General features: G+C 36.6%; 45 protein-coding genes, 1 tRNA gene, 4 pseudogenes and 1 CRISPR repeat array (1 of these 51 running past the window's edge). Of the genes and pseudogenes, 23 read left to right on the top strand and 27 right to left on the bottom strand.

The genetic code is table 11. The annotated features are described in order from the left end of the window. Window positions 1-278, bottom strand: partial view of an FxsA family protein gene (locus tag HX129_RS06990; RefSeq protein WP_130073654.1) — the 5' end (the start) only. Its footprint begins 283 nt before the window's first position; 278 of the gene's 561 nt are visible here — the first part of the coding sequence; its start codon is at window positions 276-278; its stop codon lies off the left edge, out of view. Between the two features lie 838 nt (window positions 279-1,116). Between HX129_RS06990 and ruvC the strand changes: the two genes are divergently transcribed. After that, complete coding sequence (gene ruvC / locus HX129_RS06985) at window positions 1,117-1,662, top strand: crossover junction endodeoxyribonuclease RuvC (protein WP_130073655.1); 546 nt, start codon at window positions 1,117-1,119, stop codon at window positions 1,660-1,662. Between the two features lie 42 nt (window positions 1,663-1,704). Here ruvC and HX129_RS06980 read toward each other — a convergent pair whose 3' ends face one another. Next, window positions 1,705-2,037: a hypothetical protein gene (locus HX129_RS06980; protein WP_286434786.1), complete on the bottom strand. Its 333-nt coding sequence runs from the start codon at window positions 2,035-2,037 to the stop codon at window positions 1,705-1,707. 78 nt (window positions 2,038-2,115) lie between these two features. Beyond that, window positions 2,116-3,603, bottom strand: a complete 1,488-nt coding sequence (locus tag HX129_RS06975; protein ID WP_286434787.1) for an NAD(P)H-hydrate dehydratase — start codon at window positions 3,601-3,603, stop codon at window positions 2,116-2,118. Between the two features lie 20 nt (window positions 3,604-3,623). Between HX129_RS06975 and queG the strand changes: the two genes are divergently transcribed. Next, window positions 3,624-4,718: a tRNA epoxyqueuosine(34) reductase QueG gene (gene queG, locus HX129_RS06970; RefSeq protein WP_286434788.1), complete on the top strand. Its 1,095-nt coding sequence runs from the start codon at window positions 3,624-3,626 to the stop codon at window positions 4,716-4,718. 314 nt (window positions 4,719-5,032) lie between these two features. Then, window positions 5,033-6,025: a biotin synthase BioB gene (gene bioB / locus HX129_RS06965; RefSeq protein ID WP_174492760.1), complete on the top strand. Its 993-nt coding sequence runs from the start codon at window positions 5,033-5,035 to the stop codon at window positions 6,023-6,025. 85 nt (window positions 6,026-6,110) lie between these two features. On the opposite strand, the gene HX129_RS06960 is transcribed toward bioB, so the two are convergent. Next, window positions 6,111-6,323: a hypothetical protein gene (locus tag HX129_RS06960; protein WP_130073660.1), complete on the bottom strand. Its 213-nt coding sequence runs from the start codon at window positions 6,321-6,323 to the stop codon at window positions 6,111-6,113. Window positions 6,324-6,991: 668 nt separating this feature from the next. Between HX129_RS06960 and HX129_RS06955 the strand changes: the two genes are divergently transcribed. From HX129_RS06955 to putP, 3 genes are all read left to right on the top strand, one after another. After that, entirely contained in the window at window positions 6,992-8,620 is a 1,629-nt protein-coding gene (locus tag HX129_RS06955; protein WP_130073661.1) for a long-chain-fatty-acid--CoA ligase, read from the top strand. 172 nt (window positions 8,621-8,792) lie between these two features. Next, window positions 8,793-9,410, top strand: a complete 618-nt coding sequence (locus HX129_RS06950) for a riboflavin synthase subunit alpha (RefSeq protein ID WP_286434789.1) — start codon at window positions 8,793-8,795, stop codon at window positions 9,408-9,410. A gap of 300 nt (window positions 9,411-9,710) precedes the next feature. Further along, window positions 9,711-11,222, top strand: a complete 1,512-nt coding sequence (putP, locus tag HX129_RS06945; protein WP_286436090.1) for a sodium/proline symporter PutP — start codon at window positions 9,711-9,713, stop codon at window positions 11,220-11,222. A 73-nt stretch (window positions 11,223-11,295) separates the two neighbouring features. On the opposite strand, the gene HX129_RS06940 is transcribed toward putP, so the two are convergent. Next, complete coding sequence (locus HX129_RS06940) at window positions 11,296-11,793, bottom strand: Lrp/AsnC ligand binding domain-containing protein (RefSeq protein ID WP_130073664.1); 498 nt, start codon at window positions 11,791-11,793, stop codon at window positions 11,296-11,298. A gap of 117 nt (window positions 11,794-11,910) precedes the next feature. On the opposite strand from HX129_RS06940, the gene putA reads away from it, so the two are divergent. Further along, window positions 11,911-15,660 carry a trifunctional transcriptional regulator/proline dehydrogenase/L-glutamate gamma-semialdehyde dehydrogenase gene (gene putA / locus HX129_RS06935; RefSeq protein WP_286434790.1) on the top strand — a complete coding sequence of 1,250 codons (3,750 nt, stop codon included), beginning with the start codon at window positions 11,911-11,913 and terminating at the stop codon, window positions 15,658-15,660. A gap of 175 nt (window positions 15,661-15,835) precedes the next feature. Here putA and HX129_RS06930 read toward each other — a convergent pair whose 3' ends face one another. Further along, the gene (locus tag HX129_RS06930; RefSeq protein ID WP_286434791.1) at window positions 15,836-16,180 is read right to left on the bottom strand and encodes an SMR family transporter; all 345 of its coding nucleotides are present in this window, start codon (window positions 16,178-16,180) and stop codon (window positions 15,836-15,838) included. Window positions 16,181-16,446: 266 nt separating this feature from the next. Then, the gene (locus HX129_RS06925) at window positions 16,447-16,656 is read right to left on the bottom strand and encodes a hypothetical protein (protein WP_130073666.1); all 210 of its coding nucleotides are present in this window, start codon (window positions 16,654-16,656) and stop codon (window positions 16,447-16,449) included. A gap of 334 nt (window positions 16,657-16,990) precedes the next feature. Here HX129_RS06925 and HX129_RS06920 point away from each other — a divergent pair, with 334 nt between their 5' ends. Next, entirely contained in the window at window positions 16,991-17,275 is a 285-nt protein-coding gene (locus HX129_RS06920) for a hypothetical protein (RefSeq protein ID WP_286434792.1), read from the top strand. Between the two features lie 28 nt (window positions 17,276-17,303). On the opposite strand, the gene HX129_RS06915 is transcribed toward HX129_RS06920, so the two are convergent. From HX129_RS06915 to pepN, 8 genes are all read right to left on the bottom strand, one after another. Further along, entirely contained in the window at window positions 17,304-17,735 is a 432-nt protein-coding gene (locus HX129_RS06915) for a hypothetical protein (protein ID WP_286434793.1), read from the bottom strand. A 145-nt stretch (window positions 17,736-17,880) separates the two neighbouring features. After that, a CRISPR array of direct repeats spans window positions 17,881-20,071; the repeat unit is 28 nt; unit sequence TTTCTAAGCTGCCTACATGGCAGTGAAC. 131 nt (window positions 20,072-20,202) lie between these two features. Beyond that, on the bottom strand, window positions 20,203-20,817 hold the full coding sequence (gene cas6f, locus HX129_RS06910; protein ID WP_286434794.1) for a type I-F CRISPR-associated endoribonuclease Cas6/Csy4: 615 nt from the start codon (window positions 20,815-20,817) through the stop codon (window positions 20,203-20,205). Between the two features lies 1 nt (window position 20,818). Further along, the gene (csy3, locus tag HX129_RS06905) at window positions 20,819-21,835 is read right to left on the bottom strand and encodes a type I-F CRISPR-associated protein Csy3 (RefSeq protein WP_174492765.1); all 1,017 of its coding nucleotides are present in this window, start codon (window positions 21,833-21,835) and stop codon (window positions 20,819-20,821) included. 24 nt (window positions 21,836-21,859) lie between these two features. Beyond that, window positions 21,860-22,750 carry a type I-F CRISPR-associated protein Csy2 gene (csy2, locus tag HX129_RS06900; protein ID WP_286434795.1) on the bottom strand — a complete coding sequence of 297 codons (891 nt, stop codon included), beginning with the start codon at window positions 22,748-22,750 and terminating at the stop codon, window positions 21,860-21,862. Beyond that, window positions 22,750-24,000 carry a type I-F CRISPR-associated protein Csy1 gene (gene csy1, locus HX129_RS06895; RefSeq protein WP_286434796.1) on the bottom strand — a complete coding sequence of 417 codons (1,251 nt, stop codon included), beginning with the start codon at window positions 23,998-24,000 and terminating at the stop codon, window positions 22,750-22,752. The genes csy2 and csy1 overlap by 1 nt, the downstream gene beginning before the upstream one ends. Window positions 24,001-24,009: 9 nt before the next feature. Next, a complete protein-coding gene (gene cas3f / locus HX129_RS06890) occupies window positions 24,010-27,381 on the bottom strand; it encodes a type I-F CRISPR-associated helicase Cas3f (RefSeq protein ID WP_286434797.1) in 3,372 nt (1,123 codons plus the stop codon). Window positions 27,382-27,708: 327 nt separating this feature from the next. Further along, entirely contained in the window at window positions 27,709-28,653 is a 945-nt protein-coding gene (gene cas1f / locus HX129_RS06885) for a type I-F CRISPR-associated endonuclease Cas1f (protein WP_286434798.1), read from the bottom strand. A gap of 346 nt (window positions 28,654-28,999) precedes the next feature. After that, a complete protein-coding gene (gene pepN / locus HX129_RS06880) occupies window positions 29,000-31,609 on the bottom strand; it encodes an aminopeptidase N (protein ID WP_286434799.1) in 2,610 nt (869 codons plus the stop codon). Window positions 31,610-31,801: 192 nt separating this feature from the next. Here pepN and HX129_RS06875 point away from each other — a divergent pair, with 192 nt between their 5' ends. Next, on the top strand, window positions 31,802-32,023 hold the full coding sequence (locus HX129_RS06875) for a hypothetical protein (protein ID WP_286434800.1): 222 nt from the start codon (window positions 31,802-31,804) through the stop codon (window positions 32,021-32,023). Window positions 32,024-32,497: 474 nt separating this feature from the next. Here the strand turns inward: HX129_RS06875 and HX129_RS06870 are convergent, their stop codons facing one another. The 4 genes from HX129_RS06870 to HX129_RS06855 form a co-directional block, all read right to left on the bottom strand. Continuing rightward, complete coding sequence (locus HX129_RS06870) at window positions 32,498-33,247, bottom strand: YebC/PmpR family DNA-binding transcriptional regulator (RefSeq protein WP_130073677.1); 750 nt, start codon at window positions 33,245-33,247, stop codon at window positions 32,498-32,500. 110 nt (window positions 33,248-33,357) lie between these two features. After that, the gene (locus HX129_RS06865) at window positions 33,358-33,918 is read right to left on the bottom strand and encodes a 1-acyl-sn-glycerol-3-phosphate acyltransferase (RefSeq protein WP_286434801.1); all 561 of its coding nucleotides are present in this window, start codon (window positions 33,916-33,918) and stop codon (window positions 33,358-33,360) included. A gap of 771 nt (window positions 33,919-34,689) precedes the next feature. Further along, entirely contained in the window at window positions 34,690-36,768 is a 2,079-nt protein-coding gene (locus tag HX129_RS06860; RefSeq protein ID WP_286434802.1) for a catalase, read from the bottom strand. Window positions 36,769-36,833: 65 nt separating this feature from the next. Beyond that, on the bottom strand, window positions 36,834-37,373 hold the full coding sequence (locus tag HX129_RS06855; protein ID WP_286434803.1) for a hypothetical protein: 540 nt from the start codon (window positions 37,371-37,373) through the stop codon (window positions 36,834-36,836). Window positions 37,374-37,785: 412 nt separating this feature from the next. On the opposite strand from HX129_RS06855, the pseudogene HX129_RS06850 reads away from it, so the two are divergent. From HX129_RS06850 to HX129_RS06815, 8 genes and pseudogenes are all read left to right on the top strand, one after another. Continuing rightward, a pseudogene (locus HX129_RS06850) lies at window positions 37,786-38,751 on the top strand (IS5 family transposase). Window positions 38,752-39,060: 309 nt separating this feature from the next. Then, a tRNA-Ile gene (locus HX129_RS06845) sits at window positions 39,061-39,137 on the top strand. 190 nt (window positions 39,138-39,327) lie between these two features. Further along, entirely contained in the window at window positions 39,328-39,813 is a 486-nt protein-coding gene (locus tag HX129_RS06840) for an Arm DNA-binding domain-containing protein (protein ID WP_286434804.1), read from the top strand. Next, window positions 39,795-40,316, top strand: a complete 522-nt coding sequence (locus HX129_RS06835) for a tyrosine-type recombinase/integrase (RefSeq protein WP_130073681.1) — start codon at window positions 39,795-39,797, stop codon at window positions 40,314-40,316. The genes HX129_RS06840 and HX129_RS06835 overlap by 19 nt, the downstream gene beginning before the upstream one ends. A 169-nt stretch (window positions 40,317-40,485) precedes the next feature. After that, on the top strand, window positions 40,486-41,895 hold the full coding sequence (antA, locus tag HX129_RS06830) for an anthranilate 1,2-dioxygenase large subunit (protein ID WP_130073682.1): 1,410 nt from the start codon (window positions 40,486-40,488) through the stop codon (window positions 41,893-41,895). 2 nt (window positions 41,896-41,897) lie between these two features. Beyond that, window positions 41,898-42,389 (top strand): anthranilate 1,2-dioxygenase small subunit, encoded by a 492-nt coding sequence (antB, locus tag HX129_RS06825; protein ID WP_130073683.1) that lies wholly within the window; start codon window positions 41,898-41,900, stop codon window positions 42,387-42,389. Between the two features lie 10 nt (window positions 42,390-42,399). Further along, entirely contained in the window at window positions 42,400-43,431 is a 1,032-nt protein-coding gene (gene antC, locus HX129_RS06820; protein WP_286434805.1) for an anthranilate 1,2-dioxygenase electron transfer component AntC, read from the top strand. A 392-nt stretch (window positions 43,432-43,823) separates the two neighbouring features. After that, entirely contained in the window at window positions 43,824-45,170 is a 1,347-nt protein-coding gene (locus HX129_RS06815) for an MFS transporter (RefSeq protein ID WP_130073685.1), read from the top strand. A 68-nt stretch (window positions 45,171-45,238) separates the two neighbouring features. Here the strand turns inward: HX129_RS06815 and HX129_RS06810 are convergent, their stop codons facing one another. The 3 genes from HX129_RS06810 to HX129_RS06800 form a co-directional block, all read right to left on the bottom strand. Next, a complete protein-coding gene (locus HX129_RS06810; RefSeq protein WP_130073686.1) occupies window positions 45,239-46,222 on the bottom strand; it encodes an AraC family transcriptional regulator in 984 nt (327 codons plus the stop codon). 271 nt (window positions 46,223-46,493) lie between these two features. Then, window positions 46,494-46,694 carry a type 2 periplasmic-binding domain-containing protein gene (locus HX129_RS06805; RefSeq protein ID WP_174492780.1) on the bottom strand — a complete coding sequence of 67 codons (201 nt, stop codon included), beginning with the start codon at window positions 46,692-46,694 and terminating at the stop codon, window positions 46,494-46,496. A 92-nt stretch (window positions 46,695-46,786) separates the two neighbouring features. Further along, on the bottom strand, window positions 46,787-46,957 hold the full coding sequence (locus tag HX129_RS06800; protein WP_286434806.1) for a type 2 periplasmic-binding domain-containing protein: 171 nt from the start codon (window positions 46,955-46,957) through the stop codon (window positions 46,787-46,789). A 6-nt stretch (window positions 46,958-46,963) separates the two neighbouring features. Between HX129_RS06800 and HX129_RS06795 the strand changes: the two are divergent. Continuing rightward, window positions 46,964-47,686, top strand: a pseudogene (locus HX129_RS06795) (polyphosphate kinase 1); the annotation flags it as partial. Between the two features lie 33 nt (window positions 47,687-47,719). On the opposite strand, the pseudogene mobR reads toward HX129_RS06795, so the two are convergent. Continuing rightward, a pseudogene (gene mobR / locus HX129_RS06790) lies at window positions 47,720-49,390 on the bottom strand (phenol degradation transcriptional regulator MobR). A gap of 143 nt (window positions 49,391-49,533) precedes the next feature. Here mobR and HX129_RS06785 point away from each other — a divergent pair. From HX129_RS06785 to HX129_RS06770, 4 genes are all read left to right on the top strand, one after another. Next, the gene (locus tag HX129_RS06785; RefSeq protein WP_107008810.1) at window positions 49,534-49,953 is read left to right on the top strand and encodes a hypothetical protein; all 420 of its coding nucleotides are present in this window, start codon (window positions 49,534-49,536) and stop codon (window positions 49,951-49,953) included. Window positions 49,954-50,019: 66 nt separating this feature from the next. Further along, window positions 50,020-50,484 carry a MarR family winged helix-turn-helix transcriptional regulator gene (locus HX129_RS06780; RefSeq protein ID WP_286434807.1) on the top strand — a complete coding sequence of 155 codons (465 nt, stop codon included), beginning with the start codon at window positions 50,020-50,022 and terminating at the stop codon, window positions 50,482-50,484. Between the two features lie 277 nt (window positions 50,485-50,761). Beyond that, complete coding sequence (locus HX129_RS06775; protein ID WP_286434808.1) at window positions 50,762-51,835, top strand: nitrilase-related carbon-nitrogen hydrolase; 1,074 nt, start codon at window positions 50,762-50,764, stop codon at window positions 51,833-51,835. 229 nt (window positions 51,836-52,064) lie between these two features. Next, the gene (locus HX129_RS06770; RefSeq protein ID WP_174492785.1) at window positions 52,065-53,087 is read left to right on the top strand and encodes an AraC family transcriptional regulator; all 1,023 of its coding nucleotides are present in this window, start codon (window positions 52,065-52,067) and stop codon (window positions 53,085-53,087) included. Window positions 53,088-53,166: 79 nt separating this feature from the next. Here HX129_RS06770 and HX129_RS06765 read toward each other — a convergent pair whose 3' ends face one another. The 4 genes from HX129_RS06765 to HX129_RS06750 form a co-directional block, all read right to left on the bottom strand. Next, window positions 53,167-53,694 carry a flavin reductase family protein gene (locus tag HX129_RS06765; protein WP_107008814.1) on the bottom strand — a complete coding sequence of 176 codons (528 nt, stop codon included), beginning with the start codon at window positions 53,692-53,694 and terminating at the stop codon, window positions 53,167-53,169. 11 nt (window positions 53,695-53,705) lie between these two features. Beyond that, window positions 53,706-54,944, bottom strand: a complete 1,239-nt coding sequence (locus tag HX129_RS06760; RefSeq protein WP_286434809.1) for a styrene monooxygenase/indole monooxygenase family protein — start codon at window positions 54,942-54,944, stop codon at window positions 53,706-53,708. An 89-nt stretch (window positions 54,945-55,033) separates the two neighbouring features. Continuing rightward, a complete protein-coding gene (locus HX129_RS06755; RefSeq protein WP_286434810.1) occupies window positions 55,034-55,819 on the bottom strand; it encodes an SDR family oxidoreductase in 786 nt (261 codons plus the stop codon). 12 nt (window positions 55,820-55,831) lie between these two features. Beyond that, on the bottom strand, window positions 55,832-57,082 hold the full coding sequence (locus HX129_RS06750; RefSeq protein ID WP_286434811.1) for a dienelactone hydrolase family protein: 1,251 nt from the start codon (window positions 57,080-57,082) through the stop codon (window positions 55,832-55,834). Between the two features lie 274 nt (window positions 57,083-57,356). Here HX129_RS06750 and HX129_RS06745 point away from each other — a divergent pair. Further along, window positions 57,357-57,596: pseudogene (locus HX129_RS06745) on the top strand (transposase-like zinc-binding domain-containing protein); the annotation flags it as partial. Window positions 57,597-57,671: the final 75 nt, after the last annotated feature.

Below are 57,671 nucleotides of genomic sequence, written 5' to 3'. Positions count from 1 at the left end.
ATATCTGTGATTAATCCCGGAATAATCAACAAAATACCTGCTAAAATTTTAGGTAAATTATTGGTCAACTGTGGGTCAGCACTCATTTGCCCCATTTGCATTTGTTGCATCTGTGGCATAAGTCCTGTTGCGTTGGCACGTACCAGATTTAAACCAATAAAAAAGGCAGCAATAAACCAGAAGAATACATACCACATGCTTCCAACGAGATCGCCTACGCCAATCCACACAAAAATTTCTAAGACTAAACCAACCAATACAACCAGAGCTAATTTCATGAAAATTAATCTATTCTCGACAAAATGAAAAAATGCATAAATTTTTATACATATATTGATTGTATATGGGCGTTTTCAATTTTTTAAAGTCTTAAAGACTAAAATTGACAAAAAATTAAAATTTAAACCTAATTTAATTTTAAAAGTAGGTTCTAATAAATTTTAATTTGAGGATCACTCAACATTTTCACACTACTTCAGACTGTTTAGCCACCATTTAAAATGATAAAACCTGCATCTAATGCAGGTTTTATATGAAGTCACATGCTTATAATTAAGGATTTAAATAAAAATATCCAACAATCGCACTTAATGCACAGATTGAAAGAAATAAATATGTATTAACCGTATTAAAGCTTGCTAAAAATTTAACGATGTTCATAAACAACAATAGTAAATAAAAAATAGATTTGTATAAATTATACAATAGCAAATTAAAATTTACAGCTTAAGCTTAATTTAAGCTTAAAAAATCAATCCTACTTTATTTAAACAAACATTCAATAAAAATTAAAAAACAAAAATAAAATCAATTATATAGATTAAAAATAAGCAGTAAGATAAAGCTAAAACAATAAATAGCATATATTCTCATTCTCTTTTGTTACATTTATTTACATTTATGTTTGTGTTTTGTTTATTTTATATTCTTGAGTATTTTAGTTGTATTTAACAAATATTTTATTTAACTTATGCAATAGATTTAATAAAATTATGCTGAGTAAAAAAATATCAATTTCAATCTATTTTAAACATTCAATTAAATATGAAACTTATACAGAAATTATTTATAAAAAATCATATAATTAGAATTGTTTAAGCATTTTTAAGTAGGCACATGTCTCTCATTATTGGAATTGATCCTGGCTCACGATTAACGGGTTATGGCATTATTGAAAAAGATGGTCAAAAATTAAAGTTTATTGATGCTGGTACAATTCGGACAGAAACTCCTGACATGCCTGAGCGCTTAAAACGCATTTTTGCAGGGATTGACCGAATTGTAAAATTCCATGGTCCAACTGAAGCAGCCGTAGAACAAGTCTTTATGGCACAAAATCCTGATTCTGCTTTAAAGCTTGGACAAGCAAGAGGTGCTGCCATCGCGGCATTGGTCAATTTAGATCTGCAAGTTGCTGAATATACAGCGCGTCAAATTAAACAGTCTGTTGTCGGCTATGGCGCAGCAGACAAAGAACAAGTACAAATGATGGTCATGAAATTACTCAATTTATCGATCCACCCACAAGCTGATGCTGCTGATGCACTCGCGGCTGCGATTTGTCATGCACATGCATCCGGCAGTATGAGTAAATTGGCGGTACTGAATGCTTTAGGTGGTATGGCACGAGGACGCAGTCGTTATAGTGGGAGAAGACGTTAGCTTTTCATAAAAATCCGATGCAGTTGTGTAGATAAGTATAAATTAAACATATCCCGCTGTATCTTTACGGATTTCTCGTATTGACGGTGATTTTTTATATGTTGCAATCAACATTTTCCCCACTGTTCTTAAGTTTTTATCTTGGTTAATATCTATACGAATCAAGACCAATTCATCATCAATACGAGACCCTGCAATTTCTCGGCAAATCACGATATTTTCATTGCGTTCTATCACTTTATATTGTGGAAACTCATGTTGGATTTTCTCTCTCAAACTCAGCTTTTTTGTCGATTTAGATGCATCTATTTGTGTGTAAATCACCAATAAAACACATGCTGCAAATACAATCCCAACAATTAAATATTTTTCCATTTACCTAAAACCCATTGATTTATATATTAAAAAATAATTTATCGAATCATCTTAAATATTTCATTATGATGATTTACTTCATTTTTCGCTAGGTGATTGACGACAATCATTCACTACATAATACACAGCATCAGGCATGTGATGAGCTTGTACACCTCTTTGCCCTTTTCCCGCTAAATAATCACCCGCAAGTGCATGCAAAGTGACAATCTGATGCAAATGAATATTTTCATTAAACTGTGCTTTTAAACTTGCAATCATTCCTGCAAGCACATCCCCCATCCCACCTGTGCCCATTCCTGCATTACCCGCAGTACAAATCCACAATTGATCATCTAAAATCAAACTTCCCGCACCTTTTAGTACCCATTGCCCTGCATATTTTTCTTGCAGTCTCTCAATTGCCGCAACTCGATCTGCTTCAATCTGATTTACACTACAATTTAACAATTTTGCAGCTTCACCAGGATGTGGTGTTAAGTAAGTATGTGCATTTAACTTGATCGGATCTTCCGCCAAAAACCATAAAGCATCAGCATCTAAAACAATCTGTAAATGTGATGCTTGATGAATTTTAGGAAACCATTTTAAAAATTGTTGTTTTGCCCAATCATCTCTCCCTAAACCCATACCCAAACTTACAGCATCCACATGTTCAATAAGTCTGTCCATTTCAGTATCTGTTAATGCATTGATATCACGGAGCATAATATTGGGTGAGCGTGCCAAGATTGCTGTATGGTGCTTGGCATCACAGACAATCGTCACCTTGCCTGCCCCTGCACGAAATGCTGACTCGGCAGCCATCATTACAGCCCCACCCATTTCGGCATGTCCACCCACCACCAACACATGCCCATAACTGCCTTTATGACCAAAAGCTTGACGTTGTGGTAACACAATATGCGTAGAAGAGAGTTGGGCAATGTTCTTTAATTGATCATCTGTTGGTATCGCAGAAATTAACTCTACTTTTCCAGAGAATTCTTTGCCTTGCCCCGTAAATAACCCAACTTTAAAACCTAACACACTATAAGTAAAATCGGCTTTAACCGCAGTTGGCAAAGGTTGACCTGTATTTGCATTTAAACCACTGGGCACATCAATCGCAATTTTTAAGCCTGATTGCGCATTAAAATTTTGAATGATTTCTTGCCATGTAACATCCAAATCACGATTTAAACCGATACCAAAAAGTGCATCAATATGACAATCAAAGGTATTTTCAATATTAAAATGTGCTTGAATATTTACATCATGTGTTTGAGCTAGATGAAATGCTTTTGCTAAATCTGCGGCTTGCCCACGTCCTGCCGCAAAAACGGTGACCCGATACCCCAAGTCCTGTAAATATTTTGCCAAACAATAACCATCGCCTGCGTTATTGCCTGAACCACACCAAATTGCAATACGTTGAATGGTATTTTGAGAAGTAAAAACAACCTCTAAACGCTGTGCAATCGACCATGCGACTTGTTGCATCAGCCCAAAAGAACTATTTTGTTGTTTAAACCAACGTGCTTCCCATGCTTGAATCTCATGGCTATGATAAACTTGTGAATGCATTATCTTCTCTATGTTTTTCTATGTCGGCTTCTTCATCTTCAACACACAGCGCCCTACAACAGATTGATCCTGAGCAACTCAAAAGTTGGATCAAGGAGCAAGCCTTGCAACTTGGCTTTGCTGATTGTGTCATTGCCAAACCAGATGCTCAAGCAGAATTAGTACGTTTTAAGGAATATTTAAAACGTGGTTATCATGGTGATATGAAGTTTTTAGAAGAAAATTTAGAAAAACGTGCTGACCCGACTTTATTAGTGCCAAACACCAAAAGCATTATTTGTGTGCGGATGAACTATTTAGTAGAAACACCCAAGCCGCGCTATGTGCCCGACGAACCCAATTCAGCAATCATTGCGCGTTATGCTCGTGGACGAGATTATCATAAGGTCATGCGTGGGCGTCTCAAAACTTTAGCCAATAAAATTAAAGAAAAAGTTGGCGATTTTGAATCTCGCCCTTTTGCAGATTCCGCACCTGTATTTGAAAAATCTTTGGCTGAAAATGCAGGTATGGGATGGACAGGTAAACACACTCTACTCATTCATAAAAAATCAGGTTCATTTTTTGTTCTCGGTGAGTTATTTACTTCCCTAGAACTACCTTTTGATCAGCCAACAACAAAGCACTGTGGCTCATGTACAGCGTGTATTGATATTTGTCCCACTCAGGCGATTGTTGAACCCTATATGTTAGATGCGCGCAAATGTATTGCTTATTTAACGATTGAATATAAAGGTATTATTCCAGAGGAATTAAGACGTGGTATTGGTAATCGTGTGTTTGGTTGTGATGATTGTCAGCTCATTTGCCCTTGGAATAGTTTTGCCAAGAAAACCCCTATTGAAGATTTTTATCCAAGACATGGTTTAGACAATGCTTCACTTTTAGATCTCTGGCACTGGGATGAAGCGACTTTCTTAAACTGCACGGAAGGCAGCCCCATTCGCCGTACAGGTTACCAAAGCTTTATGCGAAATATTGCAATTGGTTTAGGAAATGCACCCTTTTCAACTAAAATTTTACGGGCTTTGCAACATCATCGCTCACATCATGATGAGATTGTGCAAGTCCATATTGACTGGGCAATTGCAGAGCAGCAGCGTAAATCAAAATAATTTTTAATTTTTTTGCGCCAAATTACTCATTTTTTACAACTTCAATAGCAAAGCACGTTCTCTGCAAAATCAGGGTTATTTTCATTTTTTAAAAGCGAATACTCTGAAGTTTACCTAAATACAAAAATATTTTATGTCACGATCTGACAAGAAAAACCGCAAAGTTTGTAAGTAAATCACTATTTTTATTTTTAATTTATATGCTAATCTTAAGTCAAGATACCAATAACCATTTGGATGTTTTTGCCCATTGGCTTTGGCATGTTTTGTGTATGATACATCGAGATAGTAATATTTTATCAGGGATTTGACTTATGCCTTTAGTACGAAATGATTGGACACGTGAAGAAATCCAAACCTTATATGAACAACCATTTTTAGATTTAGTGTTTAAAGCACAGCAGATTCATCGCAATCATTTTGAAGCGAATACTATCCAAGTCAGCACTCTACTTTCAATTAAAACAGGAAAATGTCCTGAAGACTGTAAATATTGCTCGCAATCAGCGCATTATGATTCAAAACTAGAAGCTGAAAAGCGCATTGCTGTCGACAAAGTGATCAGTGAAGCTAAAGAAGCATTAGCATCGGGTTCATCTCGTTTTTGTATGGGGGCTGCTTGGCGTAATCCACATGAGCGTGATATGCCTTATGTTCTTGAAATGGTACGTGAAGTCAAAGCACTTGGACTAGAAACGTGTATGACTTTGGGAATGTTAAATCAGTCTCAAGCAGAACGTTTGCATGAAGCTGGGTTAGATTATTACAACCATAACCTTGATACATCACGTGAATACTATTCTCATATCATCACCACGCGTACTTTCGATGATCGTTTAAATACTTTAGATCATGTACGTAATGCAGGTATGAAAGTGTGTAGCGGTGGAATTGTTGGTTTAGGTGAAAATCGTAATGACCGTATTGGTTTATTGCAAGAACTTGCAACCTTACCCACTCATCCTGAATCTGTCCCAATCAATATGCTGGTTCCGATTGATGGTACGCCTTTAGCAGAAGTTGAAAAACTCGATGTCACGGAATGGATTCGCACCATTGCGGTTGCACGTATCATCATGCCACATAGCTATATTCGCCTTTCAGCAGGACGCGAAGCATTGAGTGATTCTGATCAAGCGTTGGCATTTATGGCAGGTGCAAACTCATTGTTTAGTGGTGAAAAGTTACTGACTACACCCAATGCAGGTGAAGGCAAGGACAAACAATTATTCAATAAGTTAGGATTAATTGCGGAAAAAGCTAAACCAACAGCTGCCGAACTTTCGGTTGACGCGATGGCCGTTTAAATCAGATAATCTGTCTAAAAGCGATCTTTACAAGATCGCTTTTTAATTTTTTTTAAGCGATGATTTAAGTTTATAGTTCAAAATTTTACAGCGAAGTGATCAAAAGCCCATATTTTGCATTTAAAAACATGCCTTCACGTAAAATATCCGTGCCATTGGCATGATGTACGCTCAATACTTTGGTAAATGCATCATATTCAAAGGAATCAAAACACCCTTGATGATGGCAAAGCCACGTCAAAGTATCTACAAGATTTTGATCAATAATATAAGTTTCAGCAGTAAAATCTTTCAACATACCCATAAAATTCAAATGATGAGAAGCTTTTATTTTAACTGAAATATAATTTGAAAGAGACGAAGGCTTACTTTATTTTTTCTTATTTTGAAGCGCATTTAATATCATCATACTATGCATTTAAAATACATTTAAAGGACTTCATTTTAAAGCAATAATACGATGATATCCCGAGTAAATTTTGGATATAAAATCAGTGACAAACCCCACATTTACGACATTCTTTCTTCACCGTGGCAGTGGCATCAATTTCATATTCAAATTGGTGTAAACACAAAATTTTCTTTAAAGTTTCTAGCATTCATCATCTCCTATGTTGATTGACCTTATTCATGTTTTATCCTAAAACATTTATTTTTGAATAAGGCTGTCTCATAGTTTTAACATATCTGTGTACCAATTCAAGTTATTTTTCCATAGATTTACGCAAAATTTTCGTCTAAATTGCAATGCTATTTTCAAATCATGATAATTTAATAAATATTTGTTTTTCAACATCAATTTATTTTTTCCTCGTTACAAAATTTTGTGAATATTTTGATTGCATTCAGTTTTTTTTTAGTTAGGATAAAAATATGTTTTTTCTATTTGATAATTTTTTAAATAGAACGGATTAAATAAGCACAAATGAAATAGATCAATCACAACAAAATTAAAAGGATGATTGTATGCAAGGAAATATGATGTTTCAGCCGCTTTTGATTAGTAATTTAATCGAACATGCTGCTCGTTATCATGGCGATACCGCAATTATTTCTAAAAATACCGATGGCACTATAACCACAACAGACTGGACACATGTTGCTGAGAATTCAAAACGTTTTGCCAATGCCTTAACCAGTTTAGGTGCCAAACATGCCGATCGTATTGCCACCATCGCATGGAACAATCACCGTCATTTAGAATCTTGGTATGCAATTTCAGGCAGTGGTATGGTTTGTCATACGATTAACCCTCGTTTATTTCCAGAACAATTGATTTTTATTATTAATGACGCACAAGACAAAGTCGTACTCTTTGATAAAACATTCCTCCCATTAATCAATGCCGTAAAAGCACATACTCCAAGTGTGGAACATTTTATTTGTTTAAGTGCTTTTGACCAAGATGTCGCAACGGTACTCCCTGATGTGAAGTTTTATGATGCACTGATCGCAGAACATTCAGCAGAGTTTGAATGGCCTATGTTTGATGAAAATACCGCGAGTTCACTCTGCTACACCTCAGGAACAACAGGAAATCCGAAAGGTGCTTTATATAGTCATCGTTCCACAATTTTGCATACTTATGCCATTTGTTTACCTGACTCATTAAATCTTTCTGCCAATAATGTCATGTTGCCTGTCGTCCCAATGTTCCATGTAAATGCTTGGGGTACACCTTATGCTGCAGCAATGGTCGGTTGTACTTTTGTATTGCCAGGTCCTGGGTTAGATGGTGCCAGTTTAGTCCAAATGATTGATGACTATAATGTGACCGTTGCACTTGGCGTGCCGACAATTTGGCAAGGCTTATTGGCAGCAGCCAAACAAAGTGGCAGTAAACTTGCGAGTTTAAAACACAATGTTGTCGGTGGTTCCGCTTGTCCACCTGCGATGATGAAAGCATTCCGTGACTTATATGACTGTGAAACCATTCATGCTTGGGGAATGACTGAAATGAGTCCATTGGGTACAAGTAATCAACTCAAAGCCAAACATAAAAAATTGTCTGCTGAAGATCAACTCACTGTTCGCCTTTCGCAAGGTCGCCCACCTTTTGGTGTCGACTTACGCATTACGGATGAAGAAAAAGGAACACAAGAAGTTGCGCGTGATGGTCACACTACAGGTAACCTACAAGTTAAAGGGCATTGGATTATCGAATCGTATTATGGTAAATCTGAAAATGCGTTAACTGCTGATGGCTGGTTTGATACAGGTGACATTGCATCGATCAATGAAGATGGTTATCTACTTCTAAGTGATCGTGCCAAAGATTTAATTAAATCAGGCGGTGAATGGATTTCTTCTGTTGAACTAGAAAATATAGCCATGAGCCATCCTGAAATTGCGATGGCTGCCGTCATCGCCGCGACACATCCAAAATGGGATGAACGTCCTGTAGTGATTGCGATCAAACAGCAAGGCACTAACGTCACTGAAGATGATCTCTTAAATTATTATGCAGATAAAATTGCAAAATGGCAGATTCCAGACAAAGTAGTCTTTGTAGATGCTATTCCTTTAACAGGTACAGGTAAAATGTTGAAAAAAGACCTTCGTGAAAAATATGGTTCTGTATTACTCGAAAGTTAATTCATCGTCTAGTGTTCTTTGCAACATAAAACTGAAATCATGATAGAGCTGAAAATTCCTCCCTTACAATCAAGGAGGAATCTTTTCAAGCATTTATCATGTCAATCACACTGCAACAGTGCAAATTTATGTTATTAATAGTCAAGTTTTTAATATCATGACGAGATTGGACATGTATACAGGTATCGTACTAGGCACTGAAAAAATTCATCGCATCGAAAAACATCAAGGCTATACCACCATCTTTGTGGAAAACCGTCAAAACTTTTTAGATGATGTGTTTATCGGTGCCAGTGTTGCGATTGATGGAACATGCTTGACCGTTACGGGGATGAATGAAGAAAAAACTTTAGTCAGTTTTGATATTTCGGATTTAACCTTATCCCTTACCACACTAGGTCATTTAAAAGAAAATAGTTTGGTCAATGTCGAGCGTTCTTTTAAAGTCGGTATGGAAAATGGTGGACATAATATTTATGGACATATCGAAGGAATGGCGCAGATTAAAAATATCGTTGAAAATGGTAAAACACTGCATTTAGATATTGAAATTCCAAATGAAAAAATCAAATATTTCTTTTTAAAAGGGTTTATTGGCTTACATGGTTGCAGCTTGACCGTGAACAATGTCAATAAAACACAAAATCAAATTTCAGTCGATCTTATTCCTGAAACCATCCGCTTAACCAATTTTTCAGACTTAAAAGTTGGTGATCTGCTTAATTTTGAAATTGATCAGACCACACGCACATTGGTAGATACTTTAGAAAGTATTCATGCAAGAAACTAAGACACATTCATCTTTAGGTGCATTCAACATCTTAAGTTAATCATTTCCAATTTACTTTATCTCTTCTTTTTTACAGCATCTATTGATTTGCAATAGATGCTTTTTCATGTGTATAGACTAAAGCCTGATGACACCCCCTACTTTGTAAACAAAATTACAATTTGCAACACAACTATTGATGAAATGCGTTAGAAAACTTACAGCTAATTTTTTTGCATCCATGTTTGAATCTGCATCTCAACGAAGCACGATAAAAATAATTCTTGGACGGACACAATCCAAAGGACAAAGGATGAAGCTATGAGTTTTCTTAATCCAACCGTAATAACATTTATGTTATACATCATCGCAATGGTCGCCATTGGACTGTATGCTTACAAATCAACCTCAGATTTTTCTGATTATATTTTAGGAGGTCGTAGTTTAGGCAGTGTGGTCACCGCACTTTCAGCAGGTGCATCAGACATGAGTGGTTGGCTGTTAATGGGCTTACCTGGGGCAATTTATTTAATTGGTTTATCAAAAGCTTGGGTTGCGATTGGCTTGATTATTGGGGCATGGCTCAATTGGCTATTGGTGGCAGGACGTTTACGGGTACATACCGAAGTACAAAACAATTCGATCACCCTTCCCGATTATTTTACCAGTCGATTTGATGATAAAAAGAAAGTATTGCGTGCAATTTCTGCCCTGGTCATTTTAATCTTTTTTGCAATCTATTGTGCATCAGGCATGGTGGCAGGTGCACGATTATTTGAGAGTATTTTTGGTTTAAATTACAGCACAGCACTTTGGATCAGTGCGATTGCAACCATCAGTTATGTGTGTATCGGTGGCTTTCTTGCAATCAGTTGGACAGATACGTTCCAAGCAGGTTTAATGATTTTTGCCCTACTGATCACCCCCATCATGGCATATTTAGCAATCGGTGATGTTTCTCAGTTTGCGTCTTTGTTGGAAACAGCACGCCCACATGCTTCAAATTTATTTTCAGGTTTAAGTGCTGTGGCGATTATTTCTTCTTGTGCGTGGGGCTTAGGCTATTTCGGACAGCCTCATATTTTGGTGCGCTTCATGGCAGCAGATTCAGTACGTACCATCCCCAATGCACGTCGTATCGGCATGACTTGGATGATTTTGTGTTTAGGTGGCGCAATTGCTGTGGGTTATATTGGTATTGCTTTTTTTCAAGCTCATCCCAATCTTGCGAGTGCTGTGACTCAAAATCATGAAACCATTTTTATTGAATTAACCAAAATTTTATTCAATCCATGGATTGCAGGTGTGATCTTAGCTGCAATTTTAGCTGCGGTAATGAGTACCTTAAGTTGTCAACTTTTGGTCTGTTCAAGTACCCTCACTGAAGATTTATACAAAGGCTTTGTCCGTAAAAATGCCTCACAAAATGAATTGGTTTGGGTCGGCCGTCTCATGGTTTTAGCCATTTCAGTCTTGGCAATTATTCTCGCATTTAAACCAGACAGTAAGGTTTTGGGCTTGGTAGAATATGCTTGGGCAGGCTTTGGTGCAGCGTTCGGTCCTCTCATTATTTTGTCGCTATTTTGGAAACGAATGACATTGAATGGCGCAATTACGGGGGTCATTGTTGGGGCTGTTACCGTCATCGCATGGGAAATGACCTTAAAGCAAAGTACGGGTTTATATGAAATTGTGCCCGGATTCTTGCTATCATTTTTAAGTATTGTGATTGTAAGTTTATTGGGCAAAGCACCTTCAAAACAGGTTGTCGAGCGTTTTGAACAAGCCGATCATATTTACAAACAAGAAATGCAAAATTTAAATCAAAAATAATCCATTCACATACTTTCGGGTTGTAATGGACTCTCTAAATCTGGGGCATTCAGCCCCATTTTTATTGCATTTTTTATTTTTTAATGCGTGGCTTCAAGTTTAAATGTAACTGTGCGCTGTCTTTAATGACTTCCATGACAGGATAGCTGCGCGTTTCCTTTACCCCCGGCAATTGCCACAATACACTACCTGAAATACGGCGAAATTCATCCATGTTGGCACAACGAATTTTGACTAAAAAATCAAAGCCACCACTAATCATGTGACATGCCATAATTTCAGGATATTGCACCACTGCATCAGAAAATGCATCTAAAGCATTTGGTGTGGTTTTATCCAATAATATTTCCACAAAAACCACAAAATTTGCCCCCAATAACACAGGATTGAGCTTGGCTTCATACCCTAAAATATAGCCTTCTGCCGTCAGTTTTTGTACACGTGCCAACGCGGCAGTGGCTGATAAATTGACTTCTTCTGCAAGTTTGGTATTTGAAATCCGCCCCTCTTTTTGCAAAATATCTAAAATCTTGATATCTATGCGGTCTAGGCTTAAAAATCCACTGTCCATTCGAATTATTCTCTAAAAATTAGCTTAATTATAGTGAGTTTCACTATGAATATTCTGTAATCATAAATTATATAAAGTAATTCACTCAAGATAAATTTAGCGTCACAGGATGTTGACATGAACATGATGGAAATCACTTCGCCTATGGATTCTGCACCTTTAAACCCAAACTACATTACTGAATTTAAAGAAAAAAACCAGCTTGAAACAGCAATCAATACGGCATGGCGTCGCCCTGAACCTGAGTGTGTGGAAAATTTATTAGACCATACTCAGATCTCAGAAGAAATGAGCCAAAAAATTTATGATATTGCATTTAATTTGGCACATAGTTTGAGAGAACGCCGTAATTCTTCAGGCAAAGTAGGCATCGTACAAGGGCTATTACAAGAGTTTTCGTTGTCTTCGCAAGAAGGTATTGCGCTGATGTGTTTAGCAGAAGCATTGCTACGTATTCCTGATACTGCCACCCGTGACTTATTGATTCGTGACAAGATTAACCAAGGGGATTGGAAAGAACATTTAGGGCAAAGTAATTTAATGTTTGTCAATGCCGCAGCATGGGGACTGATGTTGACGGGCAAACTGATGGAAACCCCGAAACAAAAAAGTTTATCGAGTATTCTAACTTCGCTTTTAGCACGTACAGGTAAAGGTATTATTCGTAAGGCTGTTGATGTCGCCATGCGTATGATGGGTGAACAATTTGTCACAGGTGAAACCATCGAAGAAGCGTTGGATCATGCCAAAGTGCTTGAAGATAAAGGTTTTCGTTATTCTTATGACATGTTAGGTGAGGCTGCACTGACTGAGCATGATGCAGATCGTTATTTTGATGATTATACGCAAGCCATCCATGCGATCGGCAAAGCATCTGAAGGCAAAGATGTCTATACAGGTGCAGGTATTTCCATCAAATTGTCAGCATTGCATCCGCGTTATCAGCGTGGGCAAATCGAACGTGTACACAATGAACTCTACCCGCGTATTTTAAATCTTGCACTTTTAGCTAAAAAATATGACATCGGTTTAAATATTGATGCTGAAGAAGCGGACCGTTTAGAGTTGTCCTTAGAGCTATTAGAACGCCTATGTTTTGAACCTGCACTCAATGATTGGAAAGGCATTGGTTTTGTGATCCAAGCCTATCAAAAACGTTGCTTCTACGTGGTCGATTATATTATTGATCTTGCTAAACGTAGCCAAAAACGTCTCATGATTCGCTTAGTCAAAGGTGCCTATTGGGACAGTGAAATTAAAAAAGCACAAATTGATGGTATGCGTGATTATCCTGTCTTTACGCGTAAAGTACATACAGACCTGTCCTATATCGCCTGTGCTAAAAAATTATTGGCTGCGCCTCAACAAATTTATCCGCAATTCGCAACACATAATGCTCAAACTTTAGCCACAATTTATCAATTGGCTGATCCAAGCAAATATTATCTAGGTCAATATGAATTTCAATGCCTGCATGGCATGGGTGAGCCATTATACGAACAAGTGGTTGGAAATATTCAAGACAATAAACTTGGCGTGCCTTGTCGTATCTATGCGCCTGTCGGTAATCATGAAACGCTATTGGCATATTTAGTACGCCGTTTATTGGAAAATGGAGCGAATACCTCTTTTGTAAATCGTATTGCCGATAAAAATATCGAAATCGCAGATTTGATTGAAGATCCTATACACGAAATTGCTGAAAATGCACAACACGATGGCATCGTCGGTATGAAGCACTCTGCCATTGCCTTACCAAAAGATCTATTGCAACCCATACGTCAAAACTCATTTGGCTTAGATCTGAGCAATGATAGCGAATTGGCGCAGCTCAATAGCACAGCACAAAAACTCGCGACATACCAATGGCATAGCCATAGTTTGGTTGCAAATCTCGACTCGCAAACTTTGCTTGAGTTACCCAAAATTGAAATTCGTAATCCCGCTAACGATCAAGACCTTGTCGGTACGGTGATAGAAGCAAATTTAACACACGTTGATCTTGCTTTGGACAATGCACAAGCTGCCTGTGACAGTTGGAACAATACGGATCGAAATCAACGTGCAGAATATTTATTTAAAGCTGCCGACTTGATGGAAGCTCGCTTAGAAGAATTGATGCTGCTGCTGTGTCGTGAAAGTGGTAAAACTTATAGCAATGGCATTGCAGAAGTCCGTGAAGCTGTAGATTTCCTCCGCTATTATGCTGCACAAATGCAAAATGTTTCAAAACATACCACATTACAAGCACTAGGTACCGTGCTGTGTATCAGTCCTTGGAATTTTCCATTGGCAATTTTTACAGGGCAAGTTGCAGCAGCCTTAGTTGCAGGAAATACCGTCATTGCCAAACCTGCAGAACAAACCCCATTGATTGCCGCGCAAGCCATTCAAATTTTATGGGAAGCAGGCATTCCAGAAAATGTCGTGCAATTACTGCCAGGGCGTGGCGAAACCGTTGGCGCTCAGCTATCCCAAGATGATCGCATTCAAGGCATTATGTTTACAGGTTCAACTGAAGTTGCCAAAATTTTACAAAAAACCGTCGCACAACGACTAAGCCCCACAGGTCAACCGATTCCGCTCATTGCAGAAACGGGCGGACAAAATGCTATGATTGTGGATTCTTCCGCACTCACTGAGCAAGTGGTTTTAGATGTTGTAAATTCAGCATTTGACAGTGCGGGACAACGCTGTTCTGCGCTACGTGTACTTTGTGTGCAAGAAGACAATGCCGAAGTCTTAATAAAAATGCTTAAAGGTGCCATGCAACAACTCAACCTAGGCAATCCCATTTTCCTTAAAACCGATATTGGTCCTGTAATTGATCTTGAAGCACAGCAAAATATTGAAAAACATATTGAAATGATGCGCAGCAAAGCATATCCAACTCATCAATTAGCACTTGCAGAGACAGATTTAAAAAGCAATCAAGGTACTTTTATCACGCCGACAATGATTGAATTGCCCAATTTGAATGACTTAAAACGTGAAGTGTTTGGCCCTGTCCTACATATTATTCGTTATAAATATGGTGAATTAAAACAATTACTCAAGCAAATCAATGATAAAGGCTATGGTTTAACCATGGGTTTACACACACGAATTGATGAAACTATTCAAACGACCATTGCACATGCTGAAGTTGGAAATTTATATATTAACCGTAACATTGTCGGTGCAGTGGTTGGCGTACAACCTTTTGGTGGTGAGGGTTTATCAGGTACAGGACCTAAAGCAGGTGGGCCTCTTTACCTTTATAAATTAATGCAAAAGTGTGATTTATCAGCACAACCTTTCGGTATTGTTAAAGCTTTAAATCAAACAGAAATTAATCCAATTTATAATGCTTTACAGATTTGGACGAAACAACATATTACTGATTTTAAATTAAATCATTATGCCAATATCACAGGTTTATATGCATTGCCTGGTCCAACAGGTGAATCCAACCAGTATTCTATTTTGCCTAGAGCTAAAATATTTGTTACAGCACAACATGAACATGCCTATTTACAACAACTTGCTGCAGTTTTTGCAGTAGGAAGCCATGCTGTGATGTCGAATCAGAATGCCGTTGGCTTACAACTCTTGCAAAAACTCCCGCAAGACATCCGCCACCACATTACGCTCATCGATGATATCGCTAGCGCAGAGTTTGATGCGGTATTACACCATGGCGATGTCAAGGGCTTAGCTGATTTACAACACCTCATCAGTCAACGCTCAGGTGCAATTATTGCCATTTCACATTTAAACCATGTGAATGATCTTGTTGCTTTAGATCGTCTTGTAATTGAACGTGCAATCAGCATTAATACTGCTGCCGCAGGTGGCAATGCCAGCTTGATGACTTTAGAAAGTTAATCGGGATAATTTGCTTTCTAAAGTAAAATAACCACAATGTCATCAAATCTATATTTCATCGCCCTAGTTTTACAATGGATCACTTGGGCTTTTTTTAAATGATTCAAAGCACTTTGTTAACAACCATTGATTATTGGGAGAATGTGGAACACGCTCCCTTTTGATCTGTGCCAAATTAGTGTCCCGCCGTTGTTGAAAATAAATTAATCACAATCACACCAGAAATAATCAAAGCAATGCCTATCATCGCTGCAAGATCAAGGTTTTGCTTAAACACAATAAAGCCTAAAAATGCCGTCAGTACAATCCCCACTCCAGCCCAAATCGCATAGCTAATACCCAATGGAATGACTTTCACGACTTGTGAGAGCAAGTAAAAAGCTATGCTGTATAATATGAATACTGCCAATGAGGGCACCAATTTAGTAAACCCTGCTGATTTCACAATAAATGTCGAACCAATGACCTCCGCTACAATCGCTAAAGCCAATAAGAGATAAGCTTTTAGTAAAGGAGTCATTTGTTCACCTGTAAATCAATCATTTTCATCAAACATACCAACTGGCAGGTATTTTATACAGAAAATTAAAAATGTATGCGCTGAAACGTAATTTTGTGAATAAATTGCTTTTATTAAAGGATTTAAAGCAGTGAAAAAATGCGAATGATGAGTGTATTTGTCATAAAATTTAAGGGGTAAATTTCAAATGAATGCTACATTCGATTTAAAAATGAATTCCTTTTCCACTAATTCCTTTAAATAATTCTTTTTATTTATGCATTTATTTAAGCAATCTGTTGGTGAACTTTTTGTAGAAATGCGTCTGCATCAACTTTATTTTGAAACTGCTTATGGTACGTACCAGAGGCTTTTTGATTGTTCGGTGTATAATCAATATCAATAGAAAAACCTTGAGTAATCATATTCCTAGAAACACGTATTGCAATAATATGTGCTGAATTTAAGTAAAAACCATCTTCGATTTTAACTAGCATTGTATAACCTCAAACTATTTACTTGGGGGGAAAAATAACAAAAAAGCCCATCATTTGATGAGCTTATTGTTTAAATAATTTAAAGTGAATTTTACTTCAATTTAACAAATATTGAAAATTTTTTGATCATCTTTTACAAAGTAATTTTGGATGCAATTGTAATAACCATGTAAATGAATAACCGAATGAAACCAAACTCCCCTGTTCTAGACAATATTGTCAGACACTTTCTTAATTTTTTAAAAATTTTTAATGCTAGAGTAAAAATTCAGTGATATTCATCACATTTTAGATAAAAGATATTTTTTAAATATCTTTTATGGAGGCTGCTCTGATGAACTATTTAATTATTTTAAACTCAAATTATCTCGATCATTTTGACCAAGTTCATAAAACGATTGAAGATTATGATCATACAATTCGTGTCAACCAAAATACTTGGCTCATTAATACTAAATATGATGCTGTAATTATTCGTCAACATTTGGCCAATGTGATGAGTATGCATGATTCGTTATTGATCTTCCAAGTGAATGAAAAATTTTCAATTGCAAATCAACTCGATGTAAGCGATTGGCTTGAAGACATGCAACAAAGTCATTGGCTTATACCTGCTTAATTTTTATAAACCTCCTTGCTTGGAGGTTTTACTCTCTCAATTTGACTTGATAACCACACATTGTTTGTGTACATCCAGCATCTGTGATCACTATACCATTATCTTGTGATAAATAATCCACTGTTCCACCTTCAGTGATTGCACTATACAGACTGTTCCACTCTTCACCAAGTAAGCTTTGTGTTAGCGTTTTGGCTTGAGTGACAACTTCTGATTTTTCATCAGGCAAGGTCTTAAACGTCCAACTGACATCAATAAAATCGGATGCTATACCAATTACTAGCTTATTCTTTGATTGATCTTGATAGTAATAATTGGTCACAATCTCAGATTCTTTTTCAGTTTTTTGCAAAGGCAATGTAATTTGTTTTAGAACTTGATCAATCTCTTTGGGTACTTGGGCAGCTGTAAACGTACTCAAACTTGATAGCATTGCGAATGTAAAAGCAATTTTAATCATACTGTTGTGCATATATGTTGACTCTTATTTCTTATTGAAAGTTGATCAATTTAGCAAAAGTTGTTTTGATCACCAAGATTTCTTTACACTTTTGCAAAATGAAGTTATTTACACTTACCCCATATTTAATTGCCCTCATCATCTATTTCTAAGCTGCCTACATGGCAGTGAACTTCAGAAAGGATTTTTAAAAAATGTTTTGACATTTCTAAGCTGCCTACATGGCAGTGAACTCGATCATGTTATAAACAACTTTGATTTTTTTTTCTAAGCTGCCTACATGGCAGTGAACCATAATCAGTATGATTTTCATCAATAAAAGCTTTTCTAAGCTGCCTACATGGCAGTGAACTGTACAATCCAGTCAAAGTTAGTCTTGTTCCGTTTCTAAGCTGCCTACATGGCAGTGAACATTATCCAATAGAAATTGTTTCAGCAGGTGGGTTTCTAAGCTGCCTACATGGCAGTGAACTTTACGCTCACGCTTTCGCTCCCATATTCAGTTTTCTAAGCTGCCTACATGGCAGTGAACCAATTAATGGAGCGAATGCACTATGACTTTTGTTTTCTAAGCTGCCTACATGGCAGTGAACACAAAGTTGCAAGCTGATCAATGGCTTTCACCTTTCTAAGCTGCCTACATGGCAGTGAACTGCTGCGATTGCTTCCTATTTCACAGTGTGTTGTTTCTAAGCTGCCTACATGGCAGTGAACAAGAAACTGTATTCGTACAGAAGAAAGTTGATTTTCTAAGCTGCCTACATGGCAGTGAACGGTTTGGGTTTGGTTGGTCAGGTTTTTTCACAATTTCTAAGCTGCCTACATGGCAGTGAACTATAATCAATGAAATCCGCTGATCTGCTAGTATTTCTAAGCTGCCTACATGGCAGTGAACCTGCTGAACAAGATGCTGCAAATTCTGCTACATTTCTAAGCTGCCTACATGGCAGTGAACCCTCAGCAGAGCGCAAGCCCATCAATAGCTCATTTCTAAGCTGCCTACATGGCAGTGAACAGCAAACTGAATTGCAGTAGCGTCAATTTTACTTTCTAAGCTGCCTACATGGCAGTGAACAAAAGTGAAGCCCGGGCAGGTTTTATCGGAATTTTCTAAGCTGCCTACATGGCAGTGAACATGCAGGTGCAACACCGACTCGGCTATTGGATTTTCTAAGCTGCCTACATGGCAGTGAACCAGGAATTTCTAATTCTGTATTTTCATCCTTATTTCTAAGCTGCCTACATGGCAGTGAACATCGAATTGTTTACGATAATTGCAAGCTTAGCTTTCTAAGCTGCCTACATGGCAGTGAACCATCGTAGATCTCCCCTTGCTGCGGTTGCTGTTTTCTAAGCTGCCTACATGGCAGTGAACCGATAGCTATAGCTTGCAGATGAAATGGCAACTTTCTAAGCTGCCTACATGGCAGTGAACAACATATAAGCAAGAAAGAGTGCGATTCGTCTTTTCTAAGCTGCCTACATGGCAGTGAACGAAGTACTCGAAGAAAAAGAACGAACAGTTCATTTCTAAGCTGCCTACATGGCAGTGAACGATAAAAGAAAAAGACTGATTGATTTAGATCATTTCTAAGCTGCCTACATGGCAGTGAACCTCCAAGTATTTCCAATGCTCAAACTGTTGGCTTTCTAAGCTGCCTACATGGCAGTGAACTTGTTATTTATGCCCCGTGGATTTTCCCGAATTTTCTAAGCTGCCTACATGGCAGTGAACATTGGTATGCGGCTGACGTTTCACGGGAAAGCTTTCTAAGCTGCCTACATGGCAGTGAACGGTTATTTATATCGAGACTCAAAACCCGAAAATTTCTAAGCTGCCTACATGGCAGTGAACACTTCTTTAATCCCTCAAAAAGTGTCGGGCGATTTCTAAGCTGCCTACATGGCAGTGAACTTATATTAAAGAGTTAAGACGTGACTCTAATGTTTCTAAGCTGCCTACATGGCAGTGAACGCACCGATCACGCTTGCTAGCTTTTCATATCATTTTCTAAGCTGCCTACATGGCAGTGAACTCAATTCTTTTACAGTGGGATGTAAAAGACTATTTCTAAGCTGCCTACATGGCAGTGAACCAGGCATATTAGGTCTCGCAGGTGTTGATTATTTTCTAAGCTGCCTACATGGCAGTGAACAAAGCACTTCCAAAAGTTCCGCAGACTGATGATTTCTAAGCTGCCTACATGGCAGTGAACGCGAGCGGTGATACGCTTGAAAGACTTGCCGATTTCTAAGCTGCCTACATGGCAGTGAACGAATAGGTGCTTGTGTCGCCACAATACTATTATTTCTAAGCTGCCTACATGGCAGTGAACAGCAATTTTACAGCAAAAAATAAAGCTATAATAGTAACTTAAGCCCTAAATCCATAAAAAGACCCAAGTTTTAAGCCACCATCATAACTTATTGATTTTATTATACTGTTAAAGAATGAAAAAATATTGGGTTAAAATTCGGGTACAGATGATACCGAACTTAGTCCATAAGTGCTAAAAACCTGAGTTTCAGATTTTGTCGCAGGTTGCTTTTCAATAAACAATTTAAAACGTTTTTCATCACTAGAAGTTGAGTTGCTTAAGCTTTTCATCTCTATATATGGTAATGCAGTTGTTGTCACCACGTTGCTATATCTCGCAAGTGCTTCATCAAAACCAATATCACCACGTTTTACACGATGACGAGCTAAACGTTGCGCATTGCTTTTCACTTGTTTGCGTTTATAAATGGCATAGCCTTTGATGTCTTGAGGCACTTCACGAATAGAAGTGATATGCACATAATCTTCTAAACGCTCAAGCCATTTGCGGATATCTAATTGCTTTAAATCAGATTCAGAAGATGCAAATAAGCGTAATTTTTTACCTAAATTGATCTTGGCTTTTTGCTGATCGGTCTTTTCTTCAAAAATATATTGTGGAAAAGATATTCCAATATTGACCTTGTCATTGGCATCTTTTATTTCAGCCAATGCGATATGCAATTGCGTATATATTTTTGACCAAATAAAATAGGTTGAGATTTCAGCTTGATCAATCAGGGTAATCTCCTGATAAAACTTCATATTAAGCATCCTTTCCACTTTGACCAAACACACCACCACGTACAAGTACAGCCATCACATAATGTTCTTGTTCAGCATTTTCTAAGGATTCACCTAATGCGTATTTATCAAATAAGCTAAAGAAATCCTGTTTAGCTTTCGGTGTACGGTATGCCTTACCTAAATTAGTTACTGCACCATATGGTTCAATTGCAATTGCTGATTTTTGCTCTTCAAACTCTGGATACCATGTATCAATGGTACGTAAAGCATTCCCCACTTTTTGAGAATGCATCGCAGCAACATCATTCACTTGATATAGAATTTTACTTTTATCTCCCTTGCCCTTATCAAGTACGAGTTCTTCACTTGGATACACTTCTTGTGCTTGACCCACCAAAGCATAGGCTTCGATTTTAATCAGCAAATAAGGTAATTCTCCTTTTAACGCCTTTGCAATTTGATCTGCTAAATTTTGCACTTTGGTATCAACTGCATCAAAATCATGTAGTTTATAATCAAACGCGTTGAAGGTTACCGATTCTTGATCATTCACCGTCACAACCACTTCAATTTTTTCTGCACCAACACGGTTACGCCATAAAAAACGTGCATTCGCAATATTTAGCGCATATCGTTTAGCGAGTTCAGCGAATCCATGAGTTTGAATATAGTTTTTAGCGACTTCTTTATATGAATTTAGAAATGCTTCATTATTACATGCGGATGGCTGTTCGATACCCCCTAACACTTTTAATGTAAAAGCCACTTTTAATGTATCTTGATGCTCTGCTAAAGCACATGCATCCACTTTTTGTAAATTGGCTTTCTCAACTTCAGCATTCAATTTTAATGGATCACTTGCAACCGCAGGTTTTAAACGGTTTGAAATTGTGCCACGTACTGACTTTTCAATCAGTTTTAAGGCTGTTTGTTCTGTGCGATTTTCCCAAGTTGTACCATAAAAATAACCATCTGACGGCACAAGTTTTTTTTCAAATGCAAGTACGCTAGCAACCGCTTTTTCATTTTTAGCCATGAGCGAATTTCCTTTTTTGTAAAGTTAAATAGATTGTATTGTTAAGTTTTGGCAAAGGTATAAATTATTTTCTAAATCAACATGATATTGCCATAACAGTTGATCAATACTTTCGATACGATATGGCATAATAAATTCGCCTAAAGTCAGCACACTTTCAGCGAATCGGTGTGGTGTATAGGCATCTCGTTGGTTTTTTGCTTGTCCGATTTCAGAAATTCCTTGAAAACCAACCGCAATTGGTACAAGCCAACCTTGCGCTTTACGCTGAGATGTCCATGTCACTTTTTTATCTTCATTTAGCGTTGAACTATGTGTCACTTTCAGATAATCCAACACCGCATCTAAAGCATCTAAGCCTTCATTCATGCCTTGTAAGACTAAATCACGGCGCTCAATCAGTACATGTCCTAACATTAATTGATTTAAAATCGGACGAAGTTGTTTCGCTTGATCTTCTTCATCGTCAAAATTTAAAATCTTACAAGGCTTCACCGATAACACATCACCACTGGCAAACTTCATGCTTGTAACTAATTGCTGTACAAGCTGTAAAAATTCTTCTTTTTCATCAGGATCAATGTTTTCACATTCGATCAGCAAAGATACGTCTAAATGACAACGTGCTTCTTCAATAAAAGCAGGCCGATTACCATCTTTATCTAAAGGATTAGCTGTTCCTACAATCGAATGGACAAAGTCGCCACGTCCCTTATAGGTTTGCAAATTAAAATCATGACAACTCACCGCAATTTTTGTCAGTTCAACCTCAGTATTTTTACTGTGTAGCTTGCGTTGTAACGCATGTACAGCACCTAACCAAGCCGTCATTGCAGGAAAACCAATGGTATATGGGCTACTCATTGCATTGGCATTATGGATTTTTAAATGTGGAATCAATAAAAATTGACGCATTAAAAGAACTCCTTAGCTTTTTGCAATGAATTTTCTACCTGTCGTTGTACATCTAATAATTCTCCCGTTCCTAGAGTATAAGAATCAGCAATCACTTTTTCATAACTGCGTAAAATCCAACGTGCAATATTTTGACTAATCTCATCACGCCATTCAGCATCGTTTTCTCGTTCATTTTGATACTGCTGATCTAGCCAAATTCGCTGTAATTTAGGTAAACTTACATAATAATCTTGATCTGACCAAGCCTCAGGATAGGTCTCACGAATTTTAAATGCCTGTAGTAAAATTTGATCAATTACAAACCCAATGATATTGCGTATTGCTGTACGAATAGCATTATTATTAATATCTAATTGCATGAATTTATGGAGTTGAACAAAACTTTCCTGATAATTTTTGCGATATAAACACTGTGTAAAAAAATCTGTTTTAGGCAGTCGGATTGCACGTTTTTCTAACGTTGGTGGGCAACTTGATAAAAGATACGCTCGTCCTGCATTTTGGCTATTTAATACACTGACATTTTGTGGCTGTGTCCCGCCATAAGCTGTGACTGTTAAATCAAAAATATCAGCATAACCTTCTGCATCATGCTCATTTTTCTTACGATTCTCTTTGGCAAGTTTAGTTTGTTCAGAAAAACGCATCAGATCAATTTTTTGCTTTAATCGAGTGATTAATCCTGATGGTGTCAAAATTGACAGTAAATGATATTCATCTTGTGCAATAGGAAAATAAACCTGTTTAATCAAATGATCCGTTTTACTTGTCGTATCATTTTGTTTAATTATTAAAAAGTTATTTTTCAATGTTTCAAAATCTAACGAAGATTGTTGAATCAACTTTTTTAGCTTTTGATCATCTTGTTCAAAACCATCTAGCACAGAAAGTTCATTGCTTAATGACAAACATAAAAATTTATAAACGTCCATTGCAGCCGCATTGCCAAATACATCTAATGGATAGTCCACGTTGCCTGTGCGTAAATATCCATCTTTACTGGCAGATACAGGGGCAATAATGCTTGAAGTCTTTGCACTTGGATGACTAAATTTACTTGGATGACTTACCATCGACAGTTGTACAACACGTTTTGCTGCATCAGGTAACCATTCTTTTAAATGAAATTTATCGTTTGCTTGCTGCTGTAACTCTGCAATTTCGGCATCATCTTTTGCTTTTTTTAAACGGTCTTTTAACCAAAGCTCTTTGCGTTCATTTAAAAAAGTATGAATACTTGCTGTCATATCCCTTCCTTAATTTTTTATAATTAATCCAAATTGATCTGAATATAACAACGCTTTATCTTCATCATATTCAGGCAACATGATTTCCCCATAGCTTTTTGATAATACTTCCATCTTTGTTTCAATATCCTCATTTTCTTGCAAAGTATCAAGCGCCATACGACGTAAAATGTCGCTGTAATTTCGATCAAACCATAAACGTGATTTTTCACATTCACTCAGCTCTAAATGCGTGATCTGATAAAAACCATTGCGGTTAATATACTTGCCAAAATCATCTTTTATGCAAAACGTAAGCTTATGGTCTTGCCACATTGCAAAGAGCTGAATGTTGGGTGAGCTTTGTCTAAATGGTGCAAATCTTTGCGGTAAAGCAGTTAAAAACCATGTTTGCGTGAGCCAAGCATTTAAAGGTTTTGCACCTGTCTTTTGGTAGCTTGTCAAACTGTCTGCTAAAACCGCATGTTCCAAATCTGCTAATTTTTCCGTGGCTTGTAACGGTTGCTTGGCTTGAATACGTGGAATCGCATTAATGCCTAAACTCACATCATCATCTAAAAGTTCTGATAAGTTTTTGGTGCTTAATTTAAATTTATTGTTATTAATTTCAAAACCAGGTTTCTCAAAAGCAACCTGTGCACCTCGCAAACCCTTTAAGTTATATTGCATTAACGCAATATTTGGCTGAGTAATATCCTGACTGATTTTACGATGACGTAAAACACGTCCTGCCAATTGAATAATGGAACGATAAGAAGAAGGCTCTACAATTGCCCAATCAAAATCGTGATCTCGCCCCACTTCTTCCACAGGGGTTGCCACCAAAATAAAAATCACATGCTCAGCATCAGTACGATCTAAATGCTGACGAATCACGCCATCATTACCTGTATCTAAAAATGCTTGTGGTTGTTCGCCTTGTTTTTCTTTACGTTTCAACGCTTGGTCTAAATGACGTTCTTGTTCACTGCGTAATAACATCACTTGTCGGCTATGATATGCCATCACACGAGGTGCAATATTCTCTGTCCATTCTGCATTGAGTAAATATCGGGTTAATGCCACGCATGGTGAGATATTGGCAACACGAATCACACCAAAAGACACTTTTTTGCCCGTTTTTTGATCAATTGTATGGTGTGCTAAATGTAATTTTTCAGCATGTTTTTTAATACGTTCAAAATACTGCTGTTGTATGCTTTCATCTAGTTTCGCTTGTTCTTTAGCTACCACCAAATCCGAACAATCAACAATATAGGCTTTATGTTTAATGATTTGTTGTTGCAATTGTTCTGCACGAATTTGCACAAATTTTTTATGATCTTGTTGATACGCTTTAATACATTCAACATCATCAACCAACGTAATCTGGGTTTTAAATTCATCTACCCACATAGCCACAGCTTGCGTATTTTTGATTTTTTTAAAGGCACAATAGAGTTGCCAACCTTGCTGATAGGCATTAAAAAATCCCTCAGCCAATGCAGGTGGAATGGTAGCCGATGAAATCATCACTTTACGACCTAACATACCTGTTAAATGCACTAATCGGGCAATTGCAATTAAATCTTGTCCATTAAAATCATCAACTTCATCAATTACGAGGTCAGAGGATGATAAACGCAAACTCGGTAAAATATATTTTCCACCTCGTTTGGTTTCTGTCACAGCAATAATATGATCAATGGTACAGGCTAAAACAGGTTTATATAAAAATGCTTTATTTTTTTCCGCCTGATTTTGTGGAAATAAAACATTCATAAAATCTGCTTGCGGCAGAACATCATAATCAAGTTCATTGTCTAATAACGTTTCGAGTGATTCTGAGCCTATTTCTTCTACATTAATTTCATTTTCATCTGTTTTAGCTTTATTTTTTTGATGTAATTCTTGAACAGCTTTCGAGCCAATCAATACCGCAAGTTCATCATTTTGCAAACCAATATCATTGCGATAAGAATCCCCTGTTTGTAAGGTTAAAGTTCTTAATCCTAAAGCTAAAATATAACGTAATGAATCCGCATTGGGCGACAGCGCCTGCATAATTTTGGCATTGGCAATGGTTTTTCCCTTACCTGTACTTGCCATATTGACAATAAACCAACCTTGTTTTTGGGCATCTTCATTTTTTTGAATAAAACTTTGAATCCCTTTTACAGCTTGATCTTGCCACTCAAAGCCATCAGGACTTTTCTTGTTAATTTTAACAATATCATAAGCAGGTTCCATGTCATCGGCTAAACGGCTTAATGATTGTGCCACTTTCATAGCATTATCACTAACATGCACCAAATGTTCATCTAAATATTGTTTAGGCTGTTTGGTTTTGAAATCTGTATTCGCGATTAATTTCAGTGAAGTCTTCCAATTTGTATCAGCATCACAAGACGAATAATAATGATCACCTAACATTAAACACAAACGTGCATGATGCAAAATGACACGCCAACTGCCATCTTCAAAAATAATAGAATGGGGCTGTGTTTCTTGTAGTAAACGTGCCGACCATTTTTTAATTTGCTTCGTCCAATTGACCGATTGGCTTAATAAGCCCTGTTCAAATTCAAAACATTTTAAAACGCGCTGTTGATATTCATCATCAAATTTATTTTGATAGCCCCAATCTGCTTTAATACTTTTCAGCATTGCAGATAATGTTTCTCGTTTTTTATCACCATAATCTTGACGACGCTGTTCTTCTTTTAAATCAGGTAAGCGATGATGAGAAACAATCAGCCAAGCGACTAATTGTGCAAAAGGTGGTAACTGATCTAAAGCTTTCGTTTGATCTAAACCTGTTAAAACCGTTTGTTTTAAATCATCTTCATGCCAATTTTGCTCAATCAGTAATTTTAACCATGCTTCATCCGTTGTGGTATTTCCTGATGATTGCACTAAGGCATTAAGTAAAAGACAAGAAATCCATTCATGTCTTAAAGGATCACCCTTCTTGGCATTTTTACTTTTTGGTTGTAGTTTTTCTTGGAATAAAACAGAAGCTTTGCCCCAATCATGTAATAACGCAGAAATTGCGACTAATGCTTTGATTAAAGGTAAATAGTGCCAATCATTTTCCCATTTGTTTTGATCTAACTTTTTCTGTGTTGTATTAACAGGCACAATTCCCTCAGCATTGAACTTATTGCGATTCCCCACAATCCACAGCAACTCACTTCTACGTCGTCCTCGAATCCAGTGGCAACTCACCGCGGTACTTTTAGTCACAGTTTTACGCAGTAACTTCTTAACGGCTATTAGACCATCTTCTGTAATCACCGTTTGCCACGTGTTATCCCCAATCCGATCTGCAAAAGCATCCAAGACACGGCGAGTACGAGGAATCGCTTTTTTTTCGCATTGACTGATAAACGTGACAATCATTATTATTTTCCTATTTTGATAAATTTGGTTATGTTGAACTATTTGAAATAATTCAACATAGATTTGGAATTAAGCTGCCTATATGGCAGTGAACATGTTATTGCATAGTTTCTAAGCTGCTATATAAGCAGTCGCAATATTTGTTTTTACCTGTAAAATATTTATGTTTAAAGAGTTATGGGTAACTGTATGACCACCACCATAAATCGCCATAATTAACATAAAATAAATAACATTTTTTCTATACATAATTACCTCTATCAACGATTGAGTTTTGAGGATAATTTAGCCAGCAAAAAAAGTAAATACCCTATGAAATAAAATAAACTAAATACATTTAGATTGCTCTTTCACATTATCAAACATAAAGTCCAAACACTTATGCTCAGTAAATTTCTGCAAAATCTGCTGTCTAAACTCTTGCTCGGTCATTTTCTCTTTGGCACAAATAAAAGCGTACGGTAAAACCACAGCATCCTTAATTAAATCCGCCACATCAAACACCAAAGCCCCGCGTCGGGTTTTACCATGCATCACTGCAAAACCGTGCGGGATTCCCAAAACCCAAAGTGTGGTTGCTGCTAAGCCATAAGCCAAATAATTGCCGTGATTTAGAAAATCATTGGCTAAATCACCTTGCTCAGGATTACGGTTAAAATCTTTTAGCCCTGTACGTTTGGCTGCAATTTTATACAGTTGTTTGGTGGTCGCAGCTTCAGCAAGGAGTAAATCCCCCACTTTGTTAATATGTGGAATTTTATTTTCAAAACCATCTAAGGCATTTTGAATATCCACATCATCGATGTAAAAACCATATTCTTTTAAATCTCGGTCTTTAGACCAAATTTTTCTTATAAATTCAATCCGTGCAAGCTGAAATTGTTTTGCCACTTCTAAACGTTTGGCATCATCAAACCAAAATTTCATCCACCCCTGCATATATTCAGTCGGGCGATATTCACTTTGTGGCGTCATCCATTCAATTTCACAGCCCATAAATAAGGGGGTTCCACCGCCACCTGTAAAGCCAACCAATACGCCTGCACTGGCGAGCATACGCATCGCCGCTTGAGTAATAGATGTCCCTGTGCCGAGCATAATGACCGTGGTATTGGCGATCGGGATATTCCAATATTGATTTTCATTTTTGCCTTCGGTCAGATATAAAACGCGACCATCTTTTTGCATCACGCGGCAATGCTCAAGATAATATAAATTCGCACGTTTAGAATGTAGAATGGCTTTTAGGTCTGAAGGGTTAAGTTGTTCCATAATTTAAATTTATTATCATTAAGTTTAATACCTAATTTATAACACAAATATTTTTTTTATCATTCAATCAAAGAACAGTATTTTTCATACTTTATAAAAATTCTAATGCCTGTATTTAAGCTTTAGGAGGAACACTACTGCGAAAATAACAGCGCATTCTAAATGAAGACATGAAATTATTTAGAATAATGTGGATATTGGAATTGAGTGACTATTTGCAACAGTAACAGCAAAATAGCCTGAAAAGTGACAACTTAAATAAGGATTTTCTATAAGTTCTAAAGATGCTATTTACCCTATAAAACAGAGTAAATAGCACATTAAAACATCAAACACTTAATTAAAATTAAATGCTTAACATACTACTCAGTGTTTCACTGACATTTTTAGATTTTACTTGAGATTTCAATGCTTCAAGTTCAGCTTTCACTTGACTGCGCTGTGGCTCAGCCAAAGTGTACCAACGAGACAAGACTTGCAGTAAACGAGAACCCACAATTGGATTTTTCTCATCCAAATATCTTGCTAAATCAATGAAATGTTGAACCCCAAAACTCCATGTATTGACAGGATTGGCATTTAAACCACCTGATACTGAACGGATTCGGTTCGGCACAGCTAAATCATAATCGGCATGAGAGGTTAAATAAGCAATGTTTTCTGCGGTTGCTTTTGGATGTGCTGCCTGAATCATAAACCATTGATCCAATGACAAAGCTTCATCTTTAAAGCGAGTATAGAAGTCTTGTAAAACTTCCTGTGCCTGAGGTGCATCATTCCAGACCAAGACTTTTAAAGCACCTAAACGCTCAGACATATTGCCTGTATTTTGGTACTGTTCGTATGCCAAATCAAAGACTTCGCTATCGCCCTGACGTGCAAGCAGACTCAGCATGATATTTTTCAGCGCCCGAACACCCATTGCCTGAGAAAACTCTTTTTGTGCAATTGGGTCAAGGCTTAGATAAGTTTCTTTAACAAAACCGCCCAGTTCACGTGCCAAAGTATTCAGCAAAGCTTCACGCGCTTCATTGACCACTACAGGATTATAATCTTGATCAATACGGCTACCTAAATAACCCTCAGTCGGTACATCAAATAAACGCGAAGCCAATAGCGGATCTTTGGCAATCACAAAAGGTAAAGTTTTCTGAATTGCATCCAGATAAGTTTGAGCATCATGACCATTCAATAAAATGCGTTCAAGCAAAGTCTGAGCAGCCTGCCATTGGTTAAAGCCGTTGGTTTCATACTGCAGCAAAAATGCAAGTTGTTCATCTGAATAGTTAAATTCAAGGTTCACAGGCGCAGAGAAACTACGCAATAACGACACCACAGGTGCAGCTTTTAAGCCTGTAAATTCAATGCTTGCTTCATTTTGATCAAATAAATAGACACCATCTTTCACGCCATTTTCAAACAAAGCTTCAGCATTCAATACCAGTTGCTCACCCGTTTCAGCGTCAAATAAAGCCAGTGCTACAGGAATGGGAACAGCTTTCAGGTTTGGATATTTTGCATGTGGTTTTAAGCTTTGTTTTAGGCTTAAACGATAAGTCTGATTGGCAGCATCATACTCACCTTGGGCTTGCAATTTTGGTGTACCCGGTTGGTTATACCAAATGAGAAATGCTGATAAATCTACGCCTGAACCTGCGCTTAATGCTGCAACCCAATCCTCAACCGTAACCGCTTGACCATCATGACGTTTGAAATATTCATCAGTCCCTTGGCGGAATTTTTCTTTACCAAGCAATGTCGCCATCATGCGGTTAATTTCCGCACCTTTTTCATAAACAGTGGCAGTATAGAAATTATTAATTTCCACAAAATGATCAGGACGTGGTGGATGTGACAATGGACCTGAATCTTCAGGGAATTGATGCGATTTTAAAACAGCAACATCATCAATACGTTGTACTGCAGCCGATTGTAAATCTTCTGAGAATGACTGATCACGGAACACCGTTAAGCCTTCTTTTAAACACAATTGGAACCAATCACGACAAGTAATGCGGTTACCTGTCCAGTTGTGGAAATATTCATGGGCAATGACCGATTGCACCCGCATGATTGCAGCATCAGTGGTATATTCTTCATCGGCAAGTACACAAGAGGTATTGAAAATATTTAAGCCTTTATTTTCCATTGCCCCCATATTGAATGCACTTGTTGCCACAATCATATAATTATCAAGATCATAAGGGCGACCATAATGCTCTTCATCCCAACGCATCGAATGTTTTAATGCTTCCATCGCAATATGACATTTTGGAATATCTTTTTCTTCAGCATAAATTTCTAAAGCAACATCACGCCCTTCAGAAGTGGTATAGCGATCTTTGAGTACCGCCAAATCACCAATCACACATGCAAATAAATAACTTGGTTTTTTGGTTGGGTCTTGCCAAACGGTATAATGACGACCCTCACCTGCTTCACCTGCCTCAATCAAATTACCATTGGCTAAGAGTACAGGAAATTTTTTGTCTGCTTCAACACGTGTGGTAAAGACTGAAAGTACGTCAGGGCGGTCAGGATAAAAGGTAATTTTACGGAAACCTTCTGGTTCATTTTGTGTCACGTACAAATTACCCGCCGCTTGGTATAAGCCTTCAAGTTGTGTATTACTTTCAGGATGAATCACGACTTCAATTTCAAGTGTCACCGCATCAGGTGCATTTGCAATCACCAATTGTTCAGCATCTAAGGAATAATCTGTATTTGAAAGCAACTGACTATTCAATTTAATTTGTTTGAGTTCTAAATCACGTCCCAAAAGAACTAAGTCACCCACAACTTGACGTTTCATCAACATTTTTGAACGAACAATCGTATGATCATCGTAAACAGACAGATCTAAATTGATCGACAGCACTTCAAATGCAGGTTTTTGATAGTCTTTTAAATAAACAGTTTGATCTGCTTCGATCACAGGGTTTGCGGCGATATTCATACGATGTCCTAATCCTATTGTCTGATTCAGACTTATACTTTGTGAAGTAAGTTGATGATAGGTCAAATTTCACAATTTGTCTGTGTATTGCTTTGTATTTTTATATGGGTCTTTGTGGTCTTATTTTCAATCTATTCGGCGTGAAATAACATTGATATGATGTATATTTAGTCAAAACAAATTGAGAAAACAATGAGTCATTTTCCAAAAGCTTTTAGTTTAGGCGCACCTTTCCTATTCATCCACGAAAGTTTGGCTAAACAATGGTTAGGCGCAACTAATGACAACAGCACAGAATATGAAGATCTATGCCAACTGATTGAGAATATTACAGAAAATGATAAACTAATTGAAACTTGTATTTCTGGATTCAATTTAAATATTTTTTATCTTCGGCTGACTTTTATCAACTAACCCCTCATACATTTTTACAAATTACTGCTTATCCTAATGATTTCCAGTCCTTAACCGACATTCTAAATCATATTGAAAATACGACAGAAGATTACACCAATAGCTTTCAAACTACTGTCTTATCAGGAAAATATTATCTTTTTGATGCGGCATGGGAATTTCAGGAAATTCTGCATGATGATAACTATCTTTCTATAAACTTTATACAAAATCAAAAAATCACCATAAAATGCAATACTTATGATAATACCTATTTTATAGGTGATGTTTATGAAATTCTTTTTGCCCCTTAAAATAATACTTAGGCTATTTTTAGTTTTATAAACAGCATATCAAATCTGAAATTATATTTTGATATCAATATCGTCATACATTTAAATTTTTATCAATAAAAAACGCCCAATGTCACCACATTCGGCGTTTTTAAAATACGGTTTTAAACTCAATCAAAATCCTATTTGCATAGATTCCGTCTTAAGCGTCTAGTTCTGCTAATACAGCCTCAGAGAATTCAACGTTGGTATACACGTTTTGTACATCATCCAAATCTTCAAACATATCGATCATTTTTAAGATTTGTTTTGCTTGATCAACATCTGTGATTTCAGCTTTAGTCGATGGATTCATGACAACTTCAGCATTATCCGATTTTAAACCTGCTGCTGCAAGCGCATCTTGTACATCACCAAACGTTTCAGGCGTGGTAATGACGAGAATTTCATCCTCATCCACTTCGATATCTTCTGCACCTGCTTCCAAAGCCACTTCCATGATTTTATCTTCTAAAGAAACATCTTCAAAAGTAATCTCACCACGTTTGGTAAACATATATGCTACTGAACCTGCTGTACCTAAGTTACCGCCTGTTTTAGAAAAACAGTGACGAACATCAGGCACAGTACGGTTTAAGTTATCAGTCATGGTTTCAATAATAACTGCCACACCACCAACACCATAACCTTCGTAAGTTACTTCTTTTAAGTCATCATTGTCTTCACCACCAACACCACGCTGAATAGCACGGTTAATAGTGTCACGTGTCATGTTAGCAACCAATGCTTTTTCCACAACAGCACGTAAACGTGGGTTGGATGCCGCATCACCACCACCTAAACGGGCAGCTGTTACGATTTCACGAATAAATTTTGTGAATACTTTAGCGCGGCTCGCATCTTGTTTTGCTTTACGATGCTTGGTATTAGCCCACTTGGAATGACCCGCCATGCGAAATATGCTCCTTGTAGATCGGCCTTATGCCTTTCAAATTGACAGTAATTCTACCATAAGCGCTTTTTTTTGAGAAAGTGCCTTTTTTTTAGAAAATAGACAAATACCTAATTTTTTTTAGGTTCAGGAATTACAATATCTAAATCTGCATGCTTTTTATAAAGTTCTTTAAGCAAAACCATATCATGATCTAAATCTGTTGGGTAAATTTTCCCAAAGATTCCACCCTGCTTATTTTTATTATTGATGTACATCAAGACAATTGGAACATTGGCAGCTTTCGCAATATGCCAAAACCCTGTACGAATCGGTTTACGCTGTTCACCATTTTTAGCACGTGTCGCTTCAGGTGCAATCACGAGATTAAATTCTTCATTTTCCTGAAAGTGTTCAACCATTTGTGAAACAATATCTTTATTTGACTTACGGTCAACAGGAATTCCACCTAATGCTTCAAGTACAGGTTTAAATGGCCCTTTAAACAGTTCTTTCTTAATCAATGTATGGATTTTAATATTATAAATTTGGAAAAGCGCCAATGAAAGCACTGCATCCATCATCGATGTATGTTCAAAACCAATAATCACTTGTTTTTTTTCTAATACATCTGGTTCGACATGATATTTTACACCAGCAAGTTTAAAGGTAAGTTCACCTAACTTTTTCATTTAAATCTAACCAAAGACTGATATGGAAATGCGGATTTTGAAAGTATTTGATTAAAATTACAATAATCCATTGCATGTAAATGATTGAAGTTTTGTATTGATATGCAAATTTTACATATGATTAGACATACTTTTATACGCTTACTGATCAAATAAGGATATTCAGCTTGATCGCTTATATATAATAAATGAGTTGATATATTTTGATTAATCAATAAATTTATATTGTTTTTTCTTTAAATCTCTTGCCGAAGTAAAAAGCGCCTCCATATAAATTTCATGAAATATCAGAAATTAAACCGTTTTTCAGATTCGGAATTCATACTTTTGGTTGGTGTATTCCGACAAGTTTTACTGAGATGATTGGCAAAATACGAGTTTTAATTAAACACATCAATATTCAATTCAAAACATTGAGCGTATTAAGTAAGCACTATCAGAATAAACAGAAAAGATTCGGTTTATGCCTTAACTTAATCGCTGTACTAAGCAACCACATAAACTCACAATGAGGACTTACACAAGGCACAAGAGGTCTTTTTATTTAAATCACTTCAACTTGCAATGTAAAAAAAATAGTACTTAGAATATTATTTACAAATTCCACAATAGCAAAACTCTATCAAACAATAATATTCATACACCAAAAGTTTGGGATTGCCGCCTACAAAATCTAGACGGCTTTGTGAATGATTGCAAATATAAGTAAACAATCTATGATGACTTTAAACAAATTGAAAATAACAAAAAAGGGGTTAAAATACCTTAAATTTAAGCAGGTATCTCTTTTGCCGCTTCTTCTCTATCCCAATTTCTATGTTGCTGAATGGCTTGTTTAAATTCATTCTGTATAGATAAAAAATCGTCCGTAATAAATACACTCTCATCTTGCTTAATATTTAATATCTCAATAATTTGAGATTTATCACCTATCAGAACAATCGGTTTTAAGTGTTTATAAGTTTCTAATACATAGTGCTTGGCAACACCATCAGATTTAAACTTGTCAAAATTATGACCATCAACAACTACAGTAGCATCATAAGTTACAGATGGCTCACCATTTTGACGACCATCTACAGCGATTTCCTGATCATCACTCGATTTCACAGGAGCTGCACTTGGGGCTAACACTTCAGCGATGGCATTATTTTGTTCTGCCCATTTTTTAATTGCATTTACAGTCGTAGCATTTGCACCGTTATGCACGAGTACTGCGATTTTACGTTGTGCAATATCAGAGGCAGGAAAAGCGTCTATACTAAGCTTTTTGGAGATTACTATTTCTGAGTTAGGCGATTTAACCTTTGCTTTCTCCACATTTAGTCCTAGTTCATTTGCTACATACTGTGCTAAATCTTGATCAATAGGACTTAGTAGCTCAGACACAACACGCTGCCTAATTTCTTCAGCTTGCACTTTAGACAGCTCAAAGGCATAAGCATCTTTAATATGTTGTTGCTCATGCGTGCTCAAGCTACGATAGTGCAAGGTTGCTTGAGAAAAATGATCTGCAAAACTTTCTGCACGAATACGCAATTTACTACCTTCGATTCTTTCAGGATAGCTGGTGAATGCTTGCTGATCCTCTGTTGCTTCACGTGGATAATTATTATCTACTGAATTAGGTTCGTAATTGGCCTTACCTTTATGGATATGCTGATTTGCAAATCCTCCACGACGATTGGTATGGAATGGACATACGGGCTTATTAATTGGAATTTGATTAAAATTAGGTGTACCTAGACGATGCAAATGAGTATCTGTATAACTAAATAGACGACCTTGCAATAAAGGATCATTACTAAAATCTATACCAGGAACAATATTTGCTGGAGAAAAAGCGACCTGTTCTGTTTCTGCAAAAAATTCATCAGGATTTCGATTTAAGATAAATTTACCCAATGGCGTGACAGGTACTAATTCCTCAGGTACGAGTTTAGTAGGATCTAAGACATCAAAATCCCACTCTGCTGCTTGTTCTTCAGTAAAAATTTGAGCACCTAGCTCCCATTCAGGATAATTCCCTCTTTCGATTGCATCCCATAAATCTCGACGATGAAAGTCAGGATCTTTACCATTGAGCTTTAAAGCTTCATCCCAAACGACTTGCGCGACACCTTGCTTTGGTGTCCAATGAAATTTTACTAAAAAAGCTTCATTCTTAGCATTAATTAATCTAAAAGTATGAACACCAAAACCTTGAATAGAGCGTAAGTTTCGAGGAATTGCGCGATCAGACATCACCCATGTTGTCATGTGTGCAGCTTCTGTATTTAAAGAAACAAAATCCCAAAATGTATCGTGAGCAGATTGACCTGTAGGAATTTCATTATGATCCTCTGGTTTTACTGCATGCACAAAATCAGGAAATTTAATAGCATCCTGAATAAAAAAAACAGGAATATTATTACCTACTAAATCGTAATTACCTTCCTGAGTATAAAATTTTATGGAAAAACCACGTACGTCACGTACAACATCAGCAGAACCCCGTCCGCCTTGCACTGTTGATATTCGTGCAAATATAGGTGTTTTTCTTTCAGAATTTGTTAAAAAATGAGCTTTCGTCCATTTTTCATTTCCTGGATAAGCCTCAAAATAACCATGAGCACCTACACCACGTGCATGTACAACACGTTCAGGAATACGCTCTCGATCAAAGTGAATCAGTTTATCTCTAAGAAAAAAATCTTCTAATAATGTTGGACCACGACTATCCGCACGTAGACTATTTTGATTATCTTTAACCGCAACACCTAATGAAGTTGTCAGTATTTGATGTTGCGGATCTACATAAGATTCTGACTCGAATTGCTGAATTTTTTCATTTTTATTCTGTTTTGACATTTTGATTTCCTCATCTGATAATATAAATAAAGGGACTTATATAGTCCCTTTCCGTTAATTTCAATCTACTGACTTACTCTATTCCATGCATCTTTAACCGCATGTTTCGCTTGTTCCCATGTTAAACGTGAAGTTCCTTTGACCTGTTCCCATTTCAATTTTAGGTCATGTTCTACATCTTCAAAACGCGTTTCAGTAGGATATTCAGTGCGACCTGTATAGCCTAAATGATAAGCTGAACGATAATCTTTGTCGTAATCTAAATCACTATAAATATTTAAAGTGTCTGCATAATAAGGCGTACTATTGGCTGTACTACGCCAATAAGCTTCTTCTTCGGTTGGGTTGACTGCTTCAGCTGCACCTTTACCAGCCAAACCACCTACAACAGCACCGACTACACCACCTACAACAGCTCCTATTGGACCACCAACAGCACCTACTGCCGCACCAGCTGCTGCACCACTAGCTGCGCCAAGACCTGTACCTACAGGATGAGCACCAGGTTCACCTGTAATAGGGTCAGCATTTAAATCATCTCTTTGTTCTTTGGGTAAATCTTTAACTATTTCACGATCAATTTCAGGTTTATTTGGATTTGTCATCTTCTTATTCCTCTTAAAATTATATTGATTTTGTTTTTAAATGCAGCGTCTGTACATTTAAAAGTAGCATTTACTATATTGTACTCACTACTTTTATAATGTATACCTAATGTAAAAATAGTTCAGAGACTATTTTTATCTTTTATTTAATTTTCAGAAAACGCATCTAATTTTAAATATGCATCTAATTTTAAATATATAAAACTAAATCATACCCAATAAAAAATATTAATATTTTAAAAATAAAAAATTACAATGTTTTAATTTCAAGAATACTACCATTACATAAAAATAAAATAATATTTTCTATTTCATTAGAATTAATTTAGAAATATTTTATCATAAACTTCTATACAGCTAAAAATCACAGCATGATTATATTTTAAGGCTTATTCAACATTATACTTCTCAAATGAATAAGCCCACACCTAAAATCTATCGTACAACCAATTGGTCTTCTTATAACAGAACATTAATAAATCGAGGAAATATTTCTATTTGTTTTAATCCCAAAACTCAATGGTATGCTTAACCAAAAGGCAAACATGGTCGAAATCAAACCTATTCTGATTTGACTATCCAATGCTGTCTGATGATTAAATCTCTATTCCGTCTGTCTTTACGTATGGTCACAGGCTTTCTTCAAAGTCTCATTCATCTTTGTAGATTAGATTGGACAGCCCCAAATATCAGCGATATTCGTATTGCACTATTTGTAGAAGACAAAAGCATATTGATATTGCGATTAACTATCAAAAAAGCAGTAATGGTCTCCATCTACTCGTTGATTCTACTGGCTTAAAGTTTTTAGGTGAAGGCGAATAGAAACGTACAAAACATCAGCCTGAATATCGTCGCCAATGGCGTAAATTACATATTGGTATCGATGCTGAAAACCTTCAAATACCCGCTATTGAGCTCACAACCAACAATGTGAGTGCTTCAGAGGTGCTTGGTAATTTACTGAATCAGATTCCACAAGAAGAACAGATTGACTCGGTCTATACTTATGGGGCTTATGACACCAAACAATGTCGTCAGGTCATCGCAGAGCGACAAGCGCATGCGGTAATTCCACTAAGAAAAAATGCCAAGTTTTGGAAAGATACAAAGATCAGCTCGCTAGAGCGAAATGAATTACTTCGAACAGTTAAACGTTTAGGCAGAACACTATGGAAAAAATGGTCAGGCTATCATCGGCGAAGTTTGGTCGAAACCAAAATGCATTGCATTAAATCTTACGAAACAGTGTTTCTCAGGCGATAAACTGAGTGCAAGGAGCTTTCAAAGCCAAGTCAATGAGATGCATCATGCACGTGTGGCAGTATTAAATAAATTTACGGGGTTGGGTCGACCTCACACCCGAGTTGTCACTTAAATTTGGATAACTTGGGGAAGTTTAGCTTTAGAATGTTTGTGAAACAAAACCCTAACACGCAACCAAGCAATTCACTCTCTATCTATCACTGAATTAAGCTCCGATTGATCAATAAATGGCTTAGTGAGCTTTACTCTTTATAATGACATATATAAAATCGCACTCTGTTATAACGCTAAGCAATATATCACAATATTTTCTATGGTCTACTATGCGTCTACTAGAAGAAAACACTTGATATAATCTAAAATCTTAGTTAGTATTGCGCACACTCCAAGTAATTGATATTAAATCAGTTCACTTGATGCAGGGCCTGTAGCTCAGTTGGTTAGAGCAGCGGACTCATAATCCGTTGGTCCCCAGTTCAAGTCTGGGCGGGCCCACCATTTTTTTCAATATATAAAGTATATATTTTAAGAAATAACACTAAAAACTCATAAATTTAAAAGGTTTATGAGTTTTTTTTATGCCTATTTGAACTTACTTAAACTTACTTAAACCCACTTAATCTGCTCTATTGTGTATCCAACTCTGTATCTATTAACCTTCAAAATAAATCGGATACACGAGCTTTTTATGAAACGCCAAGCATTAGAGAAAGTAAGAGAAATTAAAGATACACACATTCAAAATATTGAGGCAGAAGAAAAGGAGTTCAGAATTCCTTGCGGATTAGGATTGTATTTTCGTGTTTCTCCAACTAGAAAAATTACATGGCAAGTTAAATTTAAAGATCAGCAAGGAAAATGGAAGTGGCTTAGTATTGGCTCATATCCAAAAATTTCATTAGCAGAAGCAAGACTCAAGTGTTCTCAAGTATCTGTAAAGTTGAATAATAATGAGGATATTCTTAGCTCAAAAGCTAAACTACAGAAAAATTTAATTGATCATAAACTTACTTTTAAGGATTTACTTTATACATGGTTAGATCATAAACATGCCTATTGGGCTCCTAAAACTTTTAAAAAAGAAAAACAGTCAATAGAAAAATGGCTTTTTCCTACGTTTGAGAATAGAGATTTTAGAAAGATAAGTTCAGAAGAATGGTTGGATTTTTTCTGAAACTACAAAGAGAAGAGAAAATTTATAATCGTGTTAAAAAACTTGTCACTCACACAAGAAGTGCATACGACTTAGCTAAATTTAAAGGTCAAGTTATTTTAAACCCTTTAGATGGAATTAATAAATATTTAGATAAAACTAGTAATGGGAATATGAAGCATGTAGAAATTGAGGAGTTACCCAAATTACTAAAATTGATTCAAGGATATAGTAATAGATCGACCTCAATCGCATTAGAGCTGTTGGTATTTTTATTCCCTAGACCTCAAGAATTGAGATTGGCAAAATGGGAAGATTTTGACTTACAAAGAAAACTCTGGATAAAACCTGCAGAAACAATGAAGTGTGGGATTAAACACGTTGTTCCTCTTCCAATGCAAGCAGTCAAATTAATAAAATTGCAAAAGGAATTATGTCCAGTTTCAAAGTATTTATTTACAAGTAGAGATAGCCTGTCTGAACCGATGAGTGAAGCAACATTAAATAATGCTGATGTGTGCTGAAATAACAGGACACATCACAGCATCTTATTGCGATTTTACAGTCACGTTATTTTTTCAATTTTAAAACAAAATGCACTTATAGGATAAAGAAACGGAAAAAGTGGATAGAGCAAATTTCTCTTTCGGGTTTCAATCACCTTAGAGATGTTTAAATATGGAGAAAAGCAGAATGGAAACACGTAGCACAGCCGAGTGGCAAGACTTTATCAATAATTGTTTAGATTTCCGTCCTGAAAATGGTGTATATCGTATTGCACGTGAAATGTTTACCGAAGCAGAATTATTTGACTTGGAAATGGAACATATCTTTGAAAAAGTATGGATCTATGCTTGTCATGAAAGCGAAATTGCAAATAATAACGACTTTTTAACGGTGCAAATTGGTCGTCAACCGATGATTATTAACCGTGATGGCAATGGACAATTACATGCCCTTGTTAATGCTTGCCAACATCGTGGTGCAACATTGACGCGTATTGCAAAAGGTAATAAATCAACATTTACTTGCCCATTCCATGCATGGTGTTATAAATCGGATGGTCGTTTACTCAAAGTGAAGGGTCCAAGCGAATATTGTGAAGACTTTGATAAATCTGCACGTGGTTTAAAACAAGGACGTATTGCAAGCTATCGTGGTTTCGTTTTTGTGAGTTTAGATACACAAGCAACAGATACACTAGAAGATTTTCTAGGTGATGCGAAAGTATTTTTAGACTTAATGGTTGACCAATCTCCTACAGGTGAGTTAGAAGTTCTACAAGGAAAATCAGCCTATACATTTGCAGGGAACTGGAAGTTACAAGATGAAAATGGTTTAGATGGCTACCATGTAAGTACAGTTCATTATAATTATGTTTCTACTGTGCAACATCGCCAACAAGTCAATGCAGCCAATGGTCAAGATTTAGATACCTTGGACTACAGTAAACTTGGCGCAGGTGATGGCGACACTGATGATGGTTGGTTTAGCTTTAAAAATGGTCACAGCGTATTATTTAGTGATATGCCTAACCCAACAGTACGTCCAGGTTATGACGTTGTCATGCCACAATTGGTTGAAAAGTTTGGTGAAGATCGTGCGAAATGGGCAATGCACCGTTTACGTAACTTGAATTTATATCCAAGCTTGTTCTTTATGGATCAAATCAGTTCACAATTACGTATTGTGCGTCCTGTGGCTTGGAATAAAACTGAAGTGATTAGCCAATGTATCGGAGTCAAGGGCGAGTCTGCACAAGCACGTCGCAACCGTATTCGCCAGTTTGAAGATTTCTTTAATGTATCAGGCTTAGGTACACCAGACGATTTGGTTGAATTTAGAGAACAACAAAAAGGCTTCCAAGCACGTTTAGAGCGTTGGAGTGACATTTCACGTGGTCATCATAACTGGAATTATGGTTCTAGTAAAAATGCAGAAATTTTAGGTATTCAACCTGTCATCACAGGGCGTGAAATTACCCATGAAGGTTTATATGTCAACCAACATGGGCATTGGAGACAATTACTCCTTAATGGTTTAAAGAAAGACGCACTGAAAATGCACGATATTACATTCCAAAATGAAACAGCGGAGGTTTAATCATGAACATGGAATTAACGTTTGCAGTGACTCAATTTTTAAACCAAAAGTCAGAATATTGTGATAATTTTCAATGGAATGAATATTTAGAACTGTATGATGAGGATAGCATCTATCATATTCCACAATGGATTGATGATCATCGTTATGTCACTGACCCAAATCAAGGGATGTCTTATATTTACTATGAAGACCGCACAGGCTTAGAAGATCGCGTGTTCCGTATTGAAACAGGAAAAGCTGCTTCAGCAACACCTTTACCACGTACAGCACATCTTATTAGTAATGTTCGTGCCAAAGAACTTGCAGATGGTTTAGTTGAAGCAAAAGTCGTTTGGCAAACGCTTTATAACCGCCAAGGCTTAGAGGGCTGCTTCTATGGTCATGCGACCTATACTTTACGTAAAACAGAAAACAGTTTCCGTATTCGTAAACAGCATACGATCTTACTGAATGACAAAATTGATTCAGTTTTAGACTTCTATCACGTTTAAGGAGACTAAAATGGGACATTCTGTGGCGCTAAATTTTGCAGATGGTAAAACCTTTTTTATCGCAGTAAATAATGATGAATTGTTGCTTGATGCAGCAATTCGTCAGGGCATAAACTTGCCTTTAGACTGCCGCGAAGGTGTTTGCGGAACCTGTCAAGGGCAATGTGAAACAGGCATTTATGAGCAAGAATATGTCGATGAAGAAGCACTCAGTTCACGTGATTTAGCTGAACGTAAAATGTTGGCTTGCCAAACGCGAGTACAATCGGATGCTGCTTTTTTCTTCGATCATGATTCAAGTATTTGTAATACAGGCGATACCTTAAAAATTAACACCATCGTCAAACATGTTGAGTTAGTTTCAGAAACGACCGCTATTTTACATGTTGATGCCAGTAATTATTCTGAGCAATTACAATATTTAGCAGGTCAATACGCACGTTTACAAATTCCTGATACAGATGAGTGGCGTTCATATTCATTTGCAAATCGCCCTAATGCCACGAACCAACTGCAATTTTTAATTCGCTTATTGCCTGACGGTGTCATGAGTAATTATTTACGTGAACGCTGTCAAGTTGGTCAAAGTATTGTCATGGAAGCACCATTGGGCAGTTTCTATTTACGTGAAGTTGAAAAGCCTTTGGTGTTTATTGCAGGTGGGACTGGTCTTTCCGCATTTTTAGGTATGTTAGATCATCTCGCTGAACAAAAAAACCCACCTAAAATTGAACTTTTTTATGGGGTAAATAAAGAAGTAGATTTGTGTGAACAGCAACGTTTACATGACTATTCTCATAAAATAAACAACTTTAGTTATCATCCAATCGTGACTCAAGCAACAGAAACATGGTCTGGAAAAACTGGATTTATTCATGAACATTTAAATAAATCTCAACTTGCAAAACAAGCATTTGATATGTATTTATGTGGTCCACCGCCCATGATTGAAGCCGTCAAAACTTGGCTAGATACCGAATCATTGAGTAATTTTAAAATTTACAGTGAAAAGTTTTTATCAAGTAATACGGTTAAGGCATAAACCAAACATAACACAAGGTTTAAAAGAAAATATTTCTAAAATGTATTGAACAATTTGAGCAATACGGACAAGTGTTTGCAATGAAAAGCGACATTTCACAAGATAAATAACGTGTACATTTTCACTGCTTATTTTCTCGAAAGCCTTGTGTGTTAAATCTTAAACTCTGATTTCAACACCCATTATTTTTTAATTGTGTCATCGGTATCAATCCTACACTTTCCTAGAAAAATCAATGGAAAGTTCACTAAAAATATTTTCAACCATCACACAACTTGTTAAAAATAAATGAATAATTTGGATTAAATACAATCATTTTAAAGGGTTAAAAATATTTAACAGACACTCTTGCAAAGTAACACAATCGATTTTCAATCATTAAGGGAATAATTATGCAAACAATCGATATTAATCGTGTCATAGATCGTGACAAACTTTCACCATTACAATGGCTGGTCTTTTTTCTTGGTTTTTTAGTCTTTTTCTGTGATGGATTAGACACAGGAATCATTGGCTTTGTTGCACCCTCTTTACTTGACGACTGGGGAATTACTAAACCACAACTTGCGCCTGTACTCAGTGCAGCATTGGTCGGGATGTCCATCGGTGCAATTGTTTCAGGTCCACTTGCGGATAAATTTGGACGTAAAAAAGTCATTGTAACGACCACATTAATTTTTGCTATTTTTACTGTTCTATGTGGTTTCGCAACATCCACTCAAGATTTAACGATTTATCGCTTTATTACAGGTATTGGTTTAGGCGCAGCAATGCCAAACATTAGTACTATCGTCTCTGAATATATGCCGAGCAAACGTAAAGCCTTTTTAACAGGTCTTGCAGGCTGCGGTTTTATGTTGGGTATTTCTTGTGGTGGTGTGCTTTCAGCTTTTCTTTTAGAAAATTTAGGTTGGGCAAAAGTCATCATTATTGGTGGCGTTATTCCTGTACTTTTAGCGGTAATTTTAATGCTAAAACTACCCGAGTCTACTCAATATTTAGTGAAGAAAAATCAGCATCAGCAAGCACGTTATATTTTAGAAAAAATACAAGGTCAGGCATTTTCTGAAAATGTACAATTTAAACTTGCGACAACAGAAAATAACCTGAGCAATGAAAGCCCTGTAAAACAAGTTTTAGGGAAATATCTCTGGGGCTCAAGTATGTTATGGCTTTGCTGCTTTATGAGTTTATTGGTGTTCTATTTGTTAACCAGTTGGATGCCGACCATTCTTAAAACTGCAGGTTTTACGACACAACAATTTAGCTTAATTGCAGCAATTTTCCCATTTGGTGGCGTGATCGGTGCAACAGTCATGGGTTATTATATGGATAGAACTAACCCAACCAATGTCATTAAGTATTCATATTTTATTGCCTTTTTATTGTTTATTTTAACGGGTTTTATCAGCTCAAATATTTTACTTTTTGGCATGAGTATTTTTATGATTGGGGCTTTACTTGCTGGTGCACAGTCTTCTTTACTGCCACTTTCAGCAATGTTCTACCCTTCTACTTGTCGTGCAGTTGGTGTGTCTTGGATGCATGGTATTGGACGAGTTGGCGCAATTTTAGGGGCATTTTTTGGCTCATTGATTTTTACATTTGAGTTAAGTTTAAGTGGAATTTTCTATGTTTTAGCCATCCCAACACTCATTTCTTTTATCGCTTTAAGTCTAAAAGTTATGGTCGAAAAATCAAAAAGCAAACAGCAGATTAAATCGCAAGAATTGGCTTAAATATTAAGCGCCTATGACTGAGTCTTAGGCGCTTAATTTATTTTGCTATGTAAAATTAAATATCAAAATTATTGAAATTTGGCTTTGGTCTGACTTGGATTTTCACCAAATTCTTCCCGATATTCTTGTGAAAAACGACTTAAATGACTAAATCCCCAATCATAAGCCACTTTCGAAATTGAAATCTCTTGCTGCTTGCGGCTACTTAAAGTTTTATAAACTTTCTGTAAACGATATTTTTTTAAAAAAGCCAAAGGACTCATGCCATAATAATATTGGAATTGTTCATAAAGTTTACTTTTTGAGACGCCAGCGACGTGTAAAATCATTTCTACAGAAATCATTTCATGTGCATGATCCATCATAAATTGTTTTACATTTCTAATAAATAATGGAATATCTTGACATGAACCCTCTCGTAAAGCTGCGGAAAAATTATTTTCTTGGGAAAGTAATAATGCCTTAATCAAGAAATTTTCATAATCTTCAGAAAACATTTGTAAGCCATAAAAACCTGTATATTGTGCCTTCACCAACATAAAATTTTGAATATTTGACCACCAAGCAGCAATCATCTGATCTAATACTAAATTCATCGTTGGATTAAAAACAATACTGTCGCGGATGGGTTGGTTCAGTAAATCTGATAACACCAATTGCATACTTTTTTCGGGAATGACCACTTGTAATTTTTTACAGTCTTTATCAATAAATAAATCTTGAAAATCATTATTTGAAACAATTAAACCACTGCTTTGGTCAGACTGATAATGTTCACCTCGAATATTTAATGATTGTTTACCATGCAAAGGTAAACTAATACTATAGGCTTTAAGCTGCGAAATATTGATAGCAACATTTGCACCATATTGAATACAGCCAATGGTCATATGTTTTTTGGGTAAACGTAAGCCGTCATACTGAAAATCTAAAGTATCACGATATGTGGTTTCTAAACGATGATCACCACAAATACTCGACATCAAATTTTGAGCAAAATCAGCTTGTTTTGTATTATGTTTTAAATCTGAGTGTTGGACAAATGATTGCATCTTCCTTGTACCTCGCTGAGGTGTTTTATTCCAAAATTGTTCGTTTTAAAATTTCCTTTTAATATGAACAATTTCCACATCATTTTGGCGAATAACTTATAATTTAAAATAAAATTCCTGATAAAAATAGTATACTTTATTAAAGCTGAAAATATAATAAAAGTTAATAGATTTTATGACATAAAGTTATACCAAAAAAGTATAATTTTACAATATCATGATGCTTAAACACTTCACTTATTTTCCAGCCTTTAAAATTGTATTTTACCCTTTAAAACTCATACTTATGATAAGAAACACCTTCTAAATCATAAACTTGATAAACACAATCAAAGAAAGACTGAATATCCTCTGTACATCCTGTATTACGAATAGAGACCATAACATTACTGATCGCACTTTGATCCAAAATAGGTACAAACTTCAAGTTAGTCAAATGAATGTTTTGTGCGCTTGCAGGTACAATAACCATTCCATCGCCTGCTGCGGCAAAACCACATGCTAATGCTAACTCACGTACATAACGTACTTTTTCAGGTTTTAAATTTTGTTCAGCAATAATGCTTAAATATGATGTGAAAAATTAGGTTGATCATTTTTAGGATAAAATAATAATTCCTCTTTAACCAATTCTTTTAAAAATACACCCTCTTGTAATGCCAAAGAATGAACTGCAAGAACTAATCGTTCATCTCTTAATTTTGTTCTTTTAACTTCTGGGTCTGAAATATCCATTCGACCAAAACCAATGTACATTTAGGCACAGGAAATTATCATGTAGGTAATGCCAAAATGTATACAGATTATGGCTTGATGACGACTGATTTAGATATTTATGAAGATGTTAATAAAATTTTCCAAGAGCTTACAGGCATGGGACGTATGGCAAAATCACAAAAGTTATTTCATGCACCATTTACCTTACATGCACAGTTGTTAAATTTAATTGATCAAGAAATTCAGCATGCTTAAGTAGGTTTTTCAGCACATATTATTATTAAAGTCAATGCTCTAACAGAACCAAAACTTATTCCTGCCTTATATAAAGCCTCACAAGCAGGTGTAAAAGTAGACTTACTTATTCGCTCTATTTGCTGTCTAAGACCAAAAGTTGCAGGATTATCAGACAATATTACGGTTCGCTCTATCGTGGGACGTTTTTTAGAACATACTCGTGTGTATTATTTTCAAAATAATGATAATGCGAAGCTTTATTGTTCAAGTGCTGACTGGATGGGACGTAATTTATTTTCTCGTGTGGAAACCTGTTTCCCGAGTGAAGCCCCTAAACTGCGTAAGCAAATCATTGAAGATGGGTTACTTAACTATCTTAAAGACAATGTTCGGGCTTGGGAGCTTGCAGCCAATGGGCAGTGGATAGCACTGCAAACAGCAGAACATGAAACACCATTTATTGCACAGCAGTACTTAATGGAACAACGTGTTATAAAGACCATTGCTTGATGTTATATGAAAGTTTTATTTTAAGGTGCGCTTTTAAGATACCATTTTCTTTAAACGATAATCTAAAGTTGCACGGCTAATGCCTAATACTCGTGCAGCTTCTGAGACATTTTGTTTGCACTTATTCATCGCGGTCATAATAATTTCTTGTTCATATTGATCCAGTGAAAAACCATCTGCCAACAAGTCATCTAAACGATTTACAACAGTTTTTTGCTTGTGTTCTTGCTCATCAAGCTGTGGAAATAAGCTACTCAGTTTAATGTCTTGTTGATGGTCTGTCAGGAGTGTTGCTCGTTCCAGTAAATTTTCTAATTCTCGAATATTTTTCCCAGCCAATCATATTTCATCACAAAGCTATAAGCCTTATCAGACAAGCCTTTTAAGGTTTTGCCATATAAATTTTCAAAACGTTTGATAAAATATTCGACCAATAAAGGAATATCTTCACGACGTTCCCGTAGCGCAGGAATACGCACTGGAAAAATATTTAAACGATAATATAAATCTGCTCGGAAACGCCCATCCTTAACAGCTTGTTCTAGATCTTCATTCGTAGCTGCCACAATTCTGACATCTACTTTTCGGGTTTGCTGGTCACCAACAAGTTCAAATTCACCTTCTTGTAACATTCGTAATAAGGCAGCTTGTGCACGAGGAGATAGTTCAATCACTTCATCAAGGAAAATCGTACCGCCATGCGCACGCTCAAATTTGCCCATTCGAGTTTGTGATGCACCTGTAAATGCTCCTTTTTCTACGCCAAATAATTCAGCTTCAATTAAATCTGGTGGAATACAAGCACAGTTCACAGCAACAAAAGGTTCATTTCGACGCTGACTGCCATCATGTACGCCACGTGCAAAAGCTTCTTTACCCCCCTGTTTCACCTTGCAATAAAATTGTAACTTTACTTCCTGCTGCTTTTTTTAATAAATCACAAACCTTGCGGTAGGCTGCTGATCCGCCTACTGCTTTAAACATGGTGTAATCAGATTCTGCATCCGTATAAATATTTTTCTTAAGTTTATTCAGCTCAGCCTGTAAAGCAATTAATTCATCTAATACAGGATCGGGTGACATAAAGCGGATGAGTTCCTCTGAATTTTCCCATTCTGCTAATGGCTTACCAATAATTCGACAGCACTCATCTCCTTGAGCAACACAATGCGTTTCTTGATAAATAATCGTTTGCCCCATGACAAAACTTGTATAGCCGCAAGCATAACCTAACAGCATCCAACATGATGGCTCTTCAGCCATACCAAACTCGCTTAAATGTACCTCCGCTTCAAATGAGTTTTTCCAGTTAAAATCGGCATAAAATTGCTTTAAATCATGACTTAAATTCAGTTCATTGACTTCCACATGCACCATGCCTCGTATGCCGTGCATTTGTGGACCTGCCATAAAAGCTTCTATTTCATTTAAATTTGGACGTAATTTAGAGGTAACTTCAGCATCACGCATACCTGACTGATAGCCACAACGAATAAAAAAATGTTTTGTACGCTCCCAACCCAACATTTCATATAAGTCTTTGCGTAAATATCCCATCATACTGGTATGCATCAGCAACATACGGTTTTCATCGAACCAAATTTGCCCATGCTCAGTATCAAAATGGATTTTTTCGAGTAAATCTTGAATTTCTTTACTCTGTTCAAAATATTGTTTATAAGATTTTTCATCTTTTGTTCGCATGGCATCCCATTCCTTGGTCAATGTCCATATATAATGATACTGGTTTTAGTGTATAAAACTGTATGACCTTAGAAGCATATCAGTATACCTTTTGAGTATTTACTCACATATTGATTTAAATTTTCAAAATATAAGACAGAAAAATGAATTTATTTTTAGATTGTGAGTTTAATGGTTTCGGTGGTGAATTGATTTCCATGGCATTGGTGGACGAACACGGGCTATTTTTCTATGAAGTTTTAGAATGCCCCACACCTGTAGAATGGGTCAAGCAAAATGTTTTGCCTATTACTCAAAAAGCCCCAGTGTCTTATTCAGTTTTTCAGCAGCGCTTACATGATTATTTATTACAATATGAACAGATCAATATCATTGCAGACTGGCCAGAAGACCTTGCTCTTTTTAGCCGTAGTCTTATTTTAGCTGCGGGTCGTTGTATGATCACACCACCATTGACCATGCAATTATGGCTAGAACAACGAACAACTGCGGTTTTATCTGAACAGCCTCATTATGCTTTAGCGGATGCGAAAGCCTTACAACAATCCTATCTAAGTCTATAAAAAGATGATTTAAGATAGCTTTATATTTTTATATGATTATTTTTAAAGAGAAAGCACTTTAGCACTATGGTAAAACAATTTCACCAAGCAACAGATATGTTTAGCCCTGAACAGGGTTATCTCGGTTTCTTACTCAGACAAACGGCTCATGCCTACCATCTCAAAATGGAAAAAGTCTTATTAGAATATGCCATTACTCCGCCCCAATTTACGATTTTAAAAATTGTTTCTGTTTACCCAAGTTGTTCAAATGCAGACATTGCTCGTTATGCATCGTTAACACCACAAACCGTTAACTTAATGATCAATAAATTGGAAAAAATGGATTTGGTCACCAAAAATGCCCATCCACATAATAAAAAAGTTCAATGTATTGAAATCACAGACAATGCTTCAAAAGTTTTGTTGGATGCTACCGAAGCCATTGAACAGCTAGAAGACAAACTTGAGCAAGACTTTTCTGAACAAGAAATAGCAACTTTACGTAAATGGCTTGCTTATATTCCAAACATTGAAACACCATCACCATAGTCAACTCATCATCATTTTTAAGGTGATGATCGTTTTACTTTTTTAAATTTGCCTAAAAACTCCTGATCTCTTGAAAAAGACAGGGGTTTTTTAGCTTTTTAAAATATCAAATTTTATTTGCTCTCTCATTTTCATCATTTTTCTGTCAGATGATCATTTTTTAGATTTTCCTCAGATAATATTTGAAATATTATCAGCATACTGATAACTTAAATAGACAAGCTGATGACAATGCTTTGTCAGTCTTTTCACTTTTATTTTAAAAAGGATGTTTATTATGGTTAAACCTTATGGAGTTGTTGGTTTAGTTCCAACCATTTGGGGAATTAAAAGTCGTGCTGACATTATGAAAAATATTTCTCATTTAGAGGAACTGACCGCAGGAGCATTATGGTTAAGTTCTCTAGATTTGCCTGTAAGACTATTAGTACTACCTGAAGGTGCTTTACAAGGATTTAACGATGAAGCACTTGATACACCCATTGCAGATTTTCTTGCAGATGGTGCGATAGAAATTCCGGGTCCTGAAACTGACCGTTTAGGTGAACTCGCAAAACGCCATAATGTTTTTATTATGGCGCAAGCAAAAGTCAAAGATCCAGACTGGTCAGGCATTATGTTTAATGTGGGTTTTATTATTAATCCACAAGGTGAGATTATTCTAAAACATCACAAAATGTCTGCTCTACTGCCTTGTGAACGTTCAGCTTCTCCTCATGACTTATTTGATGCTTGGGTAGAAAAATACGGTTATAACTTACAATCGTTTTGGCCTGTAGTTGATACTGAAATTGGTCGCTTAGGTATTATGATGGCAATGGAAGGTAACTTCCCTGAAAATGGTCGTGGGCTTGCCATGAATGGTGCTGAAGTGGTCTATCGCGCTTCTCTACCGACACCTTTTACCCAAAATGATATTTTCGAAATTTCGAATCGTGCACGTGCTCTTGAAAATAATATGTATGTTGTTGCACCGAATATTGGCGGAATGTATTTAGATGAAAATACTTTAGCACCTATTGATTGTGGCGGCGGATTATCACAAGTTATTGATTACAAAGGTAGAATAGCTGGAAAACAAAGTGATACTAATGGCTCAACTTATGTTTCAGGTGTGATTGACATTGAAGCTTTACGTTATCATCGTACGCATTCTCAAGTGTCAAACTGGATGAAAGATATTCGTTCTGAATGTGCTCAATTAATTTATCAAAACAATATTTATCCTAAAAATTTGTACCTTGATGGTGTACAAAGCAACCATGCAACGTATAAAGAGCAAGTGCTTGAGCCACAAATTCAAAAAATGATTGATTTGGGTATTTGGAAAAAAAGTAGTTATGATCTCTAAGTTTTGACTGACAAAACCTACATCATAATGACTCGAAGTGCTATCCATTCAATAGCACTTCTTCATGTGATTATTTTATCTAAATTCACTTGATTTTTCTGACTAATTCAGTCAACTTCTTATTTATTCATGTTTTACCCTATTCATTTGTTCAAAAATATCGAGGTTTTGGCAGGAGCTATATCTTTATATTTTAATAAAATAATGTACTTAGCTAAAGGAATCAGCTATGTCTACACCTACTCAGACTGAACATTCAGCATTTGTATCGCCATTTTCGAATACCTTGTTTTCACAACAATCACTTATTTTTAAAAACTCGGATCTTGCTGAAACTCAACACAATGTCGCACATGTACTTAAACCTCATCGTTTAAAAGCCTGTTCGTCTTCATCAACACTCTCTTCAATGCACCATATTCGTTGTGGTCATTTATCAGTGAGCCGTTTGGAATATGGTCTAGACGTTTATATTGAACCCGATTGTTTAACAGATTTTTATCTCATTCAAATTCCTTGTGAAGGTTATGCTGAAATTGAATTTCAACAACAAAAATTTATTTCCTATTCACAAATTGCTGCGCTTTTATCTCCAGATATGCCTTTAAGAATGAAATGGAAAGCGCGCGCTCCACAAATGATTTTAAAAATCAGTAAAGATCGCTTATTGCTACATTGCCAACAACATTTAGCAAATTTTAATTTAACTCATCCTATTTTTGATCCAAAACTCGACTTTTCACAGGTCAGTGGGCAATATTTTCTGCAACTATTCCAACAACTTTTACAGGCAATTCATACAGATCATCATCCATTGAAGCATCCTTTAGCTTTACAACAATTTGAAGCAAATATTTATAATGCTTTACTTTATGGTCAAACACACAGTTATCAAGCTCAATTATCGCAGACCCAACAACGACAGATTTCACCGCATTTTATTAAAAGCACTCAAGACTATATTCATGCTCATTTACATGAAAATTTAACGATTGAAATCTTGGCACAACACGCGGGTATTAGTGTTCGTAGTTTATTTTTGGGTTTTCAAAAGTATCTAAATATGACACCTATGCAATATCTAAAAGAGTTACGTTTTAAACAAGTTCATGAGGAACTCATTCAAGGAAATCAAGCAATTACTGAAGTTGCACTGAAATGGGGATTTACGCATTTAGGACGTTTCTCCCAAGAATATAAAAAACGTTATGGCTATAGCCCATCAGAAACTAAAGTTAAATTTTTGCGTTAATCATTTGAGTTTTCTATTTTTTATAGATAAAAAAGGAACTGATTGATCAGCTCCTTTATGGTATTTTAAACATTTATTATCATGAGTTTGGATGTTGTGCGGCTATACGATATTTTCCAGCATGAAAAACCAATGGATCACCATCATTTTGCTGATAATGCTCAATTTCTCCAATAAAAATCAGATGATCTCCACCTTCATATTGATTGACATTTCGACAAACTAAAGTAGCCAAACTATCTTGTAATATCGGTAAACCCAGATCACACATCTGATGATCAATATTGGCAAATTTATCTTCAGCGCCACGCGCAAAATGCCCAGAAACCTCATGCTGATGATGACCTAACACATGTATCGCAAAATGTGGTGCAGCAACAAAATCAGGTAAACTCGGTGCAGTTTTAGACAGACTCCATAAAATTAAAGGTGGCTCTAAAGATAAAGATGAAAATGAATTTGCGGTCATACCAATTTTACGTCCATCTTGTCCTGTAGTCGTAATGACCGTAACACCCGTCGCAAATTGCCCTAACAAATTACGAATGTGGCGTGGTTCATTGACATTAATTGCAGCTAAACCTAAAGATGATACTGAATGATTCATAGCCATACTCCTTATGCCACACGATTTAAATCAGTGCCTTGTAAAAACTGCTGACTTGCTTCTGCATCAAACCACCACGGAGAAAACCCTCGTGGATCATCAAAGTTGTTAGCAATTTGTACAGCAATGTGTTGGTTTTGAGAAGCAGCGACTAAAGCATCTATCATTTGTGGTTCAGGTGGACGTAGCATACTATTGGTCCAGTCCACAACATACTGTGCATAATCCCAATAACGATCAAAGGTTTGCTGCATCCACGCTTCATCAAATGCTTGGTCAGCATGTGCTAAAATCGCATCATAATACACCTTGCAACATTTGGCTGCATTGTTTGAACCTTGACCAGTAATAGGATCATTGACCACTAAAGCATCTGCCATACCAAAGACTTTTTTACCTGATGCCAAAGTTAAAACAGGATGACGTACTGTCGGGGTAAAACGCCCTGCAATATAACCACCATCATCTGTTAATTCGACATTTTGGCAACGGTCAGCCTCCCACGGTATATATTTTTCTAAAATTTCTAAGCTTTTTGCCAAATGTTGCTCTGGTGTTTTAACCTCTTGCCAACAATCCATTGGACCATTTGGAATCCCTTCAAAGACCATGATTTCACATGGTCCACTGGTTGTGAGTGCAGGAAAACAGAAATATTCACCAACGTTAGGAATCAGGTTAAAAGCGACACGTGAATAAGGTGACATTGGACGCATGCCTTTAACATAAGTCAAAGCTAATGCACGTTGTGGTTGTTGAAATGGGCTACGTGTATCATCACGACCAAATTGATTGACAATTTCGCCCTTACCCGCTGCCAATAAAACAAGCTCATATTGTTCAGCGAGTTGTTCTAATTCAGCTAAACCTACATCTTGAATCACTAACTTTCCGCCACGACGCTCAAACTCACCCATCCATTCTGGCATTTTGACACGCTGATCCACAGATTGAGCATAGCGTTGTAAACGTGCGCTCCAACTAAAAACTTTCTCTTTTTTCTCTGGTTCTACCAACGTGACACTGATCCCTTCTACTGCAGGGCATTGCTCTTCCCACTGATTTAGACCTAAATCACGTTCGGTTTGTAATGCATTATGAAACATACATTGACTCGACATGACTTTGCCATGTTTAACCTGCTCAGCGGTACGGTTGGTATACATACTAACCTCATAGCCTTTATCTAAAAGCCCTAAACCAAGTTGTAAGCCTGCCTGACCTGCACCTACGATTGCTATTTTGCGCATTTGATATTTCCTTATTCAATCCATGAAATTTTTGTTTTGGGTAAAATTAAGCTGTATTTACCTAAAAGCTGTCGTTATCTAAAAAATGATTAATCTGCTAAACGTGGAATTGCGGGTTGATTTTGCTCTGGTCCCATCACGCTATAACCACCATCTACAGCATAATCTGCCCCTGTCACAAAACTCGCAGCTTGAGAACTTAAGAACAACACCACATTTGCCACTTCTTCAGGGTGACCTAAACGCCCTAAAAGATGATAATCTGCCGCCACACGATCTGCTTTTGCTCGGTCTTGTCCACTCACTTCCGCAATGACACGTGACCATGTCCAACCTGGTGAAACTGAGTTGACTCGGATACCATCGGTTGCAAAATCCATTGCCATACTTTTGGTTAATGCTTGCATTGCAGCTTTAGATACGGGATATAACCAGCGACCTGTTTGTGCACATTGCGCTGAAATAGAGGTAAAATTAACAATTGAACCTTGTGTTGCTTTTAAGTCCGTATACACAGCACGAGTTAACTCTACAGCTGAAACTAAATTAATATCTAAAGCCTTGAGCCAATCTTGACGACTCGACTGAAATCCGTTATCTAAATATGTACATGCTAAATTGACTAAAACATGAACTTGCCCAAACTTTTGCTGAACCTGGGAAATTGCATCCTTAAGTTGCGTATCATTGGTTAAATCTGTTTCAATAAATAAAGCTTGGTCTGTATAGGCATCTGCAATTTTTTGCCCTGCTGGATCTATATCTAAAATCGCAACATTTGCACCTACTTGTATAAAGGCATCAACCACAGCTTGACCAATCAGCGTTGCACCACCACTCACAATGACTGTTTTTTCTTTAAATTCAATCTTCATTACCAACTCCTATTAAGCGACTGATTTCTTTTCACTTGATGACCAAGATGGCATTAAGGTATTTGAAGGCAAAGATTCATCTATCAATTTTTGTGCGGTTTCTACACCTGCAACAGGTAGACCTTGTGGATTGAGAACACCTAACTGAACAAGCACACTTGCTTGATCCCAATAAATATGTTCATGACATAGTTTTGGACCACGGAATTTAATTACACCTAACATTGGGATTTGTACTTTTTTACCTGTAGGTGCAATCCCCGGAATCAGCCAATCAATTTCTTCATCATGGGTAAAACTCATAATGAACTCGTCTACAACTTGGGTTGCTCCCACTGTACGAGAAATTGGAATCAGACTCATATCTTTAGGATTTTGATGAACAAAATGATGCTGATAAAAACGTGACAGTTGCTTATAACCAACACCGCCCGTCATGGTTGGGATATGATTCACATAAGGCTCAGCCACCATGGTTGCCATAGTTGCAGGGACATCTCGTGTATCAAACTCATGGCGAATGTGTTCCTCCCACAGAGCTGCTAAATCATAATCAGGACCGATGGTTTTACGTAATGCAGCAACTGTTCTTTCATGAGCAATTTGTGCGGCAGTTTTATCAAAATGTTCACTTCTTGGACGAGCAAAAGCATGATCTACCTGCGGATAAACATAGACTTCTGTGCCTTTGATCTGTGCTAAACCCTGTTGAATGTCTTGGCGAATATTTTCAGGACAGAATTGATCCAGCTCCGCCATATGTAATAGCAATTTACCTTGGATATTTTGACTTTCAGCAAGTGCTTTTTCGATCCCAACACCATAATACGCTACAGAACACGCCAGATTTGGAATACGACACGCTGCTAAATATGCTAATTTTCCACCTAAGCAAAAGCCAACCACCGCTTGCTGTGCTTGATCATCACATACATCTAAACTTTTTAAAAAAGCCAAACTTTCTTCAATATCTTGTACACCGAGGTCTTCATCAAATTGTTGATACAACTCAAATGCACGTTGAAAATCTTCAGCACCATAACCTAACTCCGTTTCAGGTGCGATTCGCCAATATAAATCTGGTACTAAAACGCTATAACCTTCTTCTGCAAGTAAATCTGCCTTGTCACGCATGGCTTGATTAACGCCAAAAATTTCTTGGCACAGCACAATACCCGGACCTTTACCATCTACAGAAGTTGCTAAGTAAGCTTTGTATTGGTTCCCTGTTGCGGTTGTCACTTGAATATATTTTCCTGACATTTCCTTGATCCTTGCTTGTTGTTTTCCACATCATGCAAAGATTCCAAACTATCAGCTAGGACAAGAACTGCAATCACTATCCAAAAATTGCAGTTTTTATTTTTTGAAAATTTATCTTATTTTTAAGCGATTGCGATATTTATTCAAACTATTTTCAGAATTTCATCAAATCATTAAAAATCAGCAAAATTAATTTCATTAAATCATTAAAATTTAGGTTAGTGTTTCAAAAAGTATGCTGAAAAAACGGGTTGAATCTTGATAAAGTAGAGAAATGCAAATAACTCTAGAAATCAAATGTCCAACCTTCCTCAGTGACAGTATAAAGAAAAATGGTCTCAAAGTAGATGAGAAACAAAATTATCAGTGCAAAGGCTGTAAACGCCAGTTTATTAGTGACCATGCACTCAGCTACCTCGGATGTAATTCAGTTATGACTCGTAAAATATTATACTTAATGGTCAGAGGTAGTCGTATACGAGATATTGCTGAGGTTGAGCGTATCAGCATTGGGTAATGCTCCCGAAAATTAAACGAGTTTAAAAGTAGAAAATCGACTAGTCTTTGAACAAGGAGATTTTCCATGAAA

It is taken from the genome of Acinetobacter sp. 251-1, assembly GCF_030329305.1.
GTDB lineage: Bacteria > Pseudomonadota > Gammaproteobacteria > Pseudomonadales > Moraxellaceae > Acinetobacter > Acinetobacter piscicola_A.
This window is presented reverse-complemented; position numbering and strand designations above follow the sequence as displayed.

Bases quoted from the DNA above. Each gene is read 5' to 3' on its own strand.
- ruvC (WP_130073655.1), top strand. From the start codon at position 1,117: ATGTCTCTCATTATTGGAATTGATCCTGGCTCACGATTAACGGGTTAT.
- HX129_RS06980 (WP_286434786.1), bottom strand. From the start codon at position 2,037: ATGGAAAAATATTTAATTGTTGGGATTGTATTTGCAGCATGTGTTTTA.
- HX129_RS06975 (WP_286434787.1), bottom strand. From the start codon at position 3,603: ATGCATTCACAAGTTTATCATAGCCATGAGATTCAAGCATGGGAAGCA.
- queG (WP_286434788.1), top strand. From the start codon at position 3,624: ATGTCGGCTTCTTCATCTTCAACACACAGCGCCCTACAACAGATTGAT.
- bioB (WP_174492760.1), top strand. From the start codon at position 5,033: ATGCCTTTAGTACGAAATGATTGGACACGTGAAGAAATCCAAACCTTA.
- HX129_RS06960 (WP_130073660.1), bottom strand. From the start codon at position 6,323: ATGTTGAAAGATTTTACTGCTGAAACTTATATTATTGATCAAAATCTT.
- HX129_RS06955 (WP_130073661.1), top strand. From the start codon at position 6,992: ATGCAAGGAAATATGATGTTTCAGCCGCTTTTGATTAGTAATTTAATC.
- HX129_RS06950 (WP_286434789.1), top strand. From the start codon at position 8,793: ATGTATACAGGTATCGTACTAGGCACTGAAAAAATTCATCGCATCGAA.
- putP (WP_286436090.1), top strand. From the start codon at position 9,711: ATGAGTTTTCTTAATCCAACCGTAATAACATTTATGTTATACATCATC.
- HX129_RS06940 (WP_130073664.1), bottom strand. From the start codon at position 11,793: ATGGACAGTGGATTTTTAAGCCTAGACCGCATAGATATCAAGATTTTA.
- putA (WP_286434790.1), top strand. From the start codon at position 11,911: ATGAACATGATGGAAATCACTTCGCCTATGGATTCTGCACCTTTAAAC.
- HX129_RS06930 (WP_286434791.1), bottom strand. From the start codon at position 16,180: ATGACTCCTTTACTAAAAGCTTATCTCTTATTGGCTTTAGCGATTGTA.
- HX129_RS06925 (WP_130073666.1), bottom strand. From the start codon at position 16,656: ATGCTAGTTAAAATCGAAGATGGTTTTTACTTAAATTCAGCACATATT.
- HX129_RS06920 (WP_286434792.1), top strand. From the start codon at position 16,991: ATGAACTATTTAATTATTTTAAACTCAAATTATCTCGATCATTTTGAC.
- HX129_RS06915 (WP_286434793.1), bottom strand. From the start codon at position 17,735: ATGATTAAAATTGCTTTTACATTCGCAATGCTATCAAGTTTGAGTACG.
- cas6f (WP_286434794.1), bottom strand. From the start codon at position 20,817: ATGAAGTTTTATCAGGAGATTACCCTGATTGATCAAGCTGAAATCTCA.
- csy3 (WP_174492765.1), bottom strand. From the start codon at position 21,835: ATGGCTAAAAATGAAAAAGCGGTTGCTAGCGTACTTGCATTTGAAAAA.
- csy2 (WP_286434795.1), bottom strand. From the start codon at position 22,750: ATGCGTCAATTTTTATTGATTCCACATTTAAAAATCCATAATGCCAAT.
- csy1 (WP_286434796.1), bottom strand. From the start codon at position 24,000: ATGACAGCAAGTATTCATACTTTTTTAAATGAACGCAAAGAGCTTTGG.
- cas3f (WP_286434797.1), bottom strand. From the start codon at position 27,381: ATGATTGTCACGTTTATCAGTCAATGCGAAAAAAAAGCGATTCCTCGT.
- cas1f (WP_286434798.1), bottom strand. From the start codon at position 28,653: ATGGAACAACTTAACCCTTCAGACCTAAAAGCCATTCTACATTCTAAA.
- pepN (WP_286434799.1), bottom strand. From the start codon at position 31,609: ATGAATATCGCCGCAAACCCTGTGATCGAAGCAGATCAAACTGTTTAT.
- HX129_RS06875 (WP_286434800.1), top strand. From the start codon at position 31,802: ATGAGTCATTTTCCAAAAGCTTTTAGTTTAGGCGCACCTTTCCTATTC.
- HX129_RS06870 (WP_130073677.1), bottom strand. From the start codon at position 33,247: ATGGCGGGTCATTCCAAGTGGGCTAATACCAAGCATCGTAAAGCAAAA.
- HX129_RS06865 (WP_286434801.1), bottom strand. From the start codon at position 33,918: ATGAAAAAGTTAGGTGAACTTACCTTTAAACTTGCTGGTGTAAAATAT.
- HX129_RS06860 (WP_286434802.1), bottom strand. From the start codon at position 36,768: ATGTCAAAACAGAATAAAAATGAAAAAATTCAGCAATTCGAGTCAGAA.
- HX129_RS06855 (WP_286434803.1), bottom strand. From the start codon at position 37,373: ATGACAAATCCAAATAAACCTGAAATTGATCGTGAAATAGTTAAAGAT.
- HX129_RS06840 (WP_286434804.1), top strand. From the start codon at position 39,328: ATGAAACGCCAAGCATTAGAGAAAGTAAGAGAAATTAAAGATACACAC.
- HX129_RS06835 (WP_130073681.1), top strand. From the start codon at position 39,795: ATGGTTGGATTTTTTCTGAAACTACAAAGAGAAGAGAAAATTTATAAT.
- antA (WP_130073682.1), top strand. From the start codon at position 40,486: ATGGAAACACGTAGCACAGCCGAGTGGCAAGACTTTATCAATAATTGT.
- antB (WP_130073683.1), top strand. From the start codon at position 41,898: ATGAACATGGAATTAACGTTTGCAGTGACTCAATTTTTAAACCAAAAG.
- antC (WP_286434805.1), top strand. From the start codon at position 42,400: ATGGGACATTCTGTGGCGCTAAATTTTGCAGATGGTAAAACCTTTTTT.
- HX129_RS06815 (WP_130073685.1), top strand. From the start codon at position 43,824: ATGCAAACAATCGATATTAATCGTGTCATAGATCGTGACAAACTTTCA.
- HX129_RS06810 (WP_130073686.1), bottom strand. From the start codon at position 46,222: ATGCAATCATTTGTCCAACACTCAGATTTAAAACATAATACAAAACAA.
- HX129_RS06805 (WP_174492780.1), bottom strand. From the start codon at position 46,694: ATGGTTATTGTACCTGCAAGCGCACAAAACATTCATTTGACTAACTTG.
- HX129_RS06800 (WP_286434806.1), bottom strand. From the start codon at position 46,957: ATGGATATTTCAGACCCAGAAGTTAAAAGAACAAAATTAAGAGATGAA.
- HX129_RS06785 (WP_107008810.1), top strand. From the start codon at position 49,534: ATGAATTTATTTTTAGATTGTGAGTTTAATGGTTTCGGTGGTGAATTG.
- HX129_RS06780 (WP_286434807.1), top strand. From the start codon at position 50,020: ATGGTAAAACAATTTCACCAAGCAACAGATATGTTTAGCCCTGAACAG.
- HX129_RS06775 (WP_286434808.1), top strand. From the start codon at position 50,762: ATGGTTAAACCTTATGGAGTTGTTGGTTTAGTTCCAACCATTTGGGGA.
- HX129_RS06770 (WP_174492785.1), top strand. From the start codon at position 52,065: ATGTCTACACCTACTCAGACTGAACATTCAGCATTTGTATCGCCATTT.
- HX129_RS06765 (WP_107008814.1), bottom strand. From the start codon at position 53,694: ATGAATCATTCAGTATCATCTTTAGGTTTAGCTGCAATTAATGTCAAT.
- HX129_RS06760 (WP_286434809.1), bottom strand. From the start codon at position 54,944: ATGCGCAAAATAGCAATCGTAGGTGCAGGTCAGGCAGGCTTACAACTT.
- HX129_RS06755 (WP_286434810.1), bottom strand. From the start codon at position 55,819: ATGAAGATTGAATTTAAAGAAAAAACAGTCATTGTGAGTGGTGGTGCA.
- HX129_RS06750 (WP_286434811.1), bottom strand. From the start codon at position 57,082: ATGTCAGGAAAATATATTCAAGTGACAACCGCAACAGGGAACCAATAC.